The following is a 57671-nucleotide window of genomic DNA, read 5'->3' as shown; positions in this document are numbered from 1 at the left end:
TGCTTCACGCTCGCTGTCCGCCATCACGAGATGATGCCCACCGTCGTTCGATGGCGCGCGAAGACGCGACAGACTCGGCACAGTTTTTCTCACGACAGAGAGGTCCGACCATGAAGAGAATTCCGGACGAGGTCAGCGGGTCGGCCGGCCCCACTATCGAGAACTGGGCGCGCTCGTTCTGGGGCACGACTTCCGAGTCGCCTGATTTACCGCCCCACCACCCCGACTGTCTTGGTTGTGGGCCGGAGAACCCGCACGGCCACGCCCTGTCGGTCCAGCGTGACGAGAACGGCGTGGTGGCTCACCATGTGTTCGATCAGCGTCACGTCGGGGCACCCGGGATAGCACACGGCGGCGCGGTGGCGACCGTTCTCGACGATCTGTTCGGCTTCCTGCTCTACACAGTGGGTGAGCTCGCAGTGACGCGGCGTCTCGAGCTCGACTATCTAGCGCCGGTTCTGCTCGGCACTCCCTACGTGTTGCGTGCTGCCGTTCGGTCTCGTGATGGGCGCAAACTGGATCTCACGGCCACGATGGACGATGCGCAGGGCCGCTCGGTCGCCACCGCTACTGCCCTGTTCGTGGTGGTCGAGGTCGAACACTTCATGCAGTCCCAAGCCCGAGCTCAACTCCGGGCCACAGACACGAATCACACCGAAGAATAGACACCCTGGCCGACCTCATCGACGTCCATCACCCGCGGTGGCTGTCGTTCGGCTGCGTCTACCTGGCGCAACGACGGCGAGCACGAGTGCCCCAGCGGCGGTCAGGGCCGCCAACGCCAGTGTCGCCTGACCACTTCCATGTACGAATGCGGCTTTGGCGAACTCTGCCAGCGGCTGGCCAGCTGGTCCTGCGCGGTCGGCGACCTGCAATGCGGCGGCCAGCGAATCGGCCACCGGACCACGGGCTGGCTCGGGTAGCTGGGGCAGAGCCGGCTGGATGTGCTGAACGTAACCGGCCGCGAGCACGCTACCGGCTACCGCAATCCCAATCGCGGCACCGATTTCGCGAGCCGCGTCGTTGACCGCGGCAGCCACCCCGTGCTTGGCCTCTGGAGTGTCCGAGACGATGGCGAAAGTCGCAGGAGCGGTAGACAACCCCAAACCCGCGCTCATGATGAGCAGGGGCCACAGCAGGTCAGGGTAAGTCGCCGCGACGGTCAGTCTGCTCACCATCACCAGTCCCGCCGCGATGGTGAGCAGACCTACAGTGGTCATCACCCGCAGCCCAACAATGTTCGACAGCCAGGGTGCAATCACCGAGATCACGATGAGCGGCACGACCATAGGGGTCAACGCCAACGCGGCGGTGAGCGGTCCATAACCAAGAATCAACTGCAGATACTGCACCAACAGCAAGAACACCCCGAAGGTCACCAAAAATTGGATACAGACAGACAGCGCGCCGGCACCGAAACCACGGCGGGCGAACAACCGGACATCGAGTAGCGGTGCCGAGGAACGTAGTTCTACGACGACGAACACCACAACTGCGAACAAGCCCACCGCAGTGCTGATGGCGACGAGCGAATCCGACCAGCCACGGGCCGGAACCTCGATCACAGCGAAGACGATCGCCCCGACTGCCACAACTACGGTCACAGCGCCCACCCAATCGACCGGTGGATGCTCCTGCTGGCGGGACTCCGCGATACTGCATGCCAACCCGGCCAGAACCGCTCCGGCGACGGTCAACCCGACGAACACCGAGGTCCACGACCACTGCTCGAGCAGCACTCCAGCCCCGAGGATGCCCAGGACCGCCCCGGATCCAGCAACCCCGGCCCACACCCCTACAGCGCGACCGCGATGCGCCGGTGGAAATCCCGCGGTCAGTATCGACAGCGTCGAGGGCATGACCAGCGCCGCACCCGCCCCAGCCAACGCGCGAGCAGCGATCAGCCACGCCGGGTCAGCAAGAAACAAGGGCAATGCCGACGCGAAAGCGAACAACGCCAACCCCGCCACGAGCACCCCCCGGCGACCGTAACGATCACCGATCGCACCGGCAGGCAGAACGAAGCACGCCAATACCAACGTATAACCGTCGACTATCCAGGTCAGTTGAGCTTGCGTCGCCCCTGTCGCGACCGCGATCTGTGGCAACGCTGAATACAATGCCGCCATTGCGGCCACCACCAACGCGACCGCCATGCACGACACAATCAACATCCACCACTGGGCACCGCTCCATCGAGCGACGCCGACAGAGTCGGATCCACGTTCGTTCAACGGCCAGCCTCCCAGTTCGAGACTGATCGTCTCGGTACGAGACTATTAGTATCATAACTCTGCGGGTGTGACAGAATGATCAAGCGAGGAGATATTCTGTCAGTCAAATGGAGCGGAGCCCGTTCATGGTCGACCCTCCCGTTGCAACCGAGGGCCCGGCCGACCCCCGGCTGGCGCGCTCACGTAACCGGTTACTCGAAGCTGCCGGTCAGCTGCTGTCCACCGGCGGTGTCGAGGCGGTCACCGTGGAGGCGGTCACCCGCATGTCGAAGGTTGCACGTGCCACGCTGTACCGACACTTCGGAAGTACCACCGACCTGCTCGCGGCAACCTTCGAGCGACTACTACCCCCAGTCGACACCGATATCGATACCGGTCCGCTACGCGAACGTCTGATTTCGTTGCTCACCACCCAAGCCGACCTCATCGACCAAGCTCCGGTGCAGATGACCACGCTGGCGTGGCTGGCAATGGGACCCGTCAACAGCGGCGACGCCAGTCGGCGCGATCTCGATCCTGGCGCGGTGGTCTCACTTCGGGCACGTGTCATAGAGCAATACCGCAAGTCCCTGGATCAGATCCTGACGACCCCTGACGCCCGCGCTGTGCTCGGCGAGCTCGACACCACCTTCGCCCTCATTCAGCTCCTCGGACCGATAGTGTTCGCTCGCCTTACAGGACTGCGTCACATCCACACCGACGACTGCATCCGCATCGTCGACAACTTTCTCGCCGCCCATGCCACAAGTGTCGGATCGAGCACTTCCCGCGACAACAGCCTTCCGTGGCCGGCCACGACGCCAGACCCGCAGTTCAACGAAGGCCAGTAAGGCTTGATGGGAAACCACACCATCACTGCGCTAACCAGTCAGGGATCGCGGCGCTCATCGGATGCAACCTAACGTGGGCATAAAGAACTCAGAGTTGCAGGAGACTTCTGAAATCGTGCAGCCGACTTCTGAAACTGACATCGACAGCGTGCGTTATCAAACTGTGATGTGTCTCAGAAACCCGTCTCACCTTGCCGGGTGACCGCTGGAGGGTGTCAGACGTTTCTGGGACAGTCATCGCTTGTGAGCGCCGTATTCGGGTATCTGAGGGTAAGTGGCACCGATCAGGTGCTGGATTTGCAGAGGGACGCTCTGGCGGCCGCCGGGTGTTCGAGGGTCTGGGAGGAAGTAGCGAGCGGTGCGAAGAAGGACCGTCCCGAGCTGCTGGACGTACTAGGTCATCTTCGCGCCGGCGATACTCTCGTCGTGTGGCGCTTGGACAGGCTCGGGCGATCGTTGAGCCATCTGATCGAGACGGTCGAAGACCTCCAAGCGCGCGGGGTGGCGTTCAAATCGCTCACCGAGACGATCGATACCTCATCGCCCGGCGGGATGCTGATCTTCCAAATTTTCGGTGCACTAGCGCAATTCGAAAGAGCGATTATCCAGGAGCGGACGGTCGCCGGTCTTGCTGCAGCGCGGGCGCGAGGGAGGGTTGGTGGGCAACCCAAGGCGATCGACGCGGCGAAGGCGCGTCACATTCGGCAGATGATCGAGGCTGGGACCCCGAAGAGTGAAATCGCGGCAGTTCTGGGGATCGGTCGCGCGACGCTGTACCGGCATCTCTCGGCCCCGTAGCCATGAGGAGCTGCCCCATGACGACAGATGTTGTGCACGCACAAGCCCGGCATGCCGAGACTTGCACAGACGTGTCGTTATTTCCGGATGATGCGGGTCTCCGCACTGACGGTTTTCGCATGGGCAAGGTCGCCAAGCCGTTCCGCGACTGTCGATTCCGCGAGCCCAGGCGGCAGAGCGGCGGAGAACTTCAGGCCGGTCACGGCATTACGGTTTACCTCCGGTGGACGCCACTCCGGTGACGCCAGCGCATTCGAAACCTCGGCCACCGTAACGCCGGGCAGCAGTCGGAGCGATTGCTCGTCGAACCTTTGCCGGGGGTCCACCAGACCGGGCAGGGACGCCTGCAGACTTCGATTGGCTGCCGTCCCCGCCCAGGTCCACCAGCGTCCCGCGCTCTCGGACGGCAGTGCCAACACCAACCGGTCGGCGTCCACCGCGTCGGCATACGATGTCCGCAGGTCCATCAACACGTTTACCGATCGTCGAGTCAACGTCACGCCCCCGGGGTCGGAACCCAACAGCACCGTGCGCATTCCGCGCGCGATCTCGAACGACACACCGCCACCGAGCCCCGACCATTTCGCCCGGCCGCCCGAGTCGACCGGTTCCACGAAGCATCGCCGACGCTGCCAGTCGATGTGCGTCACTTTCCAGGATCGTCCGCCGAGTAGCAGTACCCGTGGACCCTCGACCTCCTCAATTAGTAGGTCTGTGCCGACCGTTCCGACCTCGGCTTGTCCGGCGAGCACGAGAAATTCGGGGGGCGCACTGAACACCGCCGTCAGGTCGGAGAAGTAGCGCCGGCCGAACCGGCGTTCCGCCTCGGGCCCGATGTGTAGAAAGTCGCCGTCCCGCTCGAAATACCCTTCAGCGCAGAAGAATTCGAGTATATCTGGTGCCGTCTCGTCGAATACGGGCAGAGTACCCCACCACTCCCGCCAGCGATTCACCCCGATCCGATGCTCCTGCAGACACAGCGCCATCAGCTGCTGTGCCGCGATATGCCGCGGGGAGGGCGGCGGCGTGACCGGCTCCACCCATCCGCGCGACCAGCACTCCAGCATCCCCAACGCCGACAGCACCGCGTCCTCGTCGACGCACAGGAACAGGCAGTTCCGCAGGGTCCCGGAGCGCCGGCCGGTTCGTCCGAGCCGTTGGAGGAACGACGCGACGGTGCGCGGTGCACCGATCTGGATGACCCGGTCCAGATCGCCGACGTCGATGCCCAACTCAAGGGTGGAGGTCGCGACGATCACCGTGTCGCGCGAATCTGCGAATGCTTCCTCGGAACGACGTCGCTCGGCGGCCGACAGCGAGGAGTGAGACAGAAAGGTCTGCACGCCCCGCTCACGCAGCGCGGACCCGAGTTCCTCGGCGCGGCGACGGCTGTCGACGAACACCAGACGTTTCTCACCCTGATGTAATGCCGCGATGACGGTGGCGGCGTTGTCGAGCGAGCCGACGTGGTCGACGGTGATGTCGGGCGCGATCGCCGCAACGGGCGCAGACGGGGCCACGACCGATCGCGTACGTTCGATGAAGCTGCCCTGCAGCCACCCCAGCAACTCCTCAGGATTGCCGACGGTGGCGGACAAACCGATGCGTTGCACCTCGCGACCTGCCACTCGGGACAGCCGTTCCAGCACGGCCAGCAGATGCCAGCCACGGTCGTCCCCGGCAAAGGCGTGGATTTCGTCGACAACCACGGCGCGGAGACCGGAGAACAACACGCGCGAATCGACTTTAGTGGAGACAAGCATCGCCTCGAGCGACTCGGGTGTGGTCAGCAGAACGTCCGGCCGATCCAGCAGTATCCGTTTCCGCGCGGACTGCCCCACGTCGCCGTGCCACACGGCGGACGAGCGGCCAAGCCACTGACAGTATTGGTGCAACCGCGGCTGCAGGTTGTTCAGCAGAGCCCGGAGCGGACACACGTACAGCACCGACACGCCCTGCCACTCTTCGGTGGCCATCACCGACAACAACGGGAAGATCGCAGCCTCCGTCTTGCCACCGGCAGTCGGCGCGATCACCAGCGTGTCGTCGCCGTCGAGAATCGGTCCGACAGACTGCGCCTGTGTGGGGCGCAGACCATCCCAGCGAAGGGTATTCGCCAGGTGATACTGCACGCCGGGGTGCAGGCGCGAGAACGCGTCGTCCTGCACTTTCACCGCTTCTTCGGTGCCGCGCGTTTGACCGCGCCACGTTTGGGCGCAGGACGACGCATCTCCCCGATCACTGACTCCGCACGTTCGCGCCACTGTGGAATATCGACACCACCGAGGTCGTCGGTAGTGAATAGGGTGCCACCGGGACCACCCTCCTCCGTGATGCCGTACGCCGCGTACCACGCGCGTTTGCGCTCCCACGCGGCTGCGTATTCGGGCACATCGAGCTTGCCCAGATGTTCCCAATAGACATTTTGACCGTCCGCCGTAGTGATCGTGAAGTCCGGCACCTTCCGACTACCGTCGGGTGCGATCAACGGCTGCTCGTAGATCCAGGACCCGGGCGCGATGTCGTCGAGAATACCGGCGACAATCACCTCGTTCTTACTGCGCACCAGGATTCCACTGCGAGTGACGTGCACGAGTCCCGCGTCGAGGAAGGTACTCGGCGCACCGGGGGTGAGAGTGCTGACACTTACCGGGTCCGGGGCGATCGTCAAGTCCGTCATCCGGCGACCGGTATCCGATCCGGTGGCACGCGTCAGTTCGAGCAGATCCTCGATGGGGCCCTCGTGGCACAACACCACCCGCCGGGTCTGCCGGGTCAGCGCGGTGTAGATCAGTTCACGTGAGACTCGTCCGGCACTGGCCGGCAGCATCACGATAACCAGGCCGAACTCCGAGCCCTGCGACTTGTGCACCGTGAGCGCCCAAGCCAGTTCTACGGGGGCGTCGGTCTCGGAGCCTTCCATCGTGGTGCGGAATCGACGACCCCGCTGGCTCGAATACTCGACGTCTGTTTGCCATGGTGCCTTCGACATATTGCGCGACTTGATCTGCCCGACGACAACACCGATCTCGCCGTTGGCGAGATAGTCCCGGCCTGCACCCTCGTCTCGGGACCAAAATTGGGCGTACTTTCGGTTGGTGAGGTTGACAACCTTGTCTCCCATCACAATCCGCTCGGGACCGAGCGGTTTGGGGACCTTCCTATCGCGGTCCCACTTCTGCGCCTGCCGCAGCTCAAACCCGCGATAGAGTTCTTTCAGATGCCGATTGAGCCGAATAGTGCCGGCAGCATGGTTGCGAAGCGGGGACAGCACCTGCCAGTCCTCGATGTGCCCGGGTGCATCGTAATAGTTGACGTACTCGGCGACGGTGGCGCCGTAGGAGGCGGCGAAGGATCGTCCGTCGTCATCTGAACGAACCCCCAGTTCCTCGGCGAGGACTTTTTCGAGAACCTGCTCCGGGCTACGTCCGGCCCAGTGCACGGACCGCAGCGATTCCATGTGTTGGCCCAGCCGCATCCGCTCCCACACCTCGTCGAAGCCTTCGGGGATCTCGTCTCCCGCGAACCACTTCGCGAGCATCAGGTCGTCCCGCACCCGGCCCTGCTGCCGACGGAGCACCGTCAGGCCCGCCCAGCCAGGCGCCACCTCCGGCCAGCCGCCGTCGTGAGCGGCCCGCGCTGCCCGGTCCAGGTCCACGAATGGTCTGCCCTCACCGATCGGCGGAAGTTGCCGCGGGTCGCCCACCAGGATCAGGCGTTGCGGCGGATGGAGGGCATCGATCAGCGCCGCGAGCATGGTCTCGGTGAGCAAGGACGCCTCGTCGACGACCACCAGCCCGAATTTCTGCCGGGTGGCGGGATCGCTGGTCGCCGTATACCGACCTGTCGATCCGTCGAATCGGTCACTGCGGGCAAGGAACTGGGCAACGGTCACCGCATCGTGTCCGACCTTCTTGGCGAGCTGGACGCGTGCTTTCCCGGTCGGTGCGAGCAGGAGTACACCGCCGGACTGGATTTCTGGACGTTGCACCAGCGCCTTGACGAGAGTGGTCTTGCCGGTCCCAGCGGGGCCGTTGAGAATGGTGAAACGGCTGGTATACATCTCCGCGAGGGCTTCCGTCTTCTCCTCGCGGGCACGGCGTTCCTGATCGAGATCATGGGGGTCATGCGCTGAGAGATCCCCGAGCATCGTGTCGAGGGCGGTGGCGAGGTCATCCGGTACGCGATGCCGGGGCTGACCGGATAACTGGCCGGTGAGATCCCGGATCGTCGTACGCACTGCGAGCAGTGAGCGCAACTTGTAGGCGGCGCTACCATCAGCAAGGCGAGTGTTGGCGATGACCGGCCAGTTGTTGTCTGGATCGTCATCGAGCGATTCGGGGTGCAAGTCCAGCCCAGTAAGGACCTGCGCACTCAAAGGCAATGGCCGTACAAGATTCCGGTCTGCCACTCGGGCGAGTAGCGCGGGTAACGGCAGCAAGGTATGTCCCTCACCAGCGGCGACCGACAGTTCCGAGGCAATGAGCGCCTCGACTCGTCGCGGATCACCGGGATCGTCGAATGGCTCGGTTACCGGAAGGGGATGCGCAGCCAACAGCTCGGGGGCACCGAAACACCCTCGATCGACGATGTCGAAGTCGATCGGGTCGTCGTCGTCCACGGTGCAAGTCACCAGATGGTAGGGGTTCTCGAGTAGTTCCTCCGACTCGATCGCCACGCTCGTCTCACCGTCGAGCACCGCAGTGATCTGGTCGTGGGACAGGTCGAACCGTACGAGCAATCGCAGTGCGGCGCGGTCCTCGTCGGTAAGCGCCCGCCAGACGCGCTGCCTGGTCACGGTGAACAGCACACTCGACGGCCCTGCCGGTGGATTGCCATCAAGTCCGCTGGTCAGGGTGTCCCAAGGGTCGTCCCCCTCCGCGGTGGACGCGGTAATCAGCCTGGCCGCGTAGGTTGGGTACTCGAAGCCGAGCCGACCGAGCACCGCGGGCAACCCGGTTGCGACTCCACGGCGCCGCCAGGCCGTATGCAGTTGATCGTCGAGCCAGCCGATCGAGTCGGGCGGGACGGCGCAGCCCAGCTCGGTCGCAGCGTCCGCGGCGGCGCGTAGCGCCATCAGGGAGGCTACAGCTGCGTCGTCCGCCACGTGCTCGGTGACGTAGGAGAACTCACGCTCCTTCTGCGGCGCTGCTGCGAGCGCGCTGGAGACATCTGCACCCTTCGCGGCGAGCGCTGCCAGGGCCTGCATCGGCAACAGGATCCCACCGGCGCCGTCGGGTCGGAGCGTGTGCCGAATGGTGGTTTCCCACATGTGGTTCGGGAAGTCTGTTGGACTTTCAGTCGGCCAGCGGCCAGGAAGCTGAAGAGAATCGACAGACGCTGCGCCGATCAGGAGTCGGCCGGCGTCTTCGAACGGCGAGTGCCGTAGATAGAAGAAAACCAGGGACTGCTGGGGGGTGACGTTGCGGAAGAATGTCTCGATCAGTGCCTTCTGGTTATCGCCGTGGAGCACCCAGGTCTGATTCTTCGGGTTGAATCCAAGAGCAGCGTTCGCGCCGGCTTCGAGCTCGGCGACATAACCCTCGAGTGGCTCAGTGCGGGCGATGTCGTCAGAGTTTGCGCTCATCATCCAGTAATAGGGAGTCGCATGCACCGACCAGGCCGGCAACGACAGCCAGTCGTCGGAGATACCCTTCAACGCCTTGTTCCACCGGTATGGATGGGTCTTGTGAACCGTCACCTCATGCGGGCTGAGAAAGGTCGCCCGCTCCTCGACGCACGGGGGCAGCTTTCCGTTGATCTCATGCACCGGCAGTCCGGCGTAGCCCGCTTCGCGGGAGTCGTCGCGATTGGCGCCGATACTGGGTAGCAGCACACACGCCGAATTACGTTCCGGGGCCCGGCACACAGTACCGTTCCATCCGGAGTCGTGCCACGGTACGCGGACCGACAAGTGCTGCACGTATCTCGGCACGGTTCCTCCTAAATGTCCAGTTCGACGTCGTCAGCGGACACAGCTTCTCGTTCCCCGTCGAGTAAGTCGGTGGCGGCGATCGACACCTCGTAGTCGGTGTACGGGTCGAAGTCGGGATGTAGTTCGATCACGTCGAGGACGTCGATAAGTTTGCGCAGAAACAAGCGTGGCGCGATGCCGACGCGACCACCGAGCTTGCCTGCCACCGCGTCGGCGAAGCGCCGCAAGAACTGGTCGTCGGCGACGGCGCGAACACGATCGGCGTCGTCGATCCCGCTGACGAACAGTTCGCGGACCCGTCCGCCGAGCTCGACGAGCTTGTCGAGGTCGAAACCCGTGAGCCGCAGCTGCGGAGCGCGGGGATTGTCGAAGCGCGGCTCGCGGGAAAAGTCGGTATGCAGCCGGTCGGCCAGCGGCGGCAGGAGCGCCACCCCCTGCCTGCCCTCGAAGAATGCGGGGGTGCCAGTGATAAGGAGGTACAGGCCAGGAAAGTGCCCGTCGTGTACCTCGTCGACCAGCTGCCGCAACGCATTGAGAGCCTTCGCCCGGGCATCTCTGCGCACCCGCTGCAGGGTTTCCACCTCATCGAGGACCAGCAGTAGTCCGGCATTGCCGGCGTCGGCCAGCACGGCGAGCAGGCCGCGCAGGAACCCGAGGGCGAGGAAGTGGTCGAGATCGCCCTTGATGCCGGCGCGCCGCTTCACGGAGGCGGCGACGTGCGGCTGCCCACCCAGCCAGGCGACCAGCCCGTCAGCTCCGTCGTTGTCGCCCTCGGCGATCATCCGCCGATAGGCGCGGATCGCCATCGGGAACACGGGTGCCCGGGTGGCGACGTCGGCGAGGCGTCGTTCGAGCAGCGAATCTACCTCGATGCCCTGTTGCTGCGCGTCGTCCTCGATAGTGAATAGCCAGGCGTCGAGGATCGGACGCAGCGCGCTCGGTGGGATCGACGCGGTGCGCAGCGATTCGATACTGCGCCGGTACACGGTCTCGAGTTTGTGCAGCGGGGTGTCGATTTCGTTGACCTGGACCTCGGCGATCGCGAACCCTTGCTTGGTGGCGCGGTCGGCGAGCCAGCGGGCGAAGAACGTCTTGCCGGAGCCGTAGTCGCCGCGCACCGCCTTGAACATGGCGCCGCCGCCGGCTACCGCGGCGAGTTCGGCGTCGAGTTCGGTCTCGAATCTGCCCAGTCCGACGGCCAACTGATCGAGGCCATTGGACGGCACGGTGCCGCGGCGCAGGGCGTCGAGGATCTCCCGTCGCCGACGCGGCGACACGGCGGTCACGAGCCGATCCCGAACTGCTCGCGCAGCGCCGCCTCGTCCACTCGCACCGCACCGTCGAGCAGCAACACCTCGTAGCCCTCGACGTCGAGGACCCGTTTGATCTGCAGCAGTGCGCCGCCGACCCGACCGGTGCCGATCCCGAGCAGCGACGATGCCCGCAGCAGGGTTAGCTCGCGCGAGGGTTCGGCCAGCAATGCGGCGAGTAGGACGCGGATCTGGTTCTCACTCACCGCGATCCGGCCGGCAAGGCGCAACTGGTCGCGGAACACGGCGGTGGCCAGCACCTCGTCGGCGACCGACCGCCCCGGAGCAACGGGCCGTGTGGCGGCCGGTTCGTCGAACAGGCTCGGTTCCTGCGTGGCCGTCTTGCGGCGGGATCGGGGCGCGGGGACGGTGACCGTTGCCGACGCAGACTCCGAGCCCGAGGATGCGGCCGCCACGGTCGCGGTGTCGACGACCGGCGCGTGCCACCAGTCCGGCTGCACGGGATCGAGTTCGCTCAGGCCGGCGGGGCGGTCGCCGGTGTGCAGCACGATCACCGGGGTCACCACCTCGGCGGGCGAACCACCACCGTGGTAGCCGGCGTGCACGGGGCCGTAGCGGACCGTCTCGTCGACGGCGAGCACCACCGCCCCGGAATCGGTGAGCACCCGCGGCCCACGGACCAGCACCTCGTCGTCGGCGACCGCGGTCAGGTCGCCATGTGCGCGCAGTCCGTACACGGAGTCGCGGTCCCGTTTGGTGCTTTCGCGCCGCTCGATGACGTGCCCGTGATCGGACGCGATCACCACGGCCCGGCCGGCCGCCCTCGCCGCTTTCAGCAGCGGACGCAAGTGGGTAATGGTGTCGACGGTCCAGTCGGTGCGGCCAGGGTCGGTGTGGTGCAGGTTGTCGTCGACGTAGTTGAGCACCGCCGCGACGAGCGGTCGGCCCTCCGTGTCGGCGACGGCGTTGGCGACATCGGTGGCGAGGGCGGCGCCGGCGGGCATCGAGTCGAGCGCTTTCTTGTGGAAGATCGGGTCCGGGACACCGGACGCCGCCTGCAGGCCGGCCTTGCGGAGGCTGTCGAGGAACCCCGCCCGCTCGGCCTGTTCGGTGCCCTCGCGCAGTTCACCGCAGAGCAGCGAGCAGCGGCTGCGTCCGGTGAGTGTCGGGAGCACGGCCAGCGCCGCGGTGCGTCGGGTGGAGCCGAGCACACCGGCCTCGGTCCATCCGGTGTCGGTGGCGACGCCGATCAGCTCGGTGGCCACCGCCTGGGACAGCCCGTCGAGCACCAGCAGCAGGGTGGGCCGGTCCCCGGCGAGCGGCAGCACCACGCGGGCGAGCAGATCCTCGACCACGAGCGGTTCGGGGTGCGGCGCGTCGGCCAGGGCTGCGGCGAACGCGCGGTCGCGGGTGCGGCGCAGCCCGGTGACGGTCTCGATGACCCGGCGCAGCGTGGCGACGTTGGCGGGGAGGTCGGCGCCCCGGCGCACCGCACCCAAGGCGGAGTCCACCCACGCGTCGACGTCGACGTGCCGCTGCGTCAGTGCGGTGAGCGAGGCGCCATGGTCGCCCGGTCCGGCGAGCCAGCGCAGCAGCCGGACCGCCGCGGCGTAGGCGCGGCAGGTGGGGTCCTCTGCTGCCAGGAAATGCCGCTGAACGTCCTGCCACGCGGACTCGATGCCGGCCAGATCGGCGGGGATCGCGGGCAGCGTGGTGACCGGGCCGAGGGGTAGGGCCGTGTCGATCTGATCGGCCAGGACCGTGATTCGGGAGTGCAGACCCTGCGGGAGCAGCTCGGAGCGGCCGGCGAGCGGCTCGATGCCCAGCGCCCGCACGTGGCGGTCCGCGGCGTCGAGCACGTTCTGGCACTGCTGGTAGGTCAGCGGTCCCATGACCAGTGCCGCCGCATCCTGGTACCAGCCACGCAGATCGTCCGCACCGAGCCGGTGCAGCCCGAACGTGCCCTGGAACTTGCCGAGCGCCAACTGCCCGCCGGGCACCTCGGGGTCGAGCAGACCGGCGAGCAGACCGAGCGGCACCAGGTCGGCGATCCGATCCGCGGCGAGCAACGCGGCGACGGCGGGACCGAGACGGCCGGCGCGTCCGGTGAGCCAACCGGTCAGCGACGCCGCCAGTTCCGGCCCACCCTCGGCGGCCAGCCGTGCGTAGGCGTCGGCGGCTGTCGGCTGTCGGCTCCACTCGAGCACCGCGAGGGTGTCGATTTCGGTGGCCGGATCGTCGGTGACGCCCAGCACCCCGCGCGCCACGGCGGACATCGCGTGGGTGCGGGTGAGCACCCCGCCCGGCGCCGGGGTGTAGGCGGAGGTGGGCAGCACGGCCAGCAGGCCGGTGGCCAACGCGCGGTCGTTCGCCACCCGGTACAGCGCCGGCTCGATGGTGGTGGCGGAGAAGGTACTGCGCAGCGCATCCCACGGGTCAGGGGTGAGCAGCTTCCCCTCCAGCAGGTGGGCGAGCACACCTGTGCCCAGCTCGTCCTCTTCGATGGGGGTGAGGATGACCAGCCATTCCCCGTCGGCACGCGAGTGCAGCGCCTCCCACACGGCGAGCGTGGACGGGCACGGCACGACGGTGACTCGGGTGCCGTCGTGGCTGAATTCGCCGCCGTCCCAGCGGGGCACGGCGCGCAGCCCGAGCACGCCGTGCCGGTGCCGCTTCTCGGCGGCCTTGGCGAGCTTTGCGTCGATGATCGGCCGGGTGGCGGCGAGCGTGCTCACTCGACCCACCAGGTGACCCGCACCCGCGAGCCGTATTTGTCGAAGGCGGCGCGTAGCCGGGCGGACACGTCGTCGATGTCGCCCCGACCGCGGAGTTCGACGGTCTCCGGATCGGTGACCGGCCTTGCCGCGGGCTCCGGCTTCGGTATGGGCTCGGGGGTCGGTGTGGGTGTGGGGGACGGTTCAGCTTCCCCGACCACCCACTCGACCACCTGGTCCTCGCCGCGGGCGAGTTCCTCGGTGAGCGCCTGCCCAGGGATGGACACTGCTTCCCGCAGTCGACGCAGGATCGCTCGTGCCGCTTCTGCCCGCTCGCCGCCGCGGGACGCGCCCGCGGCGACCTTGTCCAGCAGTGGCCATTTGAAGCCGCGCAGGGTGCGGCTATCGCGACCCGCCTCGGCGAGCATCCGGCCCGCGGTTTCACCACCGACCGGGAGTTCCAGGTCGGCGAGTGCGTCGATGGTGGCGACATTGCCCCCGGTCTGCGCCAACCGGTCGAGGGCTGCCAGCAGAGCACGGGCTGCCGTGATCCGGTCGGTGTCGGTGGTGTCAAGGTCCAGTACGTGGTGGGCTGCGCCGAGCCGGTCGATCAGTTCGGCCAGTGCGGCTCGCTGACTGTCGGCGCGAACCCGCACCTGCTGGGCGAATTCGGCCACGTTGGCGCCGGTCAGGTAGGTGCGGGCGAGGGTGTAGCCGAACAGCTGGGTGGCCGCCAGCCTGGCCGCCTCCCACGCGCGCTGCTCGGGCAGCTCCTCCGCGCGCAGTTCGATGTTCTCCCGCATCCGCCCGAGCGGGGGTGCGGCAATCGGGGCTCCGGCCTCGAACCAGGCGCGTTTACGCAGTAGCGCCCACGCGCCGATCACCAGGTCCCGCGCCTCGGGCCGCAGGCCCCATGCGGGTGTGAGGGTGTCGATGTGCCGCTGCAGCACACCGACGTGGATGGCAGTGCCCGGCCCGGCCTGGTTGGCCACGCGGTCCAGTTCGCCCGCCCAGTACGCGAACTGTTCCTCCCCGAACAGGAAGTGGTCTTCGGTGGCCTTGCCGACGCGCAGCGGTCCGGCGATGCGCTGAACGGTCTTGCGTTCGCCGCCCGGTTGGGTGAGAACGCGGCCCTCGGACTGGGTGCATGCCTGTTCGGCATAGCCGCGGACCACCTCAAACTGGCGGGGAGTGATCTCCTCCATCGCCGGCGTGAACTCGGGATGCGACGGGTAGGTGGCGGAGAACGCCTGGTCGGTGATCTTCTCGAACGCGTCCTGCAGGGTGAGCGCCGCGGGCAGCTTGGGCTGGAAGTCCTTGCTCAGCGACACCAGCACCTCGGTGTGCCCGGGGTCGTCGACGAACATCTTCGGATCGGTCGCCTCGATGCCGTAGGCCTGTTTGAGCAACATCTCGAAGCCCGTCATGGTGCCGCGGTGCAGGTTCTCCAGGATGCCGCGGGCCTGCGCACGATCGGTCACGGAGAGGTGATCGGAATTCTCCTGCCAGCGGTCACCGCTGCCGGTGAACAGCCAGTCCAGCTTGACTAGCAGCGCAAGATCGTCGATAGCTTTGCCGGAGAAAAACTTCGGCAGCCACACCACCGTGTGCCGGTCGCCGCTGCCGGCGAGGATCCGGTCGATCCGGGCGATGTCGTCGGCGGTGGAGAAGTTCTGTTCGTCGAACGGGTAGTCGACGATGAACCGCCAGGTGCCGGGCCGGTTGTCGAAACTGGTCTCGGCCACCGAGCCGGCGTCGCGCACGTTGCCGAACACCACGTCCACTTCCCGTCGAGACCCACGCCAATACACGCTGCGGGTGGCGGCGCCGCCGAGATCGTCCTGCGCGGTGGTGATGCCGAGCGCGTGGTGCACGATCTTGCGCAGCAGCACCCGGCGACGGCCGGGATTGTCCTCGCCGCGGACCCGGTCGAGCACCGACTGGTAGTCGACGTCGGCGAGCTGCACGCGAATAATCGGGTTCGCGCCGTCGGAGACGGTGATCTCGGGGACATCCTTGGCCCATTCGCGGACCACACCGAGGACCACGCGGGCCTCGCCGCCGCGCAACCGAGATTTGATCGACCCGTGGTTGAGGGCGGCGAGGCGGGAGGCGGTGATGTCGCGCAGCGCGGGCACCTTCGGGGCGATCGCCGAGAGCAGCAGCGTCTTGGCCACGCGTTCGTGCGCGCGGAATCCGGCCGGCGCGGCGTCGGGGTCGTCCGCGATCTGCTCGTCGGTAAGGTCGTGCTTGGCGAGCAGGTGCGGGCGCAGCTTGCCGTGGTACAGCTCGAGCGCGGCCTTGAACATGGTGCCCGCGTGGGTGTCGATCGGCTGGTTGCCCTCGACGATGTAGTCGAAGGCGTCGCCGACGGGAATGAGATCGTCGACGGTGAGGGTGTCGCGCCGGTCGACGAGCATCCGCTGCATCACCTTCAGCGCGGTGCGTTCCCGCTGCATGACGCTCGACAGGCTCCGCAGGGTGGCGATCAGTGCGGGTGAGAACGGGTAGGTGAGCCGGAACTCCCGTTCGGAGGCGCCGCGGTGCTCGTCGGTGGTGTTCATGCTGTCGCGCAGCACGTCCCACACGTCGGCGGTGCGGCTGACGGAGCGGAACGCCTCGTCGAGGACCTCCGCGCCAGGTTCGTCCCTGGGGCGCAGCAACCGTGCGTGCGCCACCTCGGCGAGGTTGTCGTCGCCGAGTTCTATCTCCTGGAAGCGGCCCTGCTGGTAGTGGAACGCACGGTCGAGCGCCTCCTGCTCGGCCCCGGACGCGCCCGCGTCGGCGAACCATTTGCGCAGGTCCATCTGCCGAGAGACGAACGAGATCAGCGGCAGCGCTCGGTGGGTGCCGGACGATTCGACGAGTTTGGTGATCTTCTGCGATTCGCGGGCGAAGAACTCGGTGTCGCGCACCGAGAACGCCAGCCACAGCACCAGCTCGTCGAGGAAGAGCACCACCGCGTCGTAGCCGAGGGTCTTCGCGTGCTCGGAGATCGCGACCAGCCCACGGTCGAGGTCCACGTACCGGGCCTGCTCGGTGAACGACCCAAAGTACGCCTCCACCAGGGCGGACACCAATTCGCGGCGGCGCGGATCCTCCGGGGACGAGGCGAGAGCGTCCTGGTAGCCGGCCAGGTCCCAGGCGCCGATCAGCCCACCCCACTCGTCGTCGCCCCCAGCGCCACCAAGCCCCTCGAAGAACTTCTTGTCGCCCATATTGCTCCGCAAGTTCTCGGCGTCCGCGAGGAGACTGTCGGAGATGTGCACGGAAGGCAGCGGCGCCTGCGGGTGCAGCCGGGCGATCTGCTGCACGTACCCCTTGAAGATGGCTTCTTCGAGGCTCTTCGCGCCGAGCAGGTGGTAGGTGAGCCGCAGGACCTTCTTCCCGGCGAGGGAGCCGTCGTAGCTGCCGGTGAGCTTCTTGTACCGGGGGACGCGTACGGCGGGGTGGTTGCCGAGCAGCGCGTACAGCACGGCCATGAAGTGGCTCTTACCGGAACCGAACGAGCCGGTGAGGTAGGCGGCGCGGGACTTGTTGTGGGCCAGCCCGTCTGCCACCAGATTCAGTGCCAGCTCGAAGTTCTCCTGCAGCGAGTCGGTGAGCACGTACGCGTCGAGGGTGTCGCGGATGTGTTGATCGTCGTCGGTGCTGTCGGTCAGGCGCAGCACATAGTCTTCGCTACCGGCCCTCTCGGCGATGTCGATGACGTCGCGCAGCAAAGTGCTCATGCCGGGGTGCTCTCCTTCTTGGTGCGACGGCCACGGGTGGACGCGGGTGGGCGCCACGCGGCGAGCTCGTCGACGGTGACGCCGATCTGGGCGCAGCGCGAGCGCAGCTCCTCGCCGACGGTGTCGGCGACGGACTCGCCGAACTCGGGGTCGATCTCGCCGTGCCACTGCTGCACCCACGGCAGCAGTTCGGCGAGGCCGGCGAGCATGGGAGTCAGCTTGTCGGCGCCCCAGCCGTCTTGGATGCGCTCGTCGATCAACCCGGCCAGGGCCAGGGCCTGCTCGGCGTGATCCCAACCGGCCCAGCCGAGCAACTGGGTGGTATCCGAGGTGCGTCCGGCGTCGGGGTAGGAGATAAAGCGTTCCTTCGGTACGTCGAGCTTGCCGCGCCGCGACCAATACGTTTTCAGGAAGTCGGCGGGCTTGTATTTCGGCGGCACCGGGATCGGGGCATCGAGTTTCTCCCCGGCGTCCTCGCGGCGTTGCAGCGCCCAGGTGTGCTCCCAGGCGGCGCGCTTCTCGAGCCCGGCTGGCTTGTAGCGCAGCGCCGCCAAATACGGCACGCCTTCCTCGTCGAGCAACTTGGCCAGGGCTGCGCCGGTCGAAGATTCGGCACTACCCGCCCACAGCCGCAGCACGGCCCGGAAATCGGGGTCGCGGTCTAGCCGGTCGGCCAGTTGGGACACACTCTGCGGGGTGGGGCGGTCGTCCCGGTCGAACCACAAAGCCCGGTCTTCGACGCGATCGAGCAGCCAGTCACGCAAGGCTTCGGTGACGCGCTCGACCCATGGTTCGACAGCCCAGCGCCGCTTGTGCTCCGGCTTCTCCAGCAGCCGCAGGTTCGGGTTGATGGCGATGGCATCGAGGCGACGCCGAATCAGTGTCTGGTAGTCGGCAGGTAGATGGGTGGGGATTTCGGTGATGGGGGTGGAGCGGTGCCGCTCGAACCACTCTGTGTGCTCGCCGTTTTCCACCGCGCGAGCGAGCACGATCTCGAAGGCGCGCTCTCCAAGTGCGATACCCGGCAGGTCGCCGGGATAGGTGAGGTCTTCGTCGATCAGGCCGTAGAGCCGGTAGCACTCCCAGTCGAGCTCTTCTTGGTGAGCAATCATCAACGCACGGATGCGTTCGGATTCCTTGCGCGCCAGCTCTAACGCATTGGCGGTGGGCACGGTCTCGCATGCCACCGCCTCGGGGGTTTGGGTCGCAAGCTCCTGTGCAAGGGTTTCGATGATCCGGGCACTGTCAAGTGGATATGTTGGTGGAAGCGGAATCTTCTTGACGATCGTTCCGGGATATTCGCGGGTTCGCGACCACGTAATATTTGCTGCTCCCCCCTTCGGCTGAGTATTTTCGCGAAGCCAAAAGCCAACCGTCGAGCTGTTCAGAACACCGAGCAGCTCAAGATGATCATTCTCGCTTCTACCGCGTGGCAACTTGATAACGGGTGCAGACTGTTTGAATACTTTTCCGCCGCGGTCGAGGACAAAGTGATTGTGCGTTGCTACGAATGCAAATGCGATCCCTAGATCAACAGAGAACCGTTCCGGGTGCCATCGACTCCACTCGTACCAGGTAAGACCGATCTCCTCATGCGTTCCGCCAAGTTCCCGACGTGAATCCAATATCGATTTCATTGGCCATAAGAGCCGAGCGGTGGCAGGATCGTCGAGCGAAGCCTTCAAGGACTTTGAATATGGAAAGAGCGCCTCGGTATCGGGTGTGATGAGCCACTCACGGATGGCGTCACCCGTCACCAATGGCACTACGTGGTCATCGTCGACACGATGGCGCCGCCAGGCACCTGGTGAGGCAAAGTAAGCGTCATCAGAACCCGTATGACACGTCCGCCCTGCCACATTGATCAGGTCGCCAAGAACCGAGACATGCGCACACTCGATCTTGGATCGTAGCTCTACAGCACCGCCCCCTGACAGGCTCCATGGATGCTGTGCAAGTGAAATTCTCGGAAGATCGACCACATCGATCCATTCGTCTGAATAATCGCGTTGACCCAAGTGCTCAACCAGCGACCGCCAATAGGGGCCAGCGCCGCTGTTGCCGACGCTTCTGCTCTCCCGGCGACCTTTCGACAAGATGACACGAACTTCGCCACGTCGCTGAGGCCCTCCAGTTCCGACGATGATCACGGTAGAGGTTCCATCACTATTGTGCCCCGGTATCCAGGCTCCTTCAGAGTCGATTACCGCACGCATATCCCGACGGGGAAGATAATTCTCAACAAGCTTCTGTCCGAAGTCCCGCTTCATGAACGAATTCGCTGTGATTTGGCCAACCCAACCCGGGTAAACTCCCCTCTCCCCAGTTCGGGCGAGTTCGAAGAATAGTTCCATGAACGGTACGGTCAGGGCATACTGTTTGAAGCACGTCGAATATAGTGCACGATAGATGCCGCTGAGGGCCGAATCGCTCACCTGGATATACGGCGGATTACCTACCACCACATCGTGTTCGCGCTGCAGGATCGCACGCAGCGCGTCCGCGTTCTCGGTCGTGTACGCGAACTGCTCCTGCCCCAGCGTCAGTAGGTCGTCGCTGATAGTCTGCTGCCGAGCCCCCCACAACAGCGAATCACCGGTCGCCAGATTCAACTCGATACCGATCAGTGTCTCGATCGACTTGTCGCCACTCGCTTCGAGCGCGGCGACAATCAACCGGAACCGGGCAATGGCCACCGCGAACGGGTTGATGTCCACCCCATACACGCCTTCAAGGGCCTTCTGCACCAGCATTCGCGGGCCGAGCGCCGGGGCCTCGCGCTGCCAGCGTTCCAACAGCCGGTGGAAGGCACCAAGCAGAAAGTGCCCACTGCCGCAAGTGGGATCGATTACCGTGAATCCCTCCAACGGACGCTCCGCCAGGGCAGGTTCGAGAGTTTGATCGAGGATGAACTCCTCCACGAACTCCGGCGTCTGCAGCAGCGCATACGTCTTCTTCGCAAATTCCGACAAATCTTGATAGATGTCACCTAAGAATCGGGTGTCTACTCCGCCGAACGTCCATCGCAGCGCCCCGAAATCGTCTTGCTCCCACCAGAATTCGAGCAGCGCACGCGCCGCATCACCAGACGGGGCCACCTGGCGCAGGGGCGAATACTCGTCGACCAGGCCCTTCGTCGCATCCAACCCGGCGAAGTGGTCGACCACCTGCTTGATCCACTCGCGGTCGGTGTGCTCGGGATGCTCGGCGAAGTAGGCGTGCCGTGCGTCGAGGGCCTGACGGCGGGCGTTCGCGTCCGGCCCTGCGATCCACTGCCGCGACACCAACCGGCGATCCTCGCAGTACCGGGCGAATACCGTCACCAGAACCCACGCCACCGCCGCCTGCGTCACCCGCTCGTCCCGCCACGCCTGCCACGACGACGCCGTCCGCTGCGCCTTGAGGGCGTGCGTGTGCTCGGCCCGCCATCGATCGCCCACCCCCGGCTGGCGGGTGTCGGGGTCGGCGCCGTCGACACGGGCCCGCAGGTCGTCCTCCAGCTCGATCACCTGCCGTCGCAGCGCTGCCACCAGACCGTCGATACCCGCCATCAGCGCACCCTCTCCACATCGGCGTCGGCAAGATCCGACGCCGTCCACATCACGAACTGTCCGCCCGGCACCCCGAGCTGAATCGGCTTTCCATCCACCACCGCCCCGGTCTGCCCGCGCATCTGCGGCACCACGGCCCACACCGGCCGAAGGCGCGGGGCCGACAGGTCACTGAGCCGGGCGAGCACATCCAGGCAGCCGTAGCGGGCCAGGGGCGAGAGCTCGGTAAGAATCAACGGACGCGGCTGTTTATCGGCCTGCGTGGCCTCGGACGCAGCGCTGACGAATACCTCGGCCTCGAGGTCCGCGATCACCTGCGGCAACACCCGATCGAGTACCGCCCGCAGTCCGCGCGCATCCTTGGTGCCCTCCGCGGCGGCGTCGGCGTTCCGGACGCGCTCCCACCCGATGCCCTGCTGTCGGGTGAAGGCGTGCATCGCGTCGATGATCCGGCCGGTGACGTCGACGAGTTGCCCGTCGAAGCTCTCCACCAGCCCGCGTGCCACCTGCAGGTGATCGCCGGGCCGGCGCACCGGCACCCCTACAGTGACGAAGCCATTCTCTCGCAACGATTCCTGCAAGAAGCCCGATTGCGCGGCTGCGGCGACCGAAGACGCGTCGCCTGTGCGGCCGGGCGAGGCGCCCCCGGTGTGGGTGACCGCGCGGGTATGTAGCGACGTCGCGCTCGGCGGGGTGGCGTCCGGGTAACGGTAGGCACCGTCGAGCCAGCGGAGCCCAATGCCGGCCCGGTCGATCATCGTGTCCAACGCCGGCCGGCCAGGCAGTCGATCCAGTTCCGGGAACCGGGCCGCCACCCGGGCCCGTACCTCGCTTGCGGCGAGTGACTCGGCCTGTGACAGCCCGGCCAACGCCAGGCGCAATGCCTCTGAGGGGCCGAGGCTGCGCGCGTGCAGCTCCCCGCGGCCCGACACCGCCGCCCGACGCGACACCGCCGCCGCCAGGCGCACCAACCGTGCGTCGGGGGGCAACGGCAACTGCGCCTGCGGGCCCGCCGCGTTGCGGTAGGTGGCGGTGAACGCGGCCCGCACTTCCCTGGCCGCAGTCGGCGACGCAACCACCACGTCGGCCGTCGTCACCAGCTCGTCGGCGCGGCGGGCCGCGGATTCTGCGGCGGCCAGGAGCAGCTCGTCCGTCGCGACCAGGGCCAGGCGCCCGTCGTGGCGTCGGCGCAGCAACCGCTTCGCGCCCTCGACGGCCTCGTGTTCGGTGAGCCGGTCGAATGCGACCCGGAGCAGTCCGGCGGCGGCGCGTTCCGCAAGCGCGGGCGCGGCGGCATCGGAATCGTCGGCGGGTGGCTGCGGCAACCGCCCCCGGATCTCGGCGGTCAACGTCGAAATCGCTGCCACCCCACCGGAATCGGCCAGCACCTGTTGCGCCGATTCGATGATCTCGTCGAGTAACTCCCGAGTGGCCGGGTTCTCCGCCCAGTCGGACTGCAGCTCCTTGATCAACTGATGTCCGCGCTGGTGGGTCTTGCCCAGCACATCGGCCAGCTCGTGCCCACTGGCGAACGCGTCCAATCCGGACGTGGTGCCCAGTAGTAGTGCCGCCGCCGCCCGCCTGGTGCCGGCTCTGCCCTTGCCGACCGCGGCGAGCAGGATGGCCACCGCCTCGTCCAGTCCCAGCAGGGCTTGGCCGCGGGCGGTGCGTTGCTGACGGCCGAGTCGTTTGGCCCACTCGCGGTAGCGGTCGCGGATCTCGGTGCGGGTGCCGCGAGCCTCTTTCGCCAGTAGGCGGTTCAGCTTGGTCGAATCCAGCGCCAGCAGTTCCCCGACCGTGGTCACCTGGAGCGTCCCGAGTGCCGACACGGCGCGCGCCGTCAACCCCGCCGCGGTCAGGTTGGTGGCCGTGGTGGCCTGCTCGGCGGTGCCCGCGGTATCGACGGGTACCGGCTTCTCGTCCAATTCGGTGAACACCGCGCGCCAGGCGCGCAGCATGTCTTCGGCGGTATCCGACCGCAGCTCCACGCGCCGCGATAATGCGCCCACGAAGAACTGGGTCAGCGCGTCGGCGACTGCCGGATCGAACCGTTCCGGCACCACCGTCACGTCGTCGTCCACCGTGGCCGGGTTGGCTTGCGGATCCGGTCCGTACTGCGGCGCGTCGCCGGTGGCCATCTCGAACAGCACCACCGCAGCGCCGTATCGTTCGGCGGCGCTGTCGTACTGCGCTCGACCGCCTTGTCCTAGAAACGGATCCAGATACGGCGGGGTGCCGGCCTCGATGTTGCGCGGATCCACCCCGGCCATCGAGAAGTCGAACATCACCAGGTGAGTGTCGGCCCGCTGGCTCGACGACCACACACCCAGATTCGACGGCTTGATGTCGCGGTGGGTAACACCCGCCCGCTCGAGCGCCATCACCGCGCCGAGGAGATCCTCACCCCACCGCTCGAGCTGGTCGATCGACAACCGTCCGCCCTTGGCGGCCAGCTCTTCCGACAGGGTCGTGCGGCCCGCATACTGCAGCACCAGCGCGGCCCGCCCGGCGACGACCTCCTCAGAACTGAGCTGAACGATCCGCGGATCGTTCAGCTTGCCCAGCACCTGCGCCTCCGCGTGAAGTCGGAGGGCCGCCTCGTCGTCCTTGGCGACCTTGAGGACCCGCTGCGCGTCGCCCGCCTTCCGGTCGGTCACCAGGATTCCGACCGCCGTGGACCCGGCGCCCAGCCGGCGCTGGTAGACGAAGCGGCCGTCACCCAGCTCGGCGCCCGGGCCGGCGTCGAGCGGATCGGCGACTTCCTCCGCGGACACCAACACGGTGCGGGTGTCCTCGAGACGGTCCAGGAAATCGGTGACCGTCGCCAGCCGCTCCGCGGGGCTCGGATGGGTCGCGTCGAGCACCAGTTGCCGCAGCGCGGACGGCACCTGCGGCATATCTGCGGCTAGGTCCAGGCCGCGGTCGCGGCGCAACCGGTCCATCAGCTCACCACGCTCGGTGGCCGGCATGGTCCCACCGGTCAGCAGATAGAACGCCAACGCGCCCAGCCCGAACACGTCCACCCGGGCCGGGTCCGTCGCCGCCCCACCCTCTGGAGCCGCGAAGAGTCGGGCTTGCTCGGTGAGCGCACCCGCCATCAGACTCAACGGTCCCGCCGACAGTCGGGTCACCCCGGTCTCGGCGTTTGCAGGCAGCACCCCGGCGCAATCCCAGTCGGTGACCAGCGGCAATAACGCACCGCCCTTCTCCCGCACCGCGACCGCTCGCGGATTGAGCACCCGATGCACCACCCGGTGCCGGTGCGCATATTGCACGGTCTCGGCGACCTGCGAGAGCAACTCCAGCTGACCGTCCAGGCTCAGCGTCGTCGCATTGTCGGCCAGCCACAGGTCCAGTCGGGTGAACGCCTTCGGCTGGTCGAACACCAGCCCGATGCCCATCTCCTTGTCCTTCACCACATCGGCGGGCACCTGGAGACCGTCGTGCCGGAGGCGGGCAAGCAACCGGTACTCATGCTCCACCGCGCGCACCCGGGCATGTTCCTCGGTGGTGCTCGCCCCCGGCTTGGGCAGGTAAAAGCGGATGCGGGCATGCCGTTCGGTGTCAACGTGGTGGAACGCCGGCCAGTCCTGCCAACCTTCCCCGTCGCCGAGCGGCTGCTCGTCGATCACCCACGAGCCGAGCTCACGCTGCCGCCGCGGCGCCAACCCGATCTTGGTCATCAGGTCGCGGATCAGCAGGGACTTCTGTTCCGTCACAGGATCGTGCTGCGGCGGAGCCAGCAGTCGTTCGGAAATGCCTGGCAGGTGGCTGTGCGCCTCCTTGCCGTCGAGCCCGTACAGGCCGAGCGCGGAGCTGGCCGGCAGCTCGCACGCCAGGCTGGGGTGGTGCAGAAAGACCAGTTCCTGCACGTAGGGGATGACACCCCTCAGCTCGCGCGGATTCTGTCCCACGTGCTCCGCGAGACGATCCTTGAGCAGCGACGAAAAGTACTGCGCCTTCCGCCTCGTCAAGAGCAGCGGCGAATCCTCGGACCGGTACCCGCCGCGCGTCCACACGTGATCGTTGCCGCGCAACGTACCGCTGTAATACTTGAGCTCAATGAGGTACAGCGTGTCGCGGGCCAGGACGAGCAGGTCCACCTCATGCCAGCGGCCGCGGCTGTCCCGGAACTCGAAGTTGGACCAGGCCCGGAATGGCGGAGCATCAGGAAGCAGCGCCTTGACGAGGTCGAGACCCTCCTTCTCGTGGTCGAATTGCGAGGGGCTGACCTCGACCCACCGGCCGTCCTGCACCTGAGCTCCTCACCGATCTACACCGCTTTTGCCATTACTTTGCCATCCCTCCCTGTAGCGCCACGCCACACCCGCGCGTTACCCCGGCGTGGGAGGAGTTCAGGTTCCTCAGCAGTACCGGCGATGACAAAAGCAGCATGCACGGTTGTCACGCAACGGGCTTGGGAGTCTTAGCTAAGCGTGGACCGCTTACGCGTCGTGCTGGTATGCCAGGGCCTTTGAATCGCCACCACGGCCGGATGCTCCGCCGTTCTGATGACTGAAATCCACTTCGACTCAACAATGTGCTTCGTAGCCGATCCACTATTGAGATGCCCTCGTCAACCGATACCTGGCAACTTGCCAGGTGCCTAAGTCGCTGTGCAGCTCGATTGTTGCGGTGTAGGTGGTGTACGGCGTCGCGGATCCGTCGGTGTGTTGGACGGTTTGGGCGATGGTGACGGGCACGGTTGCGATGTCGCCGCTGATGTTCGGGTCGCCATCGGGTCGTACAACGGCGGTGATGGTGTCGTTGCCGCGTGCCCAGGCTGCCCAGTCGGGCAGCGGCGCTGGTGGCGGTTCGGGAGGATTCGCGGCGGCGGTGGCCATGGCACCGCTGAGGTAGTGCTGTTGGCTGTGGAGGGCGTCCCATGTCGAGTCCTGCACGGCGGGTTGCCAAGTGAAGATGCCGGACATGGCGGCGACGGCGACGTCGGCGGGTTCGGTCCCGATCGGATCGATATGGTGGCCGGCGTCGGTTCCGGGCTGCTCGGAGGCGCCTGGACCGGTGCACACGAGCGTGAGGATGACGGCGATGCCCGCCGCCGCGACGATGCCCAATCCGACGATCACGGCGAGGGTTCGGCGCGTCATCGTGCATCCCCGATCCTCGACGGGGCAGCGACGGCGTCGTCGGCGGGTCCGGCGAGGCACACCGGCTCGGTAACGGTCAGCGACGTCGAGCGCGTCGGCGCATCCGGCGCGGCAGCCGTCTGGTCGACGCCGACGGTGGCGAGAAGAAATGCGGGCCATCCGCCGTCGTATTCGCTGTCGACGAACCGCACGATCTGTGGGTCGGTGAGGTCGTCGACGAGTTCGTCGTCGAAGCCGCAGTCGAGGAGCCACCCGCGGGCCTCGGCGAGGTGCCCGGTGACGGGCGGGCTGTCCGGGTGTGTCATGTCGCGGTTCTCCTTGGATCGGGTGTGTGGTCAGCTGGCGAGGTCGTAGCCGGCGGCGGCGGTGCCGGTGATGGTGGTGACGTAGTTCTGAGTCTCCGCGTACGGGGGGATGCCGCCGAACTGCTGGACTGCTCCGGGTCCGGCGTTGTATCCGGCGAGCATCAGCTCGACGGGATCGCCGGTGATGGCCCCGGATTCGAGACCGGGGCGCAGGGTGTCGGCGACGGCGCAGTTGTAGCGCCCTTGGGCCATGACGGCGTCGCCGATGTCGTTGGGATCTCCCGCGCCCGCTGCCCCGGTGACGTTGCCCTGCTCGTCGACGGGGAATCCGTAGGACGCCCAGGTGCCGGGCAAGAACTGCGCGTAGCCTTCTGCGCCTGCGGGACTGACCAGACCGGCGGTGAATCCGGATTCCTGTTTGAGCTGGGCTGCGAGGATCGCGGGGGAGACCTCGCGGCACTGCGCAGCCGACAGCTGCAGCCAGGGGAGGAAGGCGTCGGGGATCTGACCGGCGGCGAGGTTGGCGGTGTCGTGATCGCCGAGGCCTGCGCCGGGAGCGGTGGTGCAGGTGCCGGTCGCTTTCGGCGCCGACCCTGCCCCACCGGGGACGGGTCCGTAGGTTTGCCCGGGGGCGGGTGTGCCGTGGCCGATGACGGTGACGTGGACGTGGTCGTAGTGGTTCTGGGTCGGAGATCCCCTGTCCTCCATGATGTTCGGCTCGCCCTGGGAGGGGATGTATTGCTGACGCCAGATCATGTACTCGATCTGCAGCTGGTCCCGGTTCGCCCACAGGTAGTCCTTGACCTGGTCTCCGAGGATTTTGCCTTCCTCGGAGGACCAGTTGTCGATCATGATGTCCGCCGCCCGTCCGGAGGGGTGGTCGTCGAAGCCGCCGCCGTCGGCCCGCCAGCCGCCGATGGTCGTGATCTGGGGGAATTTCGCGTGGACGGCGCGGGCGACGCGGACGGTGTCGATCTGGAAGTGATCTTCCGATCCCACACTGGCTGGGAGAGCGGCCATCTCGGCGCTGTCGGAGCCCGGGGACGGGGCAGACGGAGAGGGTGCCGGGGTGGTGGCGCTGGTGGATGGGGAGGATCCGGGGTCGCCGGTGCCGGGTTCTGCGGCGGCGTCATAGAACGGGAACGGGTCGATCGCATTCCCTGGTGCCCACCCGCCTGGGTGGTACTCGAAGTGCAGATGCGCGCCGGTGGTGTCGCCGTTGTTGCCTTCGTTCGCGATGTGCTGGCCTGCGGTCACATGATCCCCGGCGTGCACCAGGACGCCGTCGGGAAACATGTGGCCGTAGACGGTGGAAACGACCTGGCCATCGATGTTGTGGTCGATCACGATCCACTGCCCGAACCCGGATGCGTCACCGGCTTGGGAGACGATGCCGTCGGCGTAGGCGTAGATCGGGGTACCGAGTGGTCCGGCGAGGTCGATGCCGTTGTGCATCGTGCCCCAGCGTTGACCGAATCCGCTGGTGAGCTGGCCTTCGGAGGTCTTCATGGGTTTGGCGAACGATCCGGCCGGGACACCACCCGCAGCGGAGCCTGCCCCTGCACGGCCGGGAACACAGTCGGTGCTCTCTTCTCGCACACCGGTGGTGACGAACAGGACCACGAACAACGACAGTGCGATCACCACCGCCAGAGCCAGCGCACCGCCCTTCTTCACCGTGCGGCCGTCCCGAACGCTGTTGTGGTGCGATAAGTCTCGGCGGTGATCGAGCGAGGGGAAAGCGCTGCCAGTCGCTCGACAAGGGTGCGGTTCTCGCGGCGCAGGCGCTCATTCTCCGCCTCGGAAGCGCGGAGCCGTGCGGTGATCTCGTCGGCAGCGGGGGAGCGGGAGGATCCGAACTGCTGCTTGATCCACCGGGCCACGGTGTTCTCGTGCGCCCCAATCGCCGAAGCAAGGGCGGCAACGCATTCCGAGCGTGAAGTGTAGTTGTGCCGAGACTTCTCGTATTCGGTGATTGCCCACGCCCGGGTCGTGGCCGGGTATTCGGCGCGGGCGTGCTCACGACGATCGTCGATCTCGCTCATCGGGCACCGACCAGCTCGGCGTCGTTCTCGTGATCGCTGGCTGCGTCGTCGTGGTTGCCGGCGAAGTATTCGGCGAAGCGGGCGTTGGTGTCGTGGACGCCGGTGTCGTATTCGATGTCGGTGAGCACGGTTTGGATGGGGATGCCGGGGGTGTTGTCCTTGGCGACCTTGATAAGGAATTTGCCGCGTCCGACGGGGTTGCGGACGGTGCGGCGTTCGGATCCGCGTAGTGCGGCGCCGCGGGACCAGGAGGTCACCAGGCCTGCTTCGGCTTCGGTGAATTTCAGTTCCCCGGACAGTCGTTCGACCTCGCCGATCGGCAGGCCGCCGCAGACGACCATTCCGGCGCGGTCGATGAACCCTTTCGCGGTCTTGATGTCGGCTTCGGTGGGCAAGGTTTCGAGGTCGCGGCCGGTGTGGGTGATCATCAGCAGTCCGGCACCGTCGGTGCGGTTGAGGCGGGTGATCTCGTTGATCCGGGCGACCATGCCCGGTCCCGCGCCGAGGACTTGCCACAGCTCGTCGAGGGCGAGCAGGAACAGTCGTTGCCGGTCCAGTCCGGCGTCGGCGAGCAAGTGCGCGGCTTCGACGGTGCCGTAGGCATCGGCCCAGCAGGAGAGCATGACAGCGGCTTTGAGGGTGGTATCTCCCCGGTCCAGGCTCGAGACGTCGATGCAGATCATCGGGGCGTCGAGGTCGATCGGCTCGGTGGTGTGATCGGCGAAGATGTCTCCCAGTGGCCCGGAGGTCAGCGCGCCGAGGGTCTGCATCAGTTCGGTGATCTCGGCGCGGTAGGACTGCGCGTCGAGCTTGTAGGCGGCCTTGTACATCGCCGGGGATCCGGCGTCGATCGTGGCGTAGAGGTCTTTGAGCAGCGGCGGGTTCTCGTAGGAGAATGCGCTGGTCTCGGAGTAGAGCTCGTCGAGGGCGAGGCCGATCAGAGAGTTCTCGAAGGCCTTCACCGAGTGGGTGTCGTAGCGGATCAGTTCGATCAACGCGCAGATGGCGTTGATCTGGCGGGCGCGGATGGTCATTTTCGCGTTGTCGATCAGCCGGTTCAGCGTGTCCAGCCGCTCGGGGTCGGTTGCGGCGTCGCGGGCGGCGATCGCCCGGACGACAGCCTGGCCGAGAGTTCCGGCGGCAAGGACGTTCAGATGCCCGCCGCCGTGACCGAGGGTGATGACCTGGCCGCCCATGAGTTTGGTGGCCTTGACGTATTCGCCTTTGATGTCGCCGGCGATGATCGGGGCTTGGCCCCAGCCGCACGCGCCGATGAGGATCTTGCGGATCAGGGTCGATTTCCCCAGGCCCGGCAGGGACAGCACGAACATGCTCGGGTTGGCGATGTGGTTGTCGCGGAAGTAGGCGAACGGATCGCAGGAGACCGCTTCACCGGTGATGGCGTGCTGGCCGACGATGGTGCCCGACGCGGGTGCGGCCGCGCCGATCGCCCACGGGTTGAGTCCGCACATCTGCACCGAGGTGGCTTCGTATTCGATCGGGGCCGGGACGGTGGCCATGCGGCCACCACCTGCACCTTTGAAGCCGCGTTCACTGGCTCCCAGAACGGCACGCCACCAGGGGTCTTCGGCGATCTCGAGTGCGAGCTGCGCGGCGTCGGGATTGTCGCCCCGCCAGCGGGCGAGTCCCATGCCGGTGCGCGTGAACTTGCCGGGCTCCTTCTCCTCGCCGGTGGCGATCTTCGCGGCGAGGGCGGCGTAGTCGGTGTCACCGAGCATCCAGCGCACCAGCGCGGACTTCTCGGGGGCGGGGGCATCGTCGATGAGGTGGCGGTCCTCGGTGAGGGTCATCAGCGGGTCTCTCGCTTCCAGACAGGGGCGGGGGCGTGTGGGGGACGTCGGTGCACGCGTTGTGCTCAGCTGCGGCGCAGGAGCACCGAGGTGGTGATCTGGTCGGGCAGGAGCACGCCGAGCCCGAGACCGGCGGCGAACGCGGCGTCCTGGAAGCCGTAGGCGCGGCGCAGCCGCAGCCGGGCGCGGGCGGCGAGGGATTCGGTGACCGCGGCGGCGTTGCCGATCTCGTCCTTGTGCCCGACGGTGATCGTCAGCAGCGCCGAGTAGCGCTCGAAACCGGCCCCGGCGGTCATTTCCCGGCGCGCTTGGTCGGCGATGTCGTGGCGTTTCTGCGACCCGGCGGAGATGATCTTGTCTCCGCGAGAGTTGATCGCGTGCAGGGCGTCTCGGTGCTGCTTGTCGACCTTCTTCGCTGCATCCCCGGCGCTGTAGGGGCGGTAGATCAGGGTCAGGCGTTTGCGGAACAGGTCATCGTGCGGCTGCAGCAGCGGTTTGAGGACGGTGTCGGTGAACACCGACTCCGGCGGTGCGGCCATCTCCCACACCACCGAGACGCCGCCGTCGTGACGGAAGTGATCCCATTCGTCTTTCGCCCGTCCCGGTCCGGCGTCTTCCCAGTCGATCCCGTGGTCGAGTCCGGCGATGTCGAGTTCTTCGAAGTCGTTCTCGGTGGAGGGGTTGTAGGAGCGGCACGCCGTCGCGGTGATCTCGGCGGCCGTCATCGGCTGGGAGTCGACCCCGGCGCTGGCGAGTGATTCATACAGATCCGGGAGGCGGCGGCCGAGTTCGGTGGCCATCTCGTCGGGGTCTTTCGCCCGTTCTCGGGTGGTGACTTTGAACGTGATCGCCAGGCGGGCCAGGATGCGGTGCTTACCCGAGGGCATCCTGACCGAGGACTGACGGATGAATTCCGCTGCCAGCGGCGGTGCGGTGGGCACGAGTTCGTGTTCGGCGCGGCGGGCCAGACGCAGGCCGGTGGCGGGAATGTTCTCCACGACCACCACCGCCCCGACGATGTCGCCCGGCAGACCGAGGTCGGAGAGGTAGACGCCCCAGTCGGCGGTGTAGAGGTCTTTCTCGTTCTGCGGGATCGCCTCATCGCCTCCCGGGAGGGCGTCGAAGACGACGGTGTACTGGGATTTGTCGGGGTTGTGGATCATCCCGAATTCGTTGCCGTGCCGGTCTATTCCCACGTAGGCGGCGGTGCGCGAGAGCAGGCCGGGGAGCTGGTAGCGGCCACCGGGGATTCGCGAGTGCGGGCCTGCGTGGTATTCGGTGGAGCGTTCGACGTGCTTACGCCAGAAGAATTGCATCCTCAGTTGTCCTGTCTCGTAGAGGGTTCGACCGTTCGGGGCGAACACCAGGGGAGTGAGCACGAGCGCTCCCAGGCCCATCAACGCGAACCCGGCGACGACATCGACGAACATCAGCACCGCGAACGCGATCGCGAAAAACCCAGCAGCGTAGGCGATGACCTTGGTGGACAGCCCGAACGCCAACGTCGTCTTGGGCCGGTTACCGGCCGAGTAGACCGGCGGCTCGTACGGGGCCTCGACAGCGCGGGTCATCGCTGTGCCCCGAGGTCAGGGGCACGGTGGGTACTGCTGCCCAAGACGAGGACCATTTGCTCGAGCTGCTGGGGAGTGAGGGTGAATCGCGGCGGCGGTGCGGTGTGCTTGCGCCACAGGTTGTGCGATGTTCGCAAGCACCACCACGCCGTGACGGTCAGCGTCTCGATCCGTAGTCGCGGTGCGGCGGGATGGGAAGTGTTCATCGTTGAATCCGTCCGTAGTAGTTGCCGATTGCGCCGTCGGCGGCCGCGCCGAGGGTGGTGGCCATCGATCCGGCGCTGCGGGCGCCGGCACCGGCGGCGCGCAGTGCTCCGGCTGCGCCGCGAAGTCCGGCGGAGCTGGTTCGTGCTCCGGCAGATGCGACTGCTCTGCCGACTCGGCGTTCGGCTCCCATCGGTCCCGAGGACGCCCCGGCATGAGACTTGTTGCTGCTGCTGTCGGAGCCGGAGTAGCGGCCTTGGAATCCGCTGGAGGGCCGGGCACCGGTTCCGGCTGCACCCGAGCTGCCGCCCGCCCCCGCTGCGCCGCCCATCAACCGTGCAGCGCCGCCGAGTGCACGCGAGCCCATACCTGCCGCGCCGGTCGCTGCCGCTGCCCCTGCCGCGCCGAGCATCCCGACTTCGCGGCCACCTGCGGCGATAGTTTCGGCGGCGGGCGCGACGATCCGCACCAGCGACGGCAGGGAAAATCCGACCACGGCGAGCAGGACCGATCCGATGATGACGGTCGCGACCTGATCGGTGGCTGACGCCGCCGATGCCCAAAACGCGAACAGATACAGCAGGGTCGCCACGGGTTTGAACAGCAGTGCACCGAAGATGAAGGCGATCATCGACTTGTAGGAGCTGCGACCGGTGCCCATGGCGGACGCTGCTGCGGAAAGGGGGATGACGGCCACGACGACGCACAGCACCGCTTCGCGGATGAGCAGGGCGATCAACTGCGCGACCGAGCCGAGGAAAGCGAACCCGGCGCACGCGAGCGCGAGAACCGGGCCCAGGCCGGTCTTGTCGTCGAAGGCGGTGATCGCGGTGATCTGCTCGTTCAGATCGCCGCCGACGAATTTGTCGAGCGCATACGCCGACATCACGTCACCGAGTTGGTGGAACATCAACACCAGAATCGGGAGCAGGGTGACTGCTCCGACGGTGCGCACCAACATGTTCGCGGTCTCGGTCGCACCTTCGAGCACAGCCTGTTTGCGGGCGAGAGCGAGTTTGGTCATCGCGATCACGATGGAGGCGAACAGCGCCGCGACGGTGAGTCCGGTGACGATGTTGCGTAGCCCGGACATCGCGGTATCGGCAGCCAGACCCGGGATTCCGGCCGTCATCCAGAACGTCATTACCGTCCGGAAGGCTTGGGAATTGCCTTCCATCACCGATTTGGTGAAGTCCCCGATCGGATCACCCCAGAACGACGACGCGGCCGAAGACACCGCGGTGGACACCGCGTCGCCGGGGTTGTTCTCGAATGCGCTGGTCAGACAGAACGTTTCCGGGACGATGTTGCCGGTGACATCGTTCATGAAGTCCTGGAACGCATTACGGTCTGCTGCATTATCTGCGAGGCATTCGCGGCGTTCCTTCTGGAAGTCGTTGCCCTCGGTCGCGGTATCGGCGATGCCGGGGATCGCGGGCGGCGTCGGATCTTGGGCGTAGGCGACGGCGTTGCTGCCGGCGACGACGCCGAGGGTGACGACGAGCAGCAGCAGCAGTCGACGTGCGGTGCGGAGTCGGGCGGTCGCCCGCGGCGCGTTCATGCCAACGCCCAGCGTGTGAAGGCGCTGATGTCGGTGATGTCGGTGGTGCCGGACACCGACCGTGAGTCCAGTCGGCCTTTCCAATTGGTGCCGTCGTAGAACATGCCTGCGCGCAGCACCGAGTACACCGGGGTGGTGCGGCGGGCTCCGTTGTCGTCGACGGGGACCTCGATGGCGTATTCGATCGAGGCGAAGTCGTCGGTGCAAGACACCACCCGGAATGCGACGGGAGCGGGCAGTGACGATGCCGCCGACGACGGCGGTCCGTCCCAGCTCTGTCCTGCGGTAAGAGCGTCCAGTTCAGCGGTGGGCACAGTCAACTGCGTGTAGGCGTCCTTGGCCACTCGTCCGGGACCATAGAGCGCAGAGATCCAGTTCCATCCCGCCAGCGCGGCCCCTTGCGGGCTTCGGCTGTATCCGGTGAGGACGTTGCCGCTGACTTCGGTAGGGCCGTCGCTGCTCGAGACGAGCATAGGCACCGCAGTGGTCTGTTGGATCTGCACGCCGGACGGGGAACTCACCGGAGCCCCGTCCTGCGTGCAGCCGGTCCGCTCACCGGGTTCGACCTGCGCAATGGGTTGACCGGCCGGGTTGTTCGGAACGGTGACCTTGCGGCCGAGGATGTCCACGACCGGCGCCTGGAAACCGTCGCGGCCATTGCTGCCACTACCGCCCGGTTCCGGGGTGGATGTCGGCGGCAGCGTCGGCGCCGCATCGACCGGTGACTCGTCGTCGCGCAGGTTCGGGATGACGAAGAACACGGCGCCGACGGCCGCGACGACGACGAAGACAGCGAGGCCGATCAGGATCTTACGGAGGCGGGTGCTCATGAAGTCTTCTCCAATGCGGTGTAGCCGTCGAGATTGCTCAGTTCGGCTGCGTCGACGTTCTCTTCGGCGGTCGGCAGGACGATGCGCCAGTCATCGGCGATCCACTGCAACGCAACGGGATACGAATACAGGCCGCCGTCCTCGCCGCCGACGCGTTGGGCGATCGACACGGCCGCCGACAGGGGGTCGCTCTGGTAGTCGGTGACCTTGAATCCGACGAACGCCGGTGCCGTGCCCGAAGGGACATCGCCCGAGACGGTGACTCCGGCGCGGGCGGCGGCGAATTCGTCGCGGCCGGGACCGGGTGCGGTGACGGTGTTGACCACCTCCGGCCATGCCCGGTCCCCAGCGACCGCGAGGGCGGTCTGGCCGTTGATTGCTGCCAGGACCGCCCCTTGCGGGGTCTTCGAGTAGCCGCTGCGGACCGTGCCGGTGGTGGTGGTGGGACCATCGACGGAGGAGACCGGGATCGACACCCCGGCGACGGTGCGCCACTGCAGATCGGCGGGCGCGGCCGACAGATCCGGTGCACTCACCGAGCCCTGCGGGGTGTCGGTGTCGTCGGCGGATCCGCAAGCAGCAGAAAGCAGGACTGCGGAAGCGGCGGCGGCAGCGGTGAGAACTCGCAATGTGGTCATGACGTGGGGGTCGACCTTTCGGGAATCGGTTAATGGAGAGCGGAAATGGCGGTCAGGCGAGGACGGCTTGGGCGATACCGGATGCGGAGCCGATGACGGCGGCGCAGATCAGGATTCGGGCGAGGGTGGCGTCTTCGACAATCTGTGTGCCGGTGGATTTGCGCTGGTTGACGAACACTGCACCGCACACCATCAACGCGACGATGCACGCCACGATCGAGCACCACAACAGCCAGGACAGGGCGGTGTCGATCGTCGACCACACTTCTGTCGGCCATTCCACGGGTTCGGTCGGTGGTTGTGCCAACACCGTTGCTGCGCCGTCGATTACCGGCTTATGCCGTGCTACGTGGGCGGTCACGAGGCCAATCCGGGAAGGTGCGGGAGCACGCTGGTGGCCACCACTATCCCGACGACGGTGCCCAGCACACCACCGACGATCATCCGAGGGCCTTGCCTGCTTCCGAAAGCCAGCATCACCAACCCGGCGAGCACACCGAGGATCGACGCAGCGGCGCTACCCCATGCCGCGAGAGTGAGCCAGTCCATCACCTGTGTCGTGTCGATCTGCGGCGGCGGACCGCTGACCGGGTCGATCACCGAAATCGATTCCTGCGCAAGTGCTGCACTAGTACTCATACGGTCACCTGCGCGGCAATCGAAGCCAGAGATCCGGTGATGACCGATCCGAACAGCGCCAGGACGGTCCAGCGGGGAGCAACGCGGCGGGTGGACCTGCTCCAGGCCAAGGCCGCACCCGCAACGATGATTCCGGTGATCGAGCCGAATACCAGCACCCACGACGCGATCGCCACGGCGGTCACCACAAGACCTCCAACACCAGCACGCTTGCCCCGACGACCAGGACACCGATGCCGGTCTTCGCGGCGACCGAGACAGTGCCCGGTTCGACGGAACCAGTCCGAACCCGAACGGCGACAGCAGTTGTGAGAGTGCTGAGGAACATGACAGCGACCACAGCGAGGACGCCCCGCACGTACCACATCGTGATCGATTCCAGCGTTTCGGTGCGCATCAGTTCAGCGCCAGGCCTTGGACCAGTCCGGAGGCTGATCCGATGATGATGGATCCGACGAGGCCGCCGACGAGTTTGGTGGACGCTCCACCTCCGCCGCCGGTGATGCGCTCGTAGGCGAGCATGGAGCCGCAGATCATGATGCCGACGATCGAGGCGATGATGCAGCCCCACATGGCCCAGCCGACGAGCGTGGTGATCTTCGCCCCGAACCCGCCGTCGGGTGGTGTGGGGTTGAAGTCGAAGTCCTGGGCGAGGATCGAGACGGTGGCGGCGGTATAGGTGGTGAACATCAGGGGCGTCCTTTCGAAAAATGGGGGATTGGTCTGCTGGTCAGCGGGCGTAGGCGGTGCGGGCAGCGGTGAAGATGTCCATCCCGACGGCCGCGAGCTGCGGTTGCGGGGAGGCGGCGCTCGATGCCGGTCCGCGCATCCGACCAGGCGGCGGGGGAGGCGGGTCGGCGGGTGACCAGGTCGCCAGTTCGCCACGCGGATGCAGCGGTAGGTCCTCGACCCACGGGATCTGCCAGAGTGCCGGGGAGGCGGCTGCGACGATTTCGGCTTTGCGCCGCAACGATTTCGGTAGACGCCCGGGCGCGTAGGGCACGAGCGCGGTGCCGAGGAGGATCGCCTCCCCGATCAATCCTGCGGCCGCCTGCAGGACGAGATCCTGTGCTGCGCTCAGGCCGTCGAAGTCGGTGCGGGCGACGACGACAACACCGGGATAGCGGTCGGCTGCGGGCCAACCGCCGCCCGAGTCGGCGGCCGGGGCCCAAATGTGGGCGAGAGTGCCCGCGCCGGAACGCCCGTGCGCGCCCAGAAGCCACACCGCCGGTGCCCGCCCACTGGCTGCGACCGGATTCTGGTGCACCGGTGCACGGCGGTGCGGCGGCGGAATCCGAAGGCCCGCGGGGACAGCGGGTACGTCGGGATAGTCGTCGCTGTCGGACTCGTCGTTGATCGGTTGTGCGGCCATGTTCGGCGCACCTCCTTCTCCGGCGTTCTCGGTCACCGAGTGGTAGTCGGGGAAACGGTCGTGGTGGCCGCAGGACTGCTCGAAGCGGTCGGGGCGGTCGTGGACGGTGCAGCCGACGCCGGTGAGGTGGCGGGGCGGCCGATAGTGGCGTGAGCGGACAAGATGCTGCCTGCGCTGCGGACGGAGTCGGTGGTGGCGAACAACTGCGCACTGCGCCCCAGGACGGCACCGACCTTGTCGGCGAGGCTCTGGTCACCGGTGATGTCGGCGGCGAGGGCAACGATCCAACGGACGGTCAGCTCGACCGGGGTTTCACCCTTGGATCCGACCGGGACGCTGCCGTAGGAGCCGTGTTTGGTGGCGGTGTTCCAGTAGCTGGTGTCGGTGACGAGCTGCGCGAGACCGGAGTTCTCGTCGATGGTCTTGCTGACTTCGTCGAAGGCGACGTTGACGGCGGAGTCGATGGTCGCTGGTGGTACGAGCTTGACCGCCGAGGTCGCGACCTTGGTGGCCAGGATCGCCAGTGCTGCTGGTGGGTTGGCGAGGCCGACGGCGGCGAGCTGTCCGATCGTCTCGGGGGTGATGACGTCCTTGGCGACGGTGATCGCCGCACCGATCGCCATTCCGGCGATCTTGGTGACCGCACCGACACCTTCGTCGATCATCTCGTCAGTGGAGCTCGCGGACGGGTCCGAGTACTTCGCCATCTTCGACAGCACCGTCTCCGGAGCTGAGCTGACCTCGAATCGGCCTGCCTTGGAGTCGAAGTCGATGTTGTCGTTGATGATCGAGGCACCGGTCAGCAGGGCCGAGCGGCCGACTGCGGTGGAGACGTCGGTGAGGATGCGGACAGGGTCGCGGGTGTCCATCGAGGACTGTCCGGCGATGGAGGCGACGAGCTTGGCTGCCGGGGCGTCGGTGGGTGTGTCGCAGGCGAGATCGCCTGCGGTGCAGAAGGATGTGACTCGGTCGGCGATGGCGCCGAAGTCTCCGACGGACGGAGTCGGTGCGATGCCGCCGCCTGTGGGTGCAGCAGCGGCGACAGCGGGTGCGAGCTGCACGGTACCGACAGCTGTGCCGTCGGTACCCGGTGCCGGTGCGGGTGTGCTGGCCCCGCCGGGCAGGATCTCTTCGCCTTGGGCGCGGGTGGGGTCGGAGAACAGTGCGCCGCCGGCGAGGTCGTCGGCGGCGATGGGGCCGGTACCTGCGCCGATGTCGCGGAGGACTTCGGAGGCGACGTCGCCGCCTTGGGAGTAGCCGGAGACGAAGAATTTTGCGCCGGGGCAGCGTGCGGCGATGTCGGAGATCAGGTTCTGGGTGTTCTCGACACCGATGTCGCGTGACTGGTTGTAGGGGACAGCGGAGCGGTCGCCGGGCTTGCCGCCGAAGCTCGCCGGGTAGGCGACGTAGTTTCGGTCCAGCGCCTGTGTTGTGCCGGAGTTGGCGTCCTGCATCGCCGGTACGGTCACGCGGGAGAAGAATCCCGAATCGGTTGTCGACGAGGTGTTTTCGTCGATCTCGGTGGTCCCCGGCACGACCACGAGCTGCAGCGGTGCGCACTCGGCACCCGCCGACCTTGTGGAGGCGGGCTGACTCGATGACGGTGTCGGTGTGGTCGAGGGCTGCGCGGCCGCGACACCGGACCCGGTAGCAACGAGGACGGTCGTGGCGGTGATGGTCAGCAGCGTCGTCGACAAGCGACTGTGGGTGCGTGGTGGGTGCATGGGCCGGGTTCTCTTTTCTTCTCGGACGGTCATCGTTGGGCGATCGCGGTGATGAGGGTCTGGCCACCGGTTTCGGCGGTGGTGAAGCGCTGGGCGGCGGTGCGGCCGTCGATGCCGGGGCCGCGTTCGACGACGGTGACGTCGTAGACGCCCGGTGAGACCGGGTCGGCGAGAACACAGAACTCGATGTCGGGTTCGAGTGCGTCGATACCCTGCTGGAGCCGCCCAGCGGAGGCCAGGACCGCATCGGGCGCGGCTTGCGCGCGGGCTTGGGCTCCGTCTCGGTCGTAGTAGAAGGCCTTCTCGAACCTCCAGATCGCGGCCATGCCCGGATCGGTGGAGTCCTCGGTGACCGGCTGCCCTGCTGCTTGTCCGGCGCACCAGGTGACGTTCGCGGCTGCAGTTCCGGCTGCGGCAGGTGCCGAGGAGGTGGTGGGTACTGCGGTCGTGGTGACGATGTCGTCAAGCGCGAACGTGTCCCGTGCAGCGGAGTCATCGCTGCCACTGGTGGACCAGAGCGCGGCCGCACCGATGCCGCCGAATACGACCGCGAGCGATGTGGTGACTGCGACGGCGGCACGTCGGCGTTGCCACCAGGTCCGCTGCAGCGACCCGGGATTGGTAGTGCGGTGATCGCGCAACCGGGCTGTGCGCGCATCGAACGAGTCCGGATCTGTCTGTACCGGTCGGCGGCCGGTGCCGTCGTAGACGGCTACATCTTCGCTGTCGACGTCGTAGAGGACCGAGGGTGCGACGCGGGCTGTGCCGTCGTCGTCGAACCAGTCGGCTTCCACAGCATTGTGGTTTTCCTGGTCGCTGGAGGTGTCGGACAGGACTGTGAACCGGCGCTGCGCGGCAACGTCCGATTGTGCTGCGGCAGCGACCTGTTCGTCGATCTGGGAGTCGTGGAACCAGTCATCGGGCGCGGCGCCGGAGGTGGTGGTCTCGTCCTGATGGGCCACAGCAGACCTTCCTGAGCGTGTCGAAATGGATTGTCGGAGAGTCGATGTCAACTTTCGGATGCAGCCCGACCGCGGAGAGGGGTGGGCTGCACCCGGAAATCAGACTCCGAGATTCAGTCCGGCCAGGGCCGTGTTCGCCTGGTCGATCAGGGGTGCGGCCGCGGTGTTGACCGCCGCGATCGTGTCCGCGACAGCGGGCTGCTGAAGGACCGTGGTTGTGAAGCCCTGGACGGCTTCGTACGCCGGTTCGGTCCACACCTGCGCATCATTGCCGGCCTGGCCGACCTCGGAGGGCGCAAGGTTCAGAGCGCCATCGATCTGCTCGGCCGCGGTGTCGATGACGCTCTGCACGCTGTCGGCCGGGTCGTCGAGCGTCAGCGGTGCCGCAGGCGGCGCGGGCGCGGTTTCGGGGGCCGGAAGCGGTGCTGGCTCTTCGATGATCTGCTGCTCACCGCCGAGAACGGTGCCGCCCAGGACTGCGCCGATGCCCGCGCCTGCGGCGGTCAACCCCAGCACGATCGGCGCCGACGATGCGGCACCGACACCTGCCCCTGCCAAAGCCGCAGCGCCGGGAATGAACACCCATCCGACCGGGCCGCCCCACACGATCGCACCGGTACCAGTCGTCGCGGCGACACCCAATCCGCCGCCGATGGCGGCGGCGGTGCCGGTGATCACGGTGGCCGGGATCAGTGATGCGGCGAGCCCAGTGATGCCTCCAGTGATGACGCCGGTGGCGGTTCCCGCGGCGATGCGGTCGGCCTGCGGTGCGTCGGCGAAACCGTTGTCCACCAACCAGTTCCCGCCGTCTGCCTGAAGTGCCGCTGCGGTGTTGTTGAACTGCTCGACCAGGTTCGGATCAATCAGGTTCGGGTCGTACGGAACGAGCTGGCCACCGGCGAGGATGTAGCCGTCGGGTGCGTCGACCGGGGCGATGACCGTGCGCTGCACAGTCGGTACGGGCGGTGGAGGGGGAGGAGTTGCCTGCAGGGCAGGTGGTGCTTCGGTCGGCGCCGCCTGCTGCGTGGGTGCCTGCTCGTAGTAGGTGGTCTGGTAGCTCGACTGCTGGTTGCCGGACTGGTAGTCGTCGTAGCTGCGCCACTGTGACTGCTGCACACGCGGGGAAGGCTGGTATCCGGTAACGAACTGACGTTCCTGTGTCGGGGCCGGCGGTGGGGCCACCGGTGTGGTGTCGGTGGTTCCGGACTGCGCAGTATCGGGCGCGGTCACGAAATCCTGCGGCGCGGCGTGAGCGGTTCCGACACCGCATGCCAAGGCGATCGCTACGGGCACGACGGTCACGACCACGGCTCGTTCTTTGCGTCGACGGTGACGACCGCCGATTCCATTCAGGGGGGACATCAGATATTGCATTCCTTCCGTAAATGATTCAGCAACAATGAGTTTCGTGACAGGTAATTGGTGGGGAGACAACCATCGCCGAGCGAAGGTCGACAGCCGAAGGCGAGGGCCAGCCTTCGGGTGTCGAATCTTCCCTCAGCGAATGGCGTCCTGATCGGTGCGGCATTTATGCGAGAAATCCAGACAGCTACCGCGACCAAGAACGCGGCGCGACCTTCTCCAAACAGTGAAGTTCTCCGACCACGTCCCGAACTAGCAGGCGCTGAACAAGAGCCGATAGAGAGCGCTGAAAGCGGGATCTAGGCTGCGTTTTTCAGTTGTTGGTGTTCCCGCACGTCCTGTTGACGCGCCGAAACCCACTCAGCCAGAAACTCGCCGGTGTCTGTGCACAGTTCTTGATGGATCGGATCGAATGTCGATAGTCGCGTCGAAGCGAGCATGCGATCATGCCAACACCGTGCATTGAAGTTAGTGACGGGCACAGGTTGACTTGCCGATGACCCTCGGCCGTACTGAGTGGCCTGGGCTGCGATTGTTTTGCGACTATCGGAGAAGGCATGGGTGCTCCAGTCGGTAGACCGTGCCGCTCCACATAGGATGTGAACTCTGCGGGTGTCGGCACGTGTGGACGAAGTCGTCATTTGCAGGTTTGAGAAGCCCCGGGTGCGTTCGGGACGCCAATCACTTGTGCACCCGGGGTCTTGATCAGTTCGTCTGTGCCTCCCGATTGTTGTTTCGAGATCGGATGTTCGCGCGAAAACGGAGAGTGTTCGGAGCGATGGTCGACGACGACATAGCTATCACGACATTGTCATCGTTTAAGGTCATGCACAGTTTGGACCTTAGCCGAGGTGCGGCATGGTGTCTAGCAATGACGAATGGAATACGGCAGTGAGTCGACGTGTCTTGCGAGGGTTTGCCCCCGCCAGGCTGACTGCCGCGCGGGAAAGTAAAGGCATGAGCCGTGCTGACTTGGCACGCAAAGCCGGAGTTGGCGGCGCTACCGTGCAGCAGTGGGAGACAGGCACCAGAAGTCCTCAGGTCGATACCCTCGCGCTGGTTGCCAAAACGTTGGGCCTGCCTGTGGGGCACTTCGTTGAAGTTCCTCGCGCCGAACGATTTCCGGGAGACTGGCGCGTCTTGCAAGGTCTCACTCAGCCCCAGCTCGGCTCGTTGGTGGGGATCAGCACATCTATGGTCGCGCGTATCGAACGCGGCGAGGTCAAACTGACCGATGAAAATGCTCGCCGATTGTCGTCGGCTCTTCAGATCGACGTTCAGGAGTTGATCCAGTGCTACGAGCGTGCGCGTGACCGGCCTGCAGGCGTCTCGGCGTAGAGCGGTCCCTCCGACTCGACGACGATCTGTGTAATCGCCTTCGTCGCGACGGATTCCCCGGCGAGAGGGGGAACGTCTGTCTGCCCGGAACATAGGTGCAGTATTGAGGCCCTGACGATCGAAAGCAACTTTGAAGCAAAAAAGTAGCAAATCTATGTAGATTGTAACGCCGCGCGTGCCTCTCGCGGGTTACAGGATAACGACAAGCGGTCTGATCTGCGATATATTTGCTAATTTTTTGCCTCTGACGGGTATGCTGCAGTAATGCAGGAAGCAGACGGGCTGTTCCGATTCGGCAAGGCGATCGCGGACCGCCGCGCCAGACTGGGGCTCACCAGATCCGAAGTGCGCGACGCAGGCGGCCCTTCCGACACCACTCTTGGAAACATCGAGAATGGAACGTTGGGGCGAGCTCCCAGCCCGGCCACTTTGAAGAAGCTTGACCGAGGTCTCCGTTGGGTCAAAGGAAGCGCGGCTGACGTCCTCGCAGGCGGAGAAGCCACGCCCATCGAAAGCCGATCCGATCTTGATTCACCACGGAGCCCGGGCGCCTTTGCCGCCGGACCGGACTCCATCGTCCTGCCTCTGGCCGAGATCAACAGTCTGTTGGAACTGCATCGCGAACTGAACGCCGCACACGGGCAGTGTCGCAAAACAGATACGCCCCAACCTCAGTTCGAGCACGTCGTATCGAACTTCAACGCATACGTCTCGCGGGTCGCCGGTCGGTATGCCACGGCAGTGCTGGAACGCAACGGGGGACCGGGGGCAGCGCTTCCTCCAATCGTCGAGATGGCCTTCGCGCACCTGCTCGACATGCCCACCTCCGGTCAAGATCCCCACGAACGAGAAGAGCAGCTCTACCGACGTTGGTTAGCCGGTCGCCTCGACGGCATCGATGACGAGACCCGAGCGCGATTCCAGGAACGCTGGGCCGAGCTTGAATGATGCGGTTGAAGTTGAGTCCAGAATGGACAAGGGTGCTTGTCCGTGGCCAGGACTCGTTTGGCAACGCTCCGCGGGGAGAGAACGCTCGAAAGGACTACCCACGATGACAACGCAACTCCCGTTGCATTATCGAATCACCCGGCTTTACGAAGGCTTCCGGCACAAGGGATCACCACAGCAACTTGATCAGATGGTGGCCGATCACGTCAGCGAAATTGTGGGTCACGCCTTCAGCGTCAACGAGACAAACGCACTCCGCACCCGACCTGCCGCCAATCCGGAAACTGACGTACTCGACGCCATTGCAGGCTTTTTCGACGCACCTACCACTTACCTCGTCGGCACGACAGTCGAGCAGAACGACTACGATGCTCAACTCGACTACTTTGATAACGTCCGGAACTCACAGGCAACAGTCTTCGCGCTTCGAACCCGAGTGCCACAGCTGACACCCGACATCGCCGAGCGGCTAAGTGTGTTGGTTCGCGACACGCACGAACGCTTCGAACTTGAGGATCGGCGAGGACCAGCCGAGGCCGGCAACGCCCACTGATGGGGTCAGCACGAGAAGCAGCTGCCGCAGTTGCGAACATCGGCGACCCACAGCTTCGGGCCAGCGTCTTCCTCGACGTACTGGACCTGCCGTTCAACCGGCCATGGTCTGTTGATCGCTTCGTCGCAGAGGTCGGGTTTAAGATCGATCGCGTCATCGTCGTTCTCGACCTACCCGATGATCTGAGTGCGAGCGGGGAAGTGTCCGGATTCTGGGTCAGGACAGCTCCCGTAGACGTGATCTATGTACGCAAAGGCGAGGATGCACTGTTCAGAGAGCAGTGCATCCTCCATGAGCTAGCGCACATCCTGCTCGGTCACGAAGCCGACACAGCCGTCATCGAAGCCATCCTGAAAGAGTCGTTCATGAGAATGGCGCCTGACATACCGACCGAAATGGTCAACGCGCTCGTAGAAGAACAACGCAACAAAGTGTGCTTCACCCGCGTGCCGGACTTCCTCCAACCGATCGAACTCGAAGCCGAATGGCTCGGAACTGTGATGCTCGACCGTGCGGACGCGCTGCGAAAACCGTTCTACCCAGAAGGAATCGACCCGAAAGACGAGGAAACGCTCCGAAGAGTCGCCACGATTTTCGGATGGCAGATGTGAGTACCTTTTCCGAGGCGATACTGCCCGTAGTGCTGCTGTTGTTCGCGCTTCAAAGATTGACGATGTATCGTCAGAAGCCGCGGACGCGGCCTCTGACTGTCATGCTCTTGACACTCAGCGCTGCTCAATCCTTTCGAATACACGCACTGGCAGACGACAAGTTGGACCCGATCCTCCATCGGGCAACGGGTCTGTGGAATCTTTCGGTGCTCGTCGCACAGATCCTTGCGGTCTGCGCCGCGACCCAGCTGGTTGGAATAGTTGCGCACTCCACCCAGCGCAGATTCCCCCGTCGATACCGCTATAGCCTTAGTGCTGCGTTGTCGATCGCGTTGGGTGTTTCGTTTTTGCTCTCTCCTGCGCCGACTCGGCCGACTCACTTCTTGAGCCAGACCTTCACAGCAGAAGGATGGATGCTCGTCTACTGGGTAATTTTCCTCGGCAGCCTGGCGCTGTGCGTCATAGTGCCGTTGTACTTATTGGTACGCATGGCCCTGATCGTGAGAACTGGAGAGCTCGCCAGAGTGCTCATCGGAGCAGCCCTCGCATGCGCCATGGTTCTGCTCTACGCCGTTCACAAGATCGCGTACCTCGTGGCCTTCGACCGAGGGATTGACAACTGGTACACCCACCACACGGTACAGATTTCGTTGTTCCTCATCATGTCCCCTTTGATATTCGCGGGATATGTTGCAGCAGTGTATGTCTGGACTGCACTGCTTCCCCGCGTGCAACGTTACCGCCGCATTGTGGCCTACATGGAGCGGTGGCAGATCCTGGCCACCCAAAGCAACGCGATCCTCGCCGAAGCCTTGATTCCCAGTTCCAAGCGGACTGCCTGGAAAGCCAGTCGGGACTCCGTTGCCTCCACTCGACTGATGGTGGAAATGGTCGACGGATCGGCTCCGCATCTCACCGGAAGCTCATCTAGAAGATGAACGGTATCAAGCGCTTCGAACGCGACATGTATACGACGTACCGTTCACCCAGTCCCTCGATCATCGCTCTCTCCTCGGCCGGGATCCGACGGACGTACCCGCCCGCCAAGAACGCCACCATGGCCGGTGACAGCCAGTTGCCGTATGCAATGCAGAACCCGAGTGCGCACAGCAGAGCTCCGGCGTACGAAGGATGGCGAATCAAGCTGTACGGTCCAGTCGTCACGACCTCCTGGGCAGGATGGGTGTGGACCTTGAACGTGAAGGATTGTCCGAGCCGCCGCACCGACGCCAGACGCAAAGCCTGCCCCGCGGCGGCGGTAGCCAAGCCAGTGATGAAAACTGTGCGACGGTGGCGAGTACACACTGAACTAGGCGACGCAACGCTCACCAGCAGGCCACCGCCATACGCAAGGACAAGTCCGCGGCCGACGGCGCGGCCAGAACCGTCGTCGCGGTTGGTCGAACCCACCTGCGGTTTCTGTCTGCCGATCCGGTACTCCGACCACGCGAAACTCGCGAACGCGGCAGCCAATACCCCTGCAGCTGCACGGTTCGTCGCAAAAAGAGGGAGTTTCTCGGCTATCACGCTGTCCAGCTTTTCAGACCTGCACAGAAAGAGGTACGACGTGCGCAGATCAGACCGTAGTACGATCTAATGAGGGACCTTCTAAGGCCAGGCGTCGGAATAGCGCTGGTAGGAACCGGCTCCTTCTTCTTGGCGGCATCAGCAACCATGGCGTTCTACATGGCTCCGAAGCTGGTCAAAACTCCACTAGATGTGGACTCATCGACCGTAGCGACCGGAGTTGCGACGCTGTTGGATACGGAGGCACTGGTCGGCGGCGTGCTCAAGGTCGATCATGATGTTCCTATCCGTGTGCTGCAGAAGGTTACCGTCGAGGAGCCGTCCGACAGTGACAAGATCACCATGCAATCCGCCGTTCTGCTGCAACGCGAAGACAGGGCAGGCCCACAGGCGACGGTCAATGCAACAGTCGACAGATTCACAGCAAACCGACGCACTGCCATTCCGTTCGACGATCCGGTGGGTTCGATTCAGAAGTACACGGACCAGCCTGGAGACGAAGTCAGTCACGACGGTCTGCAGCTTAAATTCCCGTTCGACGTTGAGCCACAGTCGTATCCCTATTTCGACACGACAGCGCGACGAAGTCAGGCAATCAACTTCGCTGGAGAAGCCACGTTTCACGACCTCGACGTCTACCGCTTCACGCAGGACATTGCGCCACTCGACACTGGAGGGAAACTGAGCCTGCCCGCAGCTTACTGGGGCATTGACGGAACCGAAGAGATTTTGATGCACCGCTTCTACACGGCGCGACGTGAGCTGCTCGTCGAACCTCGCAGCGGCGCAATCGTATTCGGGAAGCAATACGTCAAGCAGTACTACGGTCGTACGGCCGATGACCCAGCCGCAGTCACGATCGTTGAGATGTCGCCACAGCTCGACACAGCAACCGTCGACGACCAAGTCCAACGCGCGGTAGATTCCAAACGACTAATCGACCTGGTTGAGGTCTACGCACCTGCCGCCCTCGGCATTACAGGACTCGCTGTACTGGCCCTCGGCGTCGGTGCTGCTAGAGCGCGCAGACATCGAGCACACGTCTTGCCAGTGGCAATGAGGGATCGCGATCTGGAAACAGGTCACGCAGCGCACGATCGTTCGGAAGCATCACGAGAATGCGTTCTGAATGACCACCAGGAACCGAGGTAACGAGGTGGTGAACTGGATTGAGCTAGCCGAAGAGACAAGCTCGGAGGTTCTCGAGCCCTCATCGTCCGAAGTCGACAGGACAGGGATCATCCCAGTTACTCACTTCGAGCACCTGGCTTCGCGGGGACTCTACGGCGTGGCCATGGCCACAGACGATCCCGTGGCAACGCTGCCCGCTATCGGCGAGATTCTCGTTAGTGGATGTCTATCGACGGCTTTTGTATGGGCTCAGCACCACGGGACCCTCCTCAGGTTGGCTACCTCGCGAAACGAGTCGCTCAAGACGCGGTACCTCGACAATATGCGCACAGGGACAGTCAAGGCTGGGGTCTCGGGTAGCGGCTATGCCGCCCCAGAGCGACCACTGATACGGGCTAGCCGAGTTTCCGGCGGCTATTCGATCACCGGCAGAGCACCATTCGTGACAGGGTGGAACCTCATCGACGTCCTGGGGATAACGGCTTACGACGAGGGAAGCGACGAGACCGTTACCTTCCTCGCGCCAGCAGAAGAACGGCCGGGATTGTCCGCGCTGCCGAAACACCTGGTCGCAGCCAACGCCTCCAACACAGTCGAGCTCGAGTTCGACAAATACTGTGTCGACGACGAAGACGTTGTAAATGTAGGCCCTGGAAATCGACATCGGCGAAGCACACTGTCGATGCTGGACCGGGTGATCATTCGGATCAACGGATCGCTGGCGCTAGGGGTATCACGTGGCTGCCTGCAGAATCTAGATGCACTTGGAGCTAGCAGCGAACGGCTGAGGCCTCGGCTAGCGGTCATCCGAGATCAGTTGAACTTTGCACTTCAGGATCGAGGCGGAGACGTCTACGCCGCGCGGGCACAGGCTAGCCATTTTGCGGTCGAGGTTGCCGCCTACTATGCAACAGTCGCGGGGAGCGGTGCTGTGAAGAAGGCAAGTACCGCAGAGCGGCTATGTCGTGAAGCTCTGTTCGCGTTGGTGTGCACATCGACTACTGAGATCAGGGAGACCGTACAGGCCTCGATCGCATCTATCGCGCATGCCGAAGGTGCGTCTGAAACAACCAACTCGGCTCAACTAAAGCCAAGCAGCTGTGTGGGTGACCATGATCATGAATCGCCGTCAGGTGTGCAGGCCGAGTCTGTGAGTGGATTGTCCGGCGATGAGTAGAGGCCGAGGGCCCACAAGTCAGCCGACTCTTAATGGCCAGACGACGCGAGGGGCGCGGAGTGGCTCTGCTGCGGGCGCAGTGAAGTGGACTCACAAGCGACGGCGCGGACCATCTTCGATGCGCAGCGAACACCAAACAGGCCGCCAGGGACAGCTCAAACGAACGAGATCTGTCCGGTTGCGGACAGCCACTTTAAATCGGATATCCGAATTTCTCTCGAGGTCGGCGTGTCCTGCTGAATTTCGGCTAGTCGTTAAGGCACGCTGTTGGGCATGACTAGGAGTGATCCACCTCGGCTCGTCGGCCGTCCGCGGGTTCATCACTATGACCCCGTGCAGCTGAACTGCAAGGTGCACCCAGCGATCAAAAAGGCGCTCAAAGAGGAGGCCGCTAAGCGAGGACAGAACGCCAATTTGCTGCTGTCTAAAGCTATCGCTGACCTGGTCGGAGTTCGTCTGGAGGAGCTAGTTCAGTCCGACAGCGAAGCGGAGGTGCTGCGGCATACCGCGTAGGAAAACCCAAATATCAATAAAACGCACCCTTGACGCAGCAGAGCCCCCGGTGGTGTGACCGGAGGCCCTGAGCTCAAGTTGTTGACGAACGAGCGCCAACTCGCCGTCATACTGCGTGACCCCCAGAAAGGGACACTGTCTTGCCTGACAGGTCTCAGGGTACCTTGCACCCTGAAGTAGGTACAAGATTTAATGCTCGTGTCGGCGATGTTGCCGACACCACACCGGACCGTTTGTGGCGACGCTTCGCGCGAGCCATGGCTGCGCGGCAGTCGATGCGGATGTACGACCCGGTCGCAAAAAAGTACGGCGCAGCGGGCCCGTTGACGACCAAACGCCCAGCTCTGCCAGCGGCTGTCCCGTTGTTTACTCACGGTCGAGCGCGCATTGTGGCGCTCGACTTCGACGCCAAGATTCATGGCGCGGACGCGGTCGTCGACGACGTTGCACGCATGCTGCAGTGGCTGAGAGAGTGCGGCGGCCGCGCCGTCGTCGACGTGTCGTCGAGTGGTGGCCGCCACGTGTTGGTGCCGCTGGCACCAGGTAAGACCGTCACAGCCGATCAGGTTCGGCCGCTGCTGCGTCTGCTCGCCGCCCGGCTGCGCACGTTGGATATCACGCCGATGACCAACCCGGCCTCGGGCTGCATCACCGTCCCGGGCTCGGCGTGCAAAGAGGGCGGACACCGGCGGCTGGTCGACGTGGATCCGGCCACCGCCGCCGACTATCTGACTGTCGGCTCCGACCCCGGCACCCTGACCCGCCTCGAAGCCCTCCTCGGCGGCAGCAGCTCCGCGATCACGCACCCGGTCGCCGCTCAGATCCACACCGCCGCTGCCACTGAACGCATCCTCGGCAGCGGCGGCGAAACACGGTTGCACCCGCGGTTCTGCCGCTCCACCCCGCCGCCCGCGGCCGTCACCGAGTTTGCCGCGACAGGCCGTCGCGACCGCACGCGCTGGCCGTCCCGCTCGGAGGCCCGCCAGTCCGTCATCACCCACGCCGTCCTCGCCGGCGGCTCGCCCGACGACATAGTCGCCCGCGCCGCCGCGCCCGACTGGGCGGGACTGCGCGCGGCGTACGCGCACTACGCCGAACCGGCGCGCGCGATCCGCCGCGACGCCGCCGCCGCCCTCGACTGGGCCGCATCGACCCTCCCCGATCCAGTCCGGGATGCTGGGCACAAGCAAAAGCACACAGGGGGCACCACCGAATCGGTTTTACGATCCTGGGTTACCCACGCTCAAACCTGGGTCTCTCGCGAATTCATCTCTCGCCGTGACCGCTGGACCACCCACGTGGTCGTTCAAGCGCTGGCGTGGGCGGCAGCAGTGTCAGGTCAGATCGTCGAAGGGATTCCTACAGTCGGGGTAGGGGGGAGATCGTTGTCGATTGCGGCGGGAATGTTGCCGGAGTCGACGGTGTGGTCGGTGCTCGAACGGCTCCGGGAGATGGAAGGGTCGCCGCTGCTGTTGATCGAACGCGGTGTGGGCCAGAACCCCGACCGCTACGCCCTCGTCCCGACCAAGAGCGCCCAGAACGATCCTGAGCGGCGCAGCAGTGGCCCAGCGGCCGAGTTCGAGGTGGAGGTGGAGTCGGTACATCCAGCATGGAGCGTGCTCGGGTGGCGGCAGAAGATGCTCTACGACACCATCGCAGCGACCGAGACACCGATGACTGCGGAGGAGCTGTTCACCGCAGTCGGGATCGGGCGCACCAGCGGCTACGAAGCACTCGGCGATCTGCGGGTGGCCGGGCTCCTCGTCCTGGACGGCGCGGTCGTGACGATCGGTGCGGCGGACCTCGACGACATCGGCCACCGACACGGCCTGACCGCAGCAGTGCGGGCGCGGATCGTGCGCCACCGCGCCGAACGCATCGTCTGGCGGGAATGGCTCGCTGCCCGCGAGGACGCCCGCACCCCACCCGACCCCGCACTGTCACTGTTCACTGTCGACGACATCGGGTTCGAGCGGTTCGACGAGGACTATCTCGCCGACGTCCTGGACACCGGCCCACCCGACCACTGACTCCCGAGAAGCGCCTACCGGTGAGCGTCAACGCCAGCAGGCGACATCAGGCAGGTTCACGCCTGTCGAACTGGGGCGAGTATTGAAAGTGTGCGTAATGAGACGCAGGCTGTTCTGCTGCGTCGTCACCAGGTGCGTGGTGTCGGCCGGGCGCGCACGTATACCGCGCCCGGGGGATACGCAGCACAGGTGATCGCGCCGACCGCATCGTCGATCCACTCCGAGGACCAATACTGCGGATAGGTGATGACGATCTGCTCGGGCGGGGTCAACACACCGAGCCGGCGGCCGGTGGCGACCATGCATTGGGACAGCGCATCGTCGATGACCTCGCTCGGATGTTGGCCGTGCTTCCACTCGCTCGTGCCGCCCCGGGTCAAGGCCAGCCGCTCGACCCAGCCGCCCTCGGTCAGGGTCGCCATGATCGAATATCCGGCATTGTCGAAGTCGACGGTGAGCACGATCAACGCGGTCATGACGCCCCTCGATCTCGCTGCGGGGTGGGTGTGTTGCGATGACGGGACAGGTGGCCTGCCACCACGCCGCGGTGGTGCGGCCGGGTCGCCTCGCCGGCGGACTCCTGCCGGATGTGCTCGAGCGCGTCGGCGATCGTGTTGTGCATCAATGCCTGCTCGGCGTAGGGGATCACCGGGTCGGCGCCGGAAAATTCCTCCTCGGCGATCTGCTTGAGAAGCCCGACAACGTCGGCGATGGCAGTCCGCACGCGCGGGTCATCGGGATCGCGCCCGTCGTCGAGCAGTGCCTGCCGGTATTCGGGGTCGTCCTCCACATCGACTTGGACGCACTACCCACCCGTCTGGTTCCGCCTACCTCGACGTTCACCCACTGCAGACATAGGTGTCGGTGCCACGTCACATACTCGCGTCCATGCGAATCCGTACCCTGATCGGCCCGCCGCTGCAACAGGAGATCGTACGGTCGACCGCGGTGGCGATCGCCCTGTCGAACCCTGATCCCGACGGTGGCAGCAGTGACCGCCTTCCGAGCCGGACCCTCCCACGTCCCGGCCGACCGACCGACCACTGACGTTCGGCCCTCTGAGTACGGCTCGGACCCGGGGTACCTGACCGGTGCCGCGTGTCCCATGTTGTGTGTCAGTGGGTCGGTTTAGCATGCGGACATGAGCGAGAGGGAGCCTGCCGCGGTCGCCGGGATACCGGAGACGGTGCTCGACGAGCTCGCACAGACTCTGACCGACAAAATCGACGTTCTGCTCGATCGGCTCACCGACCGCGCACTCGCGACGCCCCAGGCAGGCTCGACGGCATGGAAGAAGCAGTGGCAGAGCCGCGACAGCGAGGGCGGTCGCCAGGAGCATGCCCGGCGTCTCTACGTACGCGCAGTGCTGGCCAACCGCGCCGGCATCGGACTCGCCGAAACCACAGCCCCCGCGTCCACTACGGCGCCGCCTGCTGCTCGTCGCCCAGCAGCACACGCCCGCGGGCGCACTCGAACAATGCCCGCGGCCGGCCAACTGGCGATGTTTTGAAAATTACCCCGAAAGCAGGGGAACCAGTTGTTTCCTCCCTGCATCTAACGATGCGGAGGGGTGGTCGGCCGTCTGAGGGGGAGGCCGGCTGCTCCTCCTCAGACGCTGCACACACCCCGCCGCAATCGACATCTGCTACAGCAAGATCAAATTGTCGCTGTGTACCGCGCTCGAGCTCGAAGAACTCGCCGCAGCAACCATCGACACCAGCTGCGTCGCGGTCCTCCGTCGCACCACCACCGGTCATCTCGAACATCACGTACGAACGGGTGCATCCGAACGATGAATAACCATCTCCAGGAACAGATTTCGGTCTGACGTCCGACATCCCACCGGGATCGTGGTGTCGGATGCACTGCCCAACACCCAGGGTGCTCGCCAGTTGCGCGGTATCGACAACGAACCGGCATCCACGATCCGTGACCGAACCGCCTCATGGTCCGGCATCCGTTGTCTCACAACACTACCGCCCCTCAGCCGTCGATGCGGCCATGCATATGGCCATACGTATGGGCTTAGACGTGGGCTTATGGTGTTCCGGCGTTGCCTTCATCGACCCTCTCAGTGCTTGTCCGGTGGTCAACTGCTGTATGGGTGGGTTGAAAGGGGGAGTGTCAGGCGATGCCTTCGTTCAATCGGAGACGACGGCGAAACACCGCGAGCAGAGCCGTGGATCGGACCGTCACCGAACCGCCGTTGGCAACCGGTGGCCGCTGTGCGCCCTGCATGACAGTTTCCCCGGGGACGTTGCCGCCCGAACCCTCGCCCGCACACCATCGGCGACTCGATTGGATGTGCCGGCGGCAGCGCAGCCTGCTCCGGGCTTCGCGAAGGGCGCAGGCACGTGGGGTCGATCGCCGAACCACGAAGTGCGGCCCCAATAGTGCACGACAACACCTCCAACGCCTGAGGCAGTGCCTACCTCGCGCGCCGGCGGACGGACGCGACGATACGGACCACCGCGTCGACGAGGAGGATCGGAACACCCACAACGAGGACGATCGCCGAGGCGATCAACAGCGAAATCAGAACGGGATACATCTACGTCAGTTCGCTGTCGTCGGCGAAGACCAGGGTGCCCGAATCCAAGGCGATTGCCCACCGTTTGGGCCGCGCCCACGTCCGCCCCAGCGCATCACCGGAGCACAGCGATCCGGCGAAATCCTCGACGATCGTCCCCGCCTCCTGCTCGGCGCTGGTCCGTCGCATTTGTACTCTGTCACCAACAGTGCGGCCGGTTTCGACGCCGTCGTTGTTTTCGCTCATGAAGAATTGAAGCAGACCACCCAGACGAACTCGACACGGTGGGAAGTGAACCGGTCCGATATTGCGTGGCGCCGCGGCTGGGTTCAGCGGCGCCGCGCGGGCGATTTATTCTGGTACATCGCCCTATCGGCTTCGGCGAGCAACGCGGCAAGCGCGTTCTCGGTCGGCGGGCCGACTGCGATCCCGGATGTGACACCGATCGCAAGGCCGTCCATCAGTGCGGCGGCGAGCTCTTGCGCTTGGATGCGGTCGTATCCGGCGACGATCACGACGAACTCGTCCCCGCCCAGGCGCGCGATCACGCTCCCGGTGGGTGCTTTCGCTGTCCACGCGTCGGTCAGATCGGTCAGTATCCGGTCGCCGGCGAGGTGGCCGTGCCGGTCGTTGATGCCTTTGAAGTCGTCGACGTCGAAGACGATCACCGCAACATTCTGAGACCGGCGGGCCGCGCGAGCGATCAGGCGGTCGGCGGCGTATCTGGCGCCGGCCCGGTTCCACACCGAGGTCAACGGATCACGCAGAGCATCAGTGATCAGCTCGGCGCCCAACGCCCCGAACAGCTCCGCGGCGCCCAGGATGCACACCACCCACAACGCCGGCCACAGCATCGGTGCAGGGGCTGGGGAGATCAGCAACGCTGTCGTCGACACCGCCGCCACCCCGGCGCACAGCACTCGTGCGGGGACCGGCCGATAGACCGCACGCAGATACAACGCGAGGAACATCGCCGGAATCAACGCCCACACCTGCCCGGCGAGTTGCACGTGAAACAGCATCGACACCGGCGGAGCTACAGCCGCGCACACCACCGCGATGCCATGCCGCACCGCGCCGAGGCGCCGCGGCGCCAACATCACGAGCCCGACCGCGGCAATCGCCGCCGCCCACAGTTCCCCGACCGCGCCGGCAGTATCCCACCACGACATACAGACCGCCGCCGCATACACCACCACCAGCACCCCGAGCAGCGAACCCAGAACGCGGCGACGCCCATCGATCACCACCGAGACCGCAGCCAGCCGCGTTCGCCTCCTCCGCCCGAAAACCACACAGCATCCATCGCTGCATCTTCGACACCGTTACCCACATCGCCATCACATCACTGCGGAGCAGAGCGTCAGGGTCCGGCGAAACTTGTGTCAAACACTGTCCGAACACAGAACACCCGAGCTCCATCGCAGGCGTTCGACATCGTTGTCGTACGCCCGGTTCATCGTCCGCCGCCCGGCTGCGTCCGTGGATATCGGGCGCACACAGCGGTCCAACTCGCCGAGTGAGATTGCCCCGACGGCCGAACAGGGACAGCCAAACCGGCGAACGTCGCTGAGGTGCGGCGGTCAGGGCGTACAGCACGAGTGGGGGATCTCGACGAATGCACGTCAAGAAATCGTGACGAACTGAACCTGTAGGCACGCACGCGAGGGCCCGGGATGTTGTCAGGAAGTCCTGGGGTTTGCGAGCCGTCCCACGGTCAGCGTCCTGGTTTACCCGGGAACGCGTCGAGCCGCGAACCCGCCTGCCGCATGCGTGCTCTACCGTCGCCCAGATGAGGTCCGAGCGTGGAGTACGCCCTTAACGGTGATACTATTTTGTATAAGTGCTTGTGGAGGTGGTTGCGATGGCGTTGATGCCGGACTTGGAGCGGGATCTTCGGTCGATTCCCGCGCAGCGGGAGTTGCTGCAGCTGCGGCTGTTGAGGGCGGTCGCGCACGCCGTCGATGCCGGGATCCCGCAGCGAGTGATCGCCGCCAATCTCGGTGTCGCTCAGCCGGAGGTGAGCCGGATCGTCAAGAAGCTTCGTCTGCAGCCCTGGGCGCGTCGGCGAAGCCCGCGCGAGGTGTTACTCGAACACGCCGCTCAGCTCATCGATCGCGACGCGATGATGGCCGAGCTGACCGCGTGGGACTACACCTACGGACACGACGCCGATGATGATCCGATCGGGGAGAGCTATGTCCGCGGCAGCTGGGATCAGATCGAACGCGCCGGTGACCTGTTGAGCGACGAGGACTATCGCGCCCTCCTCGACGCCACCGCTGATCGACGTGCGCAGGCGAATGCCCGCTGATTCGGCAACATCGGTCTCCGTAGAACTCGAGGCGTGGTGCCGACCGGGCGGGGTGCTCGACAAGGACGGACCACGCGCCTCGATCAACATCTTCGATCCGGTGCCGCGTCGACGGACCCGCGACGGGATCGTCGAGGCGTATCTGTCCGGGCAGACCGAGGTCAGCATCGGTCGCCAGTGCCTAGCGCTCGCGACCGCCGGGCCACCTGGTGTCGGTAAGTCGTCGAGTGTGGAACGCCGACACCTCGCAGGCCGGGGGTGGCGGGTGTTGGACGCCGACCGCGTCAAGGACTACCTGCTGTGCGACGCACTCGACGCCGGCGTCTACGACGACCTGCTCGCCCGCATACTGCCCGACGGATATCGGGTACTGCCGCGCGAGCTCGCGACCCTGGTGCACAGCGAGTCGACGAAGCTGCTCGATGCGATCACCGACATCTGCGTCGGCAGAGGCGAGAACGTCGTGTTGGAGGGAACTTTCAGCTGGCCCGGGCTCGGTCCGCGGCTGTTGACCGACCTCGCATCCTCCGGGTACGACAAGTTCACGATCCTCGACGTCGAAGCGCCCGCTGACATCACTCGAGCTCGGGCGTTGACCCGGTGGTGGCGCGGCCGCGTCGCCGCAGTGGGCGGCGGCGACCCCATGGGTGGACGATTTACTCCGGGATTCGTCATCGACGCCCTGTACACGCCCGGCTCCGATCGGACTATCTGCGCGCGAAACGCCCGCGCCGCCTTCGATCACCCACTCGCCGAGAACATTCCGACAGTCGAGCTATTGATCGAACACCTCGGTGGTGACGACGAGACCTGGGTGAAAGAAGCCGGCGTCGTGGTCTATTCACCCGCCACCGCACAGGGGCCCTCGACGAGCTGAACCGCGAGAGCCAACGAACAAGGAGTATCGATGAACGACAACACGTTCGGGCGGTTGAACGAGCGGATCGACAGGTTACAAGTGGCTCCGCTGATCGCGCACACCGTCCGCACCTACAAGGCGGACCGGGAGGCGATGAACCAGGGGTACCGCGCTGGTCTGGTCGACCTGGACGCCGCCGCCCGGCTCACCCCGACGGAGATACGCGCGCTGCTCGCGACATCTCCAACACGTCCAGAAGACGGAACAGCAGACACCTGACGCTTGGCGCCGACACCGGCTGTTGATCGGTGACGCCGACACGCCGCACATCGGTTCGACGCCCGATCGGCGCGGAGATCGCTGCAACGCCACGCAATCGGCTTACCATTGCCTGGCTTTGAATTGTCACAGTGACGATTCGGTGGATCGGGGCCGGCTAGTAGCCGAGCATTGCATGCTTCGATGACGTGGTGCCCGCGGTCAGCAAGGCGGTTGCTGCGCTCAAAGTGCAGCCTTACGTACGGGCTCACCGGTCGGAGACGGCATCGGAGGAATCGGTGCTGGTTTCGCCGGAATCAAGCAGCGACGCGACACGCGTACGATGATAGCCGGTCGCGGCTAGCGTGCTGAGGTTATGACAATAGATCATTAAATGTGCTGCGGCGCAACATTACTGAACTGCCGATAATAAACCTTATGTCAAGTAGTAGTTCCGTCATTCGCATATTCTGCGAATAGCTCCTCTGCGTGTAACGAGCCCTCGTGTCTCCGAAATCTACTCCTACCTGCACAAACACGCTCGGTCCGCACTGCGGCGGATGCTTTCGACGAGTGCGCGCATGCGACGGACCTACTGCACGGGTACGCCCGCGACCTGGTCTTACGTCGGTATCTGTTGCGGTTTCTGCTCTCTGACTGCAAAATATGCAGGCCGACGAAGGGTG

50 protein-coding genes (1 of these 50 running past the window's edge) are annotated in these 57671 nt (G+C 65.5%); 18 read left to right on the top strand and 32 right to left on the bottom strand.

Translation table 11 applies throughout. The features are described 5' to 3' along the window. Positions 1-34: the 3' end of a BtrH N-terminal domain-containing protein gene (locus HQ354_RS17360; RefSeq protein ID WP_094721998.1), read on the top strand. 1031 nt of this gene lie to the left of the window's left edge; only the last 34 of its 1065 coding nucleotides appear in the window; its start codon lies off the left edge, out of view; the stop codon is at positions 32-34. Between the two features lie 76 nt (positions 35-110). After that, on the top strand, positions 111-665 hold the full coding sequence (locus HQ354_RS17355) for a PaaI family thioesterase (RefSeq protein ID WP_222635281.1): 555 nt from the start codon (positions 111-113) through the stop codon (positions 663-665). A 15-nt stretch (positions 666-680) separates the two neighbouring features. On the opposite strand, the gene HQ354_RS17350 is transcribed toward HQ354_RS17355, so the two are convergent. Further along, complete coding sequence (locus HQ354_RS17350; RefSeq protein WP_094722004.1) at positions 681-2174, bottom strand: MFS transporter; 1494 nt, start codon at positions 2172-2174, stop codon at positions 681-683. Positions 2175-2359: 185 nt separating this feature from the next. On the opposite strand from HQ354_RS17350, the gene HQ354_RS17345 reads away from it, so the two are divergent. After that, the gene (locus tag HQ354_RS17345) at positions 2360-3064 is read left to right on the top strand and encodes a TetR/AcrR family transcriptional regulator (protein ID WP_222635282.1); all 705 of its coding nucleotides are present in this window, start codon (positions 2360-2362) and stop codon (positions 3062-3064) included. Positions 3065-3307: 243 nt separating this feature from the next. Continuing rightward, positions 3308-3862 carry a recombinase family protein gene (locus HQ354_RS17340; RefSeq protein WP_222635283.1) on the top strand — a complete coding sequence of 185 codons (555 nt, stop codon included), beginning with the start codon at positions 3308-3310 and terminating at the stop codon, positions 3860-3862. Between the two features lie 77 nt (positions 3863-3939). Here HQ354_RS17340 and HQ354_RS17335 read toward each other — a convergent pair whose 3' ends face one another. The 25 genes from HQ354_RS17335 to HQ354_RS17215 all read right to left on the bottom strand — a co-directional run bounded on the left by HQ354_RS17335 (position 3940) and on the right by HQ354_RS17215 (position 41196). Then, a complete protein-coding gene (locus HQ354_RS17335; protein WP_222635327.1) occupies positions 3940-6030 on the bottom strand; it encodes a DEAD/DEAH box helicase in 2091 nt (696 codons plus the stop codon). 2 nt (positions 6031-6032) lie between these two features. Further along, positions 6033-9698, bottom strand: coding sequence for an AAA family ATPase (locus HQ354_RS17330; RefSeq protein WP_222635284.1), 3666 nt, complete (start codon positions 9696-9698; stop codon positions 6033-6035). Positions 9699-9805: 107 nt separating this feature from the next. Next, a complete protein-coding gene (gene brxD / locus HQ354_RS17325; RefSeq protein ID WP_222635328.1) occupies positions 9806-11074 on the bottom strand; it encodes a BREX system ATP-binding protein BrxD in 1269 nt (422 codons plus the stop codon). A 5-nt stretch (positions 11075-11079) separates the two neighbouring features. Continuing rightward, a complete protein-coding gene (gene pglZ / locus HQ354_RS17320) occupies positions 11080-13803 on the bottom strand; it encodes a BREX-2 system phosphatase PglZ (RefSeq protein ID WP_222635285.1) in 2724 nt (907 codons plus the stop codon). Next, positions 13800-17570 carry a DUF6079 family protein gene (locus HQ354_RS17315; RefSeq protein WP_308115338.1) on the bottom strand — a complete coding sequence of 1257 codons (3771 nt, stop codon included), beginning with the start codon at positions 17568-17570 and terminating at the stop codon, positions 13800-13802. The genes pglZ and HQ354_RS17315 overlap by 4 nt, the downstream gene beginning before the upstream one ends. Further along, complete coding sequence (gene pglX / locus HQ354_RS17310) at positions 17510-21064, bottom strand: BREX-2 system adenine-specific DNA-methyltransferase PglX (RefSeq protein WP_222635287.1); 3555 nt, start codon at positions 21062-21064, stop codon at positions 17510-17512. Before pglX ends, HQ354_RS17315 begins: the two co-directional genes overlap by 61 nt. After that, positions 21064-25320 (bottom strand): BREX system serine/threonine kinase PglW, encoded by a 4257-nt coding sequence (gene pglW, locus HQ354_RS17305; protein ID WP_222635288.1) that lies wholly within the window; start codon positions 25318-25320, stop codon positions 21064-21066. The genes pglX and pglW overlap by 1 nt, the downstream gene beginning before the upstream one ends. Before the next feature lie 303 nt (positions 25321-25623). Continuing rightward, complete coding sequence (locus HQ354_RS17300) at positions 25624-26172, bottom strand: hypothetical protein (RefSeq protein ID WP_222635289.1); 549 nt, start codon at positions 26170-26172, stop codon at positions 25624-25626. Beyond that, a complete protein-coding gene (locus HQ354_RS17295; RefSeq protein WP_222635290.1) occupies positions 26169-26477 on the bottom strand; it encodes a hypothetical protein in 309 nt (102 codons plus the stop codon). The genes HQ354_RS17300 and HQ354_RS17295 overlap by 4 nt, the downstream gene beginning before the upstream one ends. A 30-nt stretch (positions 26478-26507) precedes the next feature. Beyond that, positions 26508-28154, bottom strand: a complete 1647-nt coding sequence (locus HQ354_RS17290; RefSeq protein ID WP_222635291.1) for a peptidoglycan DD-metalloendopeptidase family protein — start codon at positions 28152-28154, stop codon at positions 26508-26510. Then, positions 28151-28522, bottom strand: a complete 372-nt coding sequence (locus tag HQ354_RS17285) for a transposase (protein WP_222635292.1) — start codon at positions 28520-28522, stop codon at positions 28151-28153. The genes HQ354_RS17290 and HQ354_RS17285 overlap by 4 nt, the downstream gene beginning before the upstream one ends. Next, positions 28519-30333: an ATP/GTP-binding protein gene (locus HQ354_RS17280; protein WP_222635293.1), complete on the bottom strand. Its 1815-nt coding sequence runs from the start codon at positions 30331-30333 to the stop codon at positions 28519-28521. Before HQ354_RS17280 ends, HQ354_RS17285 begins: the two co-directional genes overlap by 4 nt. A 65-nt stretch (positions 30334-30398) precedes the next feature. Continuing rightward, positions 30399-31904 carry an SCO6880 family protein gene (locus HQ354_RS17275; RefSeq protein ID WP_222635294.1) on the bottom strand — a complete coding sequence of 502 codons (1506 nt, stop codon included), beginning with the start codon at positions 31902-31904 and terminating at the stop codon, positions 30399-30401. A 202-nt stretch (positions 31905-32106) separates the two neighbouring features. After that, positions 32107-33669 (bottom strand): hypothetical protein, encoded by a 1563-nt coding sequence (locus tag HQ354_RS17270; protein ID WP_222635295.1) that lies wholly within the window; start codon positions 33667-33669, stop codon positions 32107-32109. Beyond that, positions 33666-34499 carry a hypothetical protein gene (locus HQ354_RS17265; protein WP_222635296.1) on the bottom strand — a complete coding sequence of 278 codons (834 nt, stop codon included), beginning with the start codon at positions 34497-34499 and terminating at the stop codon, positions 33666-33668. Before HQ354_RS17265 ends, HQ354_RS17270 begins: the two co-directional genes overlap by 4 nt. Beyond that, positions 34496-35137 carry a hypothetical protein gene (locus tag HQ354_RS17260; protein WP_222635297.1) on the bottom strand — a complete coding sequence of 214 codons (642 nt, stop codon included), beginning with the start codon at positions 35135-35137 and terminating at the stop codon, positions 34496-34498. Before HQ354_RS17260 ends, HQ354_RS17265 begins: the two co-directional genes overlap by 4 nt. 52 nt (positions 35138-35189) lie before the next feature. Continuing rightward, on the bottom strand, positions 35190-35498 hold the full coding sequence (locus HQ354_RS17255; RefSeq protein ID WP_222635298.1) for a hypothetical protein: 309 nt from the start codon (positions 35496-35498) through the stop codon (positions 35190-35192). Then, positions 35495-35776 (bottom strand): hypothetical protein, encoded by a 282-nt coding sequence (locus HQ354_RS17250; protein WP_222635299.1) that lies wholly within the window; start codon positions 35774-35776, stop codon positions 35495-35497. Before HQ354_RS17250 ends, HQ354_RS17255 begins: the two co-directional genes overlap by 4 nt. Beyond that, on the bottom strand, positions 35773-35961 hold the full coding sequence (locus HQ354_RS17245) for a hypothetical protein (RefSeq protein WP_222635300.1): 189 nt from the start codon (positions 35959-35961) through the stop codon (positions 35773-35775). Before HQ354_RS17245 ends, HQ354_RS17250 begins: the two co-directional genes overlap by 4 nt. Continuing rightward, complete coding sequence (locus HQ354_RS17240; protein ID WP_222635301.1) at positions 35958-36173, bottom strand: hypothetical protein; 216 nt, start codon at positions 36171-36173, stop codon at positions 35958-35960. The genes HQ354_RS17245 and HQ354_RS17240 overlap by 4 nt, the downstream gene beginning before the upstream one ends. Next, positions 36173-36466, bottom strand: a complete 294-nt coding sequence (locus HQ354_RS17235) for a hypothetical protein (protein ID WP_222635302.1) — start codon at positions 36464-36466, stop codon at positions 36173-36175. The genes HQ354_RS17240 and HQ354_RS17235 overlap by 1 nt, the downstream gene beginning before the upstream one ends. Positions 36467-36506: 40 nt before the next feature. Next, positions 36507-37148 (bottom strand): hypothetical protein, encoded by a 642-nt coding sequence (locus HQ354_RS17230; protein WP_222635303.1) that lies wholly within the window; start codon positions 37146-37148, stop codon positions 36507-36509. Positions 37149-37180: 32 nt separating this feature from the next. Further along, on the bottom strand, positions 37181-38872 hold the full coding sequence (locus HQ354_RS17225; RefSeq protein ID WP_261768874.1) for a cutinase family protein: 1692 nt from the start codon (positions 38870-38872) through the stop codon (positions 37181-37183). A 29-nt stretch (positions 38873-38901) separates the two neighbouring features. Further along, entirely contained in the window at positions 38902-39834 is a 933-nt protein-coding gene (locus tag HQ354_RS17220; RefSeq protein WP_222635305.1) for a hypothetical protein, read from the bottom strand. Between the two features lie 99 nt (positions 39835-39933). Beyond that, positions 39934-41196 (bottom strand): hypothetical protein, encoded by a 1263-nt coding sequence (locus tag HQ354_RS17215; protein WP_261768875.1) that lies wholly within the window; start codon positions 41194-41196, stop codon positions 39934-39936. An 858-nt stretch (positions 41197-42054) separates the two neighbouring features. On the opposite strand from HQ354_RS17215, the gene HQ354_RS17210 reads away from it, so the two are divergent. The 5 genes from HQ354_RS17210 (at position 42055) to HQ354_RS17190 (ending at position 45584) form a co-directional block, all read left to right on the top strand. Next, the gene (locus HQ354_RS17210) at positions 42055-42534 is read left to right on the top strand and encodes a helix-turn-helix transcriptional regulator (RefSeq protein ID WP_222635306.1); all 480 of its coding nucleotides are present in this window, start codon (positions 42055-42057) and stop codon (positions 42532-42534) included. A gap of 264 nt (positions 42535-42798) precedes the next feature. Beyond that, on the top strand, positions 42799-43482 hold the full coding sequence (locus HQ354_RS17205; RefSeq protein WP_222635307.1) for a helix-turn-helix domain-containing protein: 684 nt from the start codon (positions 42799-42801) through the stop codon (positions 43480-43482). 103 nt (positions 43483-43585) lie between these two features. Beyond that, positions 43586-44035: a hypothetical protein gene (locus HQ354_RS17200; protein WP_222635308.1), complete on the top strand. Its 450-nt coding sequence runs from the start codon at positions 43586-43588 to the stop codon at positions 44033-44035. 236 nt (positions 44036-44271) lie between these two features. Next, positions 44272-44646, top strand: a complete 375-nt coding sequence (locus HQ354_RS17195; RefSeq protein WP_222635309.1) for a hypothetical protein — start codon at positions 44272-44274, stop codon at positions 44644-44646. Next, complete coding sequence (locus HQ354_RS17190; RefSeq protein WP_222635310.1) at positions 44634-45584, top strand: hypothetical protein; 951 nt, start codon at positions 44634-44636, stop codon at positions 45582-45584. The genes HQ354_RS17195 and HQ354_RS17190 overlap by 13 nt, the downstream gene beginning before the upstream one ends. Here the strand turns inward: HQ354_RS17190 and HQ354_RS25625 are convergent. Further along, a complete protein-coding gene (locus HQ354_RS25625) occupies positions 45574-45912 on the bottom strand; it encodes an isoprenylcysteine carboxylmethyltransferase family protein (RefSeq protein WP_261768876.1) in 339 nt (112 codons plus the stop codon). The two genes, HQ354_RS17190 and HQ354_RS25625, sit on opposite strands and share 11 nt — an antisense overlap. A gap of 330 nt (positions 45913-46242) precedes the next feature. Here HQ354_RS25625 and HQ354_RS17180 point away from each other — a divergent pair, with 330 nt between their 5' ends. The 4 genes from HQ354_RS17180 (at position 46243) to HQ354_RS17165 (ending at position 51024) form a co-directional block, all read left to right on the top strand. Beyond that, positions 46243-47325, top strand: a complete 1083-nt coding sequence (locus tag HQ354_RS17180; RefSeq protein WP_261768877.1) for a DUF3068 domain-containing protein — start codon at positions 46243-46245, stop codon at positions 47323-47325. Further along, a complete protein-coding gene (locus HQ354_RS17175; protein WP_222635313.1) occupies positions 47303-48481 on the top strand; it encodes an acyl-CoA dehydrogenase family protein in 1179 nt (392 codons plus the stop codon). Before HQ354_RS17180 ends, HQ354_RS17175 begins: the two co-directional genes overlap by 23 nt. 333 nt (positions 48482-48814) lie before the next feature. Further along, positions 48815-48994 (top strand): hypothetical protein, encoded by a 180-nt coding sequence (locus tag HQ354_RS17170; RefSeq protein ID WP_068426725.1) that lies wholly within the window; start codon positions 48815-48817, stop codon positions 48992-48994. A gap of 389 nt (positions 48995-49383) precedes the next feature. After that, positions 49384-51024: a hypothetical protein gene (locus HQ354_RS17165; protein WP_222635314.1), complete on the top strand. Its 1641-nt coding sequence runs from the start codon at positions 49384-49386 to the stop codon at positions 51022-51024. Between the two features lie 125 nt (positions 51025-51149). Here the strand turns inward: HQ354_RS17165 and HQ354_RS17160 are convergent, their stop codons facing one another. Both HQ354_RS17160 and HQ354_RS17155 read right to left on the bottom strand, forming a co-directional pair. Further along, positions 51150-51500 carry a hypothetical protein gene (locus HQ354_RS17160; protein ID WP_222635315.1) on the bottom strand — a complete coding sequence of 117 codons (351 nt, stop codon included), beginning with the start codon at positions 51498-51500 and terminating at the stop codon, positions 51150-51152. Then, complete coding sequence (locus HQ354_RS17155; protein WP_222635316.1) at positions 51497-51814, bottom strand: hypothetical protein; 318 nt, start codon at positions 51812-51814, stop codon at positions 51497-51499. Before HQ354_RS17155 ends, HQ354_RS17160 begins: the two co-directional genes overlap by 4 nt. A 98-nt stretch (positions 51815-51912) precedes the next feature. Here HQ354_RS17155 and HQ354_RS17150 point away from each other — a divergent pair, with 98 nt between their 5' ends. Together HQ354_RS17150 and HQ354_RS17145 are read left to right on the top strand one after the other, a co-directional pair. Further along, positions 51913-52071, top strand: a complete 159-nt coding sequence (locus HQ354_RS17150) for a hypothetical protein (protein ID WP_222635317.1) — start codon at positions 51913-51915, stop codon at positions 52069-52071. Between the two features lie 94 nt (positions 52072-52165). Next, positions 52166-52534 (top strand): hypothetical protein, encoded by a 369-nt coding sequence (locus HQ354_RS17145; RefSeq protein WP_222635318.1) that lies wholly within the window; start codon positions 52166-52168, stop codon positions 52532-52534. Between the two features lie 918 nt (positions 52535-53452). On the opposite strand, the gene HQ354_RS25620 is transcribed toward HQ354_RS17145, so the two are convergent. The 3 genes from HQ354_RS25620 to HQ354_RS25925 all read right to left on the bottom strand — a co-directional run bounded on the left by HQ354_RS25620 (position 53453) and on the right by HQ354_RS25925 (position 54801). Then, positions 53453-53575 carry a hypothetical protein gene (locus HQ354_RS25620; protein ID WP_261768878.1) on the bottom strand — a complete coding sequence of 41 codons (123 nt, stop codon included), beginning with the start codon at positions 53573-53575 and terminating at the stop codon, positions 53453-53455. Continuing rightward, positions 53576-53743 (bottom strand): hypothetical protein, encoded by a 168-nt coding sequence (locus HQ354_RS17140; RefSeq protein WP_308115219.1) that lies wholly within the window; start codon positions 53741-53743, stop codon positions 53576-53578. Positions 53744-53883: 140 nt separating this feature from the next. Next, positions 53884-54801, bottom strand: a complete 918-nt coding sequence (locus tag HQ354_RS25925) for a GGDEF domain-containing protein (protein ID WP_222635320.1) — start codon at positions 54799-54801, stop codon at positions 53884-53886. Positions 54802-55397: 596 nt separating this feature from the next. Between HQ354_RS25925 and HQ354_RS17130 the strand changes: the two genes are divergently transcribed. Genes HQ354_RS17130 through HQ354_RS17120 form a run of 3 tightly spaced genes read left to right on the top strand, consistent with a single transcriptional unit; the run spans position 55398 to position 57006 of the window. After that, the gene (locus tag HQ354_RS17130) at positions 55398-55868 is read left to right on the top strand and encodes a hypothetical protein (RefSeq protein ID WP_308115218.1); all 471 of its coding nucleotides are present in this window, start codon (positions 55398-55400) and stop codon (positions 55866-55868) included. Beyond that, positions 55858-56745, top strand: coding sequence for a zeta toxin family protein (locus HQ354_RS17125; protein WP_222635321.1), 888 nt, complete (start codon positions 55858-55860; stop codon positions 56743-56745). The genes HQ354_RS17130 and HQ354_RS17125 overlap by 11 nt, the downstream gene beginning before the upstream one ends. A gap of 30 nt (positions 56746-56775) precedes the next feature. Next, entirely contained in the window at positions 56776-57006 is a 231-nt protein-coding gene (locus HQ354_RS17120) for a hypothetical protein (protein ID WP_222635322.1), read from the top strand. Positions 57007-57671 lie beyond the last annotated feature (665 nt).

The organism is Rhodococcus sp. BP-261 (assembly GCF_019835205.1).
Classification (GTDB): domain Bacteria; phylum Actinomycetota; class Actinomycetes; order Mycobacteriales; family Mycobacteriaceae; genus Rhodococcoides; species Rhodococcoides kyotonensis_B.
This window is presented reverse-complemented; position numbering and strand designations above follow the sequence as displayed.

What these genes read in the sequence shown, in the direction of transcription:
- HQ354_RS17355 (WP_222635281.1), top strand. Translation starts at nt 111, where the DNA reads ATGAAGAGAATTCCGGACGAGGTCAGCGGGTCGGCCGGCCCCACTATC.
- HQ354_RS17350 (WP_094722004.1), bottom strand. Translation starts at nt 2,174, where the DNA reads ATGTTGATTGTGTCGTGCATGGCGGTCGCGTTGGTGGTGGCCGCAATG.
- HQ354_RS17345 (WP_222635282.1), top strand. Translation starts at nt 2,360, where the DNA reads ATGGTCGACCCTCCCGTTGCAACCGAGGGCCCGGCCGACCCCCGGCTG.
- pglX (WP_222635287.1), bottom strand. Translation starts at nt 21,064, where the DNA reads ATGGCGGGTATCGACGGTCTGGTGGCAGCGCTGCGACGGCAGGTGATC.
- HQ354_RS17300 (WP_222635289.1), bottom strand. Translation starts at nt 26,172, where the DNA reads ATGACGCGCCGAACCCTCGCCGTGATCGTCGGATTGGGCATCGTCGCG.
- HQ354_RS17295 (WP_222635290.1), bottom strand. Translation starts at nt 26,477, where the DNA reads ATGACACACCCGGACAGCCCGCCCGTCACCGGGCACCTCGCCGAGGCC.
- HQ354_RS17285 (WP_222635292.1), bottom strand. Translation starts at nt 28,522, where the DNA reads ATGAGCGAGATCGACGATCGTCGTGAGCACGCCCGCGCCGAATACCCG.
- HQ354_RS17280 (WP_222635293.1), bottom strand. Translation starts at nt 30,333, where the DNA reads ATGACCCTCACCGAGGACCGCCACCTCATCGACGATGCCCCCGCCCCC.
- HQ354_RS17275 (WP_222635294.1), bottom strand. Translation starts at nt 31,904, where the DNA reads ATGACCCGCGCTGTCGAGGCCCCGTACGAGCCGCCGGTCTACTCGGCC.
- HQ354_RS17270 (WP_222635295.1), bottom strand. Translation starts at nt 33,669, where the DNA reads ATGAACGCGCCGCGGGCGACCGCCCGACTCCGCACCGCACGTCGACTG.
- HQ354_RS17265 (WP_222635296.1), bottom strand. Translation starts at nt 34,499, where the DNA reads ATGAGCACCCGCCTCCGTAAGATCCTGATCGGCCTCGCTGTCTTCGTC.
- HQ354_RS17260 (WP_222635297.1), bottom strand. Translation starts at nt 35,137, where the DNA reads ATGACCACATTGCGAGTTCTCACCGCTGCCGCCGCCGCTTCCGCAGTC.
- HQ354_RS17250 (WP_222635299.1), bottom strand. Translation starts at nt 35,776, where the DNA reads ATGAGTACTAGTGCAGCACTTGCGCAGGAATCGATTTCGGTGATCGAC.
- HQ354_RS17240 (WP_222635301.1), bottom strand. Translation starts at nt 36,173, where the DNA reads ATGCGCACCGAAACGCTGGAATCGATCACGATGTGGTACGTGCGGGGC.
- HQ354_RS17235 (WP_222635302.1), bottom strand. Translation starts at nt 36,466, where the DNA reads ATGTTCACCACCTATACCGCCGCCACCGTCTCGATCCTCGCCCAGGAC.
- HQ354_RS17230 (WP_222635303.1), bottom strand. Translation starts at nt 37,148, where the DNA reads ATGGCCGCACAACCGATCAACGACGAGTCCGACAGCGACGACTATCCC.
- HQ354_RS17225 (WP_261768874.1), bottom strand. Translation starts at nt 38,872, where the DNA reads ATGCACCCACCACGCACCCACAGTCGCTTGTCGACGACGCTGCTGACC.
- HQ354_RS17215 (WP_261768875.1), bottom strand. Translation starts at nt 41,196, where the DNA reads ATGTCCCCCCTGAATGGAATCGGCGGTCGTCACCGTCGACGCAAAGAA.
- HQ354_RS17210 (WP_222635306.1), top strand. Translation starts at nt 42,055, where the DNA reads ATGGTGTCTAGCAATGACGAATGGAATACGGCAGTGAGTCGACGTGTC.
- HQ354_RS17205 (WP_222635307.1), top strand. Translation starts at nt 42,799, where the DNA reads ATGCAGGAAGCAGACGGGCTGTTCCGATTCGGCAAGGCGATCGCGGAC.
- HQ354_RS17200 (WP_222635308.1), top strand. Translation starts at nt 43,586, where the DNA reads ATGACAACGCAACTCCCGTTGCATTATCGAATCACCCGGCTTTACGAA.
- HQ354_RS17190 (WP_222635310.1), top strand. Translation starts at nt 44,634, where the DNA reads ATGGCAGATGTGAGTACCTTTTCCGAGGCGATACTGCCCGTAGTGCTG.
- HQ354_RS17180 (WP_261768877.1), top strand. Translation starts at nt 46,243, where the DNA reads ATGAGGGACCTTCTAAGGCCAGGCGTCGGAATAGCGCTGGTAGGAACC.
- HQ354_RS17175 (WP_222635313.1), top strand. Translation starts at nt 47,303, where the DNA reads ATGACCACCAGGAACCGAGGTAACGAGGTGGTGAACTGGATTGAGCTA.
- HQ354_RS17160 (WP_222635315.1), bottom strand. Translation starts at nt 51,500, where the DNA reads ATGACCGCGTTGATCGTGCTCACCGTCGACTTCGACAATGCCGGATAT.
- HQ354_RS17150 (WP_222635317.1), top strand. Translation starts at nt 51,913, where the DNA reads ATGCGAATCCGTACCCTGATCGGCCCGCCGCTGCAACAGGAGATCGTA.
- HQ354_RS17145 (WP_222635318.1), top strand. Translation starts at nt 52,166, where the DNA reads ATGAGCGAGAGGGAGCCTGCCGCGGTCGCCGGGATACCGGAGACGGTG.
- HQ354_RS25620 (WP_261768878.1), bottom strand. Translation starts at nt 53,575, where the DNA reads ATGTATCCCGTTCTGATTTCGCTGTTGATCGCCTCGGCGATCGTCCTC.
- HQ354_RS17140 (WP_308115219.1), bottom strand. Translation starts at nt 53,743, where the DNA reads ATGCGACGGACCAGCGCCGAGCAGGAGGCGGGGACGATCGTCGAGGAT.
- HQ354_RS17125 (WP_222635321.1), top strand. Translation starts at nt 55,858, where the DNA reads ATGCCCGCTGATTCGGCAACATCGGTCTCCGTAGAACTCGAGGCGTGG.
- HQ354_RS17120 (WP_222635322.1), top strand. Translation starts at nt 56,776, where the DNA reads ATGAACGACAACACGTTCGGGCGGTTGAACGAGCGGATCGACAGGTTA.